At 46.2% G+C, this 57,671-nt stretch carries 63 protein-coding genes (2 of these 63 only partly in view); 57 read left to right on the top strand and 6 right to left on the bottom strand.

The annotated features are described in order from the left end of the window. The 23 genes from B3S86_RS07865 to B3S86_RS07755 form a co-directional block, all read left to right on the top strand. Positions 1-110, top strand: the final stretch of a protein-coding gene (locus B3S86_RS07865) for a lysophospholipid acyltransferase family protein (RefSeq protein ID WP_290751258.1). The gene continues 490 nt to the left of window position 1, outside the view; the window shows 110 of its 600 coding nt (coding positions 491-600); its start codon lies beyond the left edge, outside the window; its stop codon occupies positions 108-110. Between the two features lie 102 nt (positions 111-212). Then, on the top strand, positions 213-1,346 hold the full coding sequence (gene rpsA / locus B3S86_RS07860) for a 30S ribosomal protein S1 (protein ID WP_056062180.1): 1,134 nt from the start codon (positions 213-215) through the stop codon (positions 1,344-1,346). A gap of 123 nt (positions 1,347-1,469) precedes the next feature. Beyond that, positions 1,470-2,780: a ribosome biogenesis GTPase Der gene (gene der, locus B3S86_RS07855; RefSeq protein ID WP_029342014.1), complete on the top strand. Its 1,311-nt coding sequence runs from the start codon at positions 1,470-1,472 to the stop codon at positions 2,778-2,780. A gap of 14 nt (positions 2,781-2,794) precedes the next feature. Next, positions 2,795-3,820: an NAD(P)H-dependent glycerol-3-phosphate dehydrogenase gene (locus tag B3S86_RS07850; RefSeq protein ID WP_035407152.1), complete on the top strand. Its 1,026-nt coding sequence runs from the start codon at positions 2,795-2,797 to the stop codon at positions 3,818-3,820. 18 nt (positions 3,821-3,838) lie between these two features. Further along, positions 3,839-4,036 (top strand): DUF2768 domain-containing protein, encoded by a 198-nt coding sequence (locus B3S86_RS07845; RefSeq protein ID WP_231496841.1) that lies wholly within the window; start codon positions 3,839-3,841, stop codon positions 4,034-4,036. Further along, complete coding sequence (locus B3S86_RS07840) at positions 4,033-4,767, top strand: hypothetical protein (RefSeq protein WP_035407154.1); 735 nt, start codon at positions 4,033-4,035, stop codon at positions 4,765-4,767. Before B3S86_RS07845 ends, B3S86_RS07840 begins: the two co-directional genes overlap by 4 nt. An 85-nt stretch (positions 4,768-4,852) precedes the next feature. After that, positions 4,853-5,125, top strand: coding sequence for an HU family DNA-binding protein (locus B3S86_RS07835; protein WP_012370671.1), 273 nt, complete (start codon positions 4,853-4,855; stop codon positions 5,123-5,125). Between the two features lie 140 nt (positions 5,126-5,265). Further along, the gene (locus B3S86_RS07830; RefSeq protein WP_290751244.1) at positions 5,266-5,844 is read left to right on the top strand and encodes a heptaprenyl diphosphate synthase component 1; all 579 of its coding nucleotides are present in this window, start codon (positions 5,266-5,268) and stop codon (positions 5,842-5,844) included. Between the two features lie 22 nt (positions 5,845-5,866). Then, entirely contained in the window at positions 5,867-6,574 is a 708-nt protein-coding gene (locus B3S86_RS07825; RefSeq protein ID WP_035407160.1) for a demethylmenaquinone methyltransferase, read from the top strand. 1 nt (position 6,575) lies between these two features. Then, positions 6,576-7,538, top strand: coding sequence for a polyprenyl synthetase family protein (locus tag B3S86_RS07820; RefSeq protein WP_035407163.1), 963 nt, complete (start codon positions 6,576-6,578; stop codon positions 7,536-7,538). Between the two features lie 93 nt (positions 7,539-7,631). Beyond that, positions 7,632-8,048, top strand: a complete 417-nt coding sequence (gene ndk / locus B3S86_RS07815; protein WP_035407166.1) for a nucleoside-diphosphate kinase — start codon at positions 7,632-7,634, stop codon at positions 8,046-8,048. Between the two features lie 192 nt (positions 8,049-8,240). After that, complete coding sequence (locus B3S86_RS07810; protein WP_035407169.1) at positions 8,241-9,017, top strand: CheR family methyltransferase; 777 nt, start codon at positions 8,241-8,243, stop codon at positions 9,015-9,017. Positions 9,018-9,036: 19 nt separating this feature from the next. Next, complete coding sequence (gene aroC / locus B3S86_RS07805; RefSeq protein ID WP_035407171.1) at positions 9,037-10,191, top strand: chorismate synthase; 1,155 nt, start codon at positions 9,037-9,039, stop codon at positions 10,189-10,191. Beyond that, the gene (aroB, locus tag B3S86_RS07800) at positions 10,188-11,249 is read left to right on the top strand and encodes a 3-dehydroquinate synthase (RefSeq protein WP_035407175.1); all 1,062 of its coding nucleotides are present in this window, start codon (positions 10,188-10,190) and stop codon (positions 11,247-11,249) included. The genes aroC and aroB overlap by 4 nt, the downstream gene beginning before the upstream one ends. Beyond that, positions 11,240-12,496 carry a 3-phosphoshikimate 1-carboxyvinyltransferase gene (gene aroA / locus B3S86_RS07795; RefSeq protein WP_035407177.1) on the top strand — a complete coding sequence of 419 codons (1,257 nt, stop codon included), beginning with the start codon at positions 11,240-11,242 and terminating at the stop codon, positions 12,494-12,496. The genes aroB and aroA overlap by 10 nt, the downstream gene beginning before the upstream one ends. 11 nt (positions 12,497-12,507) lie before the next feature. Next, a complete protein-coding gene (locus B3S86_RS07790; protein ID WP_290751223.1) occupies positions 12,508-13,794 on the top strand; it encodes a tetratricopeptide repeat protein in 1,287 nt (428 codons plus the stop codon). Between the two features lie 28 nt (positions 13,795-13,822). Then, complete coding sequence (locus B3S86_RS07785; RefSeq protein WP_035407179.1) at positions 13,823-14,353, top strand: ReoY family proteolytic degradation factor; 531 nt, start codon at positions 13,823-13,825, stop codon at positions 14,351-14,353. Between the two features lie 183 nt (positions 14,354-14,536). Then, on the top strand, positions 14,537-14,977 hold the full coding sequence (locus B3S86_RS07780; RefSeq protein ID WP_035407181.1) for a DUF2487 family protein: 441 nt from the start codon (positions 14,537-14,539) through the stop codon (positions 14,975-14,977). A gap of 104 nt (positions 14,978-15,081) precedes the next feature. Beyond that, a complete protein-coding gene (locus B3S86_RS07775) occupies positions 15,082-15,588 on the top strand; it encodes a ubiquinol-cytochrome c reductase iron-sulfur subunit (protein WP_035396830.1) in 507 nt (168 codons plus the stop codon). Between the two features lie 3 nt (positions 15,589-15,591). Beyond that, entirely contained in the window at positions 15,592-16,263 is a 672-nt protein-coding gene (gene qcrB, locus B3S86_RS07770; RefSeq protein ID WP_012370658.1) for a menaquinol-cytochrome c reductase cytochrome b subunit, read from the top strand. Between the two features lie 39 nt (positions 16,264-16,302). Further along, positions 16,303-17,094, top strand: a complete 792-nt coding sequence (locus tag B3S86_RS07765; RefSeq protein WP_035407183.1) for a menaquinol-cytochrome c reductase cytochrome b/c subunit — start codon at positions 16,303-16,305, stop codon at positions 17,092-17,094. A gap of 54 nt (positions 17,095-17,148) precedes the next feature. Next, positions 17,149-17,751, top strand: coding sequence for a DUF1405 domain-containing protein (locus tag B3S86_RS07760; protein ID WP_290751211.1), 603 nt, complete (start codon positions 17,149-17,151; stop codon positions 17,749-17,751). Positions 17,752-17,795: 44 nt separating this feature from the next. Then, positions 17,796-18,476 carry a zinc metallopeptidase gene (locus B3S86_RS07755; protein WP_290751209.1) on the top strand — a complete coding sequence of 227 codons (681 nt, stop codon included), beginning with the start codon at positions 17,796-17,798 and terminating at the stop codon, positions 18,474-18,476. A 41-nt stretch (positions 18,477-18,517) separates the two neighbouring features. Here the strand turns inward: B3S86_RS07755 and B3S86_RS07750 are convergent, their stop codons facing one another. Continuing rightward, positions 18,518-19,405, bottom strand: a complete 888-nt coding sequence (locus B3S86_RS07750; protein WP_035407218.1) for a YitT family protein — start codon at positions 19,403-19,405, stop codon at positions 18,518-18,520. A 170-nt stretch (positions 19,406-19,575) separates the two neighbouring features. Between B3S86_RS07750 and bshA the strand changes: the two genes are divergently transcribed. The 13 genes from bshA to nth all read left to right on the top strand — a co-directional run bounded on the left by bshA (position 19,576) and on the right by nth (position 32,525). Continuing rightward, the gene (gene bshA, locus B3S86_RS07745; protein ID WP_290751204.1) at positions 19,576-20,718 is read left to right on the top strand and encodes an N-acetyl-alpha-D-glucosaminyl L-malate synthase BshA; all 1,143 of its coding nucleotides are present in this window, start codon (positions 19,576-19,578) and stop codon (positions 20,716-20,718) included. Then, entirely contained in the window at positions 20,705-21,838 is a 1,134-nt protein-coding gene (locus tag B3S86_RS07740; RefSeq protein WP_290751199.1) for a CCA tRNA nucleotidyltransferase, read from the top strand. Before bshA ends, B3S86_RS07740 begins: the two co-directional genes overlap by 14 nt. Continuing rightward, on the top strand, positions 21,808-22,779 hold the full coding sequence (locus B3S86_RS07735) for a biotin--[acetyl-CoA-carboxylase] ligase (protein ID WP_290751195.1): 972 nt from the start codon (positions 21,808-21,810) through the stop codon (positions 22,777-22,779). Before B3S86_RS07740 ends, B3S86_RS07735 begins: the two co-directional genes overlap by 31 nt. Positions 22,780-23,027: 248 nt before the next feature. Continuing rightward, positions 23,028-23,867 (top strand): 3-methyl-2-oxobutanoate hydroxymethyltransferase, encoded by an 840-nt coding sequence (gene panB, locus B3S86_RS07730; RefSeq protein WP_035407228.1) that lies wholly within the window; start codon positions 23,028-23,030, stop codon positions 23,865-23,867. Next, on the top strand, positions 23,864-24,694 hold the full coding sequence (panC, locus tag B3S86_RS07725) for a pantoate--beta-alanine ligase (protein WP_290751188.1): 831 nt from the start codon (positions 23,864-23,866) through the stop codon (positions 24,692-24,694). The genes panB and panC overlap by 4 nt, the downstream gene beginning before the upstream one ends. A gap of 2 nt (positions 24,695-24,696) precedes the next feature. Further along, positions 24,697-25,080, top strand: coding sequence for an aspartate 1-decarboxylase (gene panD, locus B3S86_RS07720; RefSeq protein ID WP_029341994.1), 384 nt, complete (start codon positions 24,697-24,699; stop codon positions 25,078-25,080). 104 nt (positions 25,081-25,184) lie between these two features. Then, positions 25,185-27,998 (top strand): ATP-dependent DNA helicase DinG, encoded by a 2,814-nt coding sequence (dinG, locus tag B3S86_RS07715; RefSeq protein WP_290751185.1) that lies wholly within the window; start codon positions 25,185-25,187, stop codon positions 27,996-27,998. Positions 27,999-28,060: 62 nt separating this feature from the next. Further along, positions 28,061-28,231, top strand: a complete 171-nt coding sequence (locus B3S86_RS07710; protein WP_012370646.1) for a YpmA family protein — start codon at positions 28,061-28,063, stop codon at positions 28,229-28,231. Beyond that, positions 28,228-28,695: a hypothetical protein gene (locus B3S86_RS07705; RefSeq protein WP_056062159.1), complete on the top strand. Its 468-nt coding sequence runs from the start codon at positions 28,228-28,230 to the stop codon at positions 28,693-28,695. Before B3S86_RS07710 ends, B3S86_RS07705 begins: the two co-directional genes overlap by 4 nt. A 14-nt stretch (positions 28,696-28,709) precedes the next feature. Further along, on the top strand, positions 28,710-29,891 hold the full coding sequence (locus B3S86_RS07700; protein ID WP_035407245.1) for a pyridoxal phosphate-dependent aminotransferase: 1,182 nt from the start codon (positions 28,710-28,712) through the stop codon (positions 29,889-29,891). A 20-nt stretch (positions 29,892-29,911) separates the two neighbouring features. Then, the gene (gene asnS / locus B3S86_RS07695) at positions 29,912-31,210 is read left to right on the top strand and encodes an asparagine--tRNA ligase (protein WP_290751179.1); all 1,299 of its coding nucleotides are present in this window, start codon (positions 29,912-29,914) and stop codon (positions 31,208-31,210) included. A gap of 75 nt (positions 31,211-31,285) precedes the next feature. Further along, on the top strand, positions 31,286-31,864 hold the full coding sequence (locus B3S86_RS07690; protein WP_023468616.1) for a DnaD domain-containing protein: 579 nt from the start codon (positions 31,286-31,288) through the stop codon (positions 31,862-31,864). Between the two features lie 4 nt (positions 31,865-31,868). Further along, positions 31,869-32,525 (top strand): endonuclease III, encoded by a 657-nt coding sequence (gene nth / locus B3S86_RS07685; protein WP_023468615.1) that lies wholly within the window; start codon positions 31,869-31,871, stop codon positions 32,523-32,525. A gap of 38 nt (positions 32,526-32,563) precedes the next feature. On the opposite strand, the gene B3S86_RS07680 is transcribed toward nth, so the two are convergent. Next, on the bottom strand, positions 32,564-33,478 hold the full coding sequence (locus tag B3S86_RS07680; protein WP_023468614.1) for a DUF3800 domain-containing protein: 915 nt from the start codon (positions 33,476-33,478) through the stop codon (positions 32,564-32,566). Positions 33,479-33,651: 173 nt separating this feature from the next. Continuing rightward, on the bottom strand, positions 33,652-33,954 hold the full coding sequence (locus B3S86_RS07675; RefSeq protein WP_023468613.1) for a DUF1798 family protein: 303 nt from the start codon (positions 33,952-33,954) through the stop codon (positions 33,652-33,654). 74 nt (positions 33,955-34,028) lie between these two features. Here B3S86_RS07675 and recU point away from each other — a divergent pair, with 74 nt between their 5' ends. From recU to B3S86_RS07640, 7 genes are all read left to right on the top strand, one after another. Next, a complete protein-coding gene (gene recU, locus B3S86_RS07670; RefSeq protein ID WP_290753241.1) occupies positions 34,029-34,655 on the top strand; it encodes a Holliday junction resolvase RecU in 627 nt (208 codons plus the stop codon). A gap of 20 nt (positions 34,656-34,675) precedes the next feature. Next, positions 34,676-37,357, top strand: coding sequence for a PBP1A family penicillin-binding protein (locus B3S86_RS07665; protein ID WP_290751175.1), 2,682 nt, complete (start codon positions 34,676-34,678; stop codon positions 37,355-37,357). A 97-nt stretch (positions 37,358-37,454) separates the two neighbouring features. After that, positions 37,455-39,719 carry a DEAD/DEAH box helicase gene (locus B3S86_RS07660; RefSeq protein ID WP_290751172.1) on the top strand — a complete coding sequence of 755 codons (2,265 nt, stop codon included), beginning with the start codon at positions 37,455-37,457 and terminating at the stop codon, positions 39,717-39,719. After that, positions 39,716-40,921 carry a ribonuclease H-like domain-containing protein gene (locus B3S86_RS07655; RefSeq protein ID WP_035407260.1) on the top strand — a complete coding sequence of 402 codons (1,206 nt, stop codon included), beginning with the start codon at positions 39,716-39,718 and terminating at the stop codon, positions 40,919-40,921. The genes B3S86_RS07660 and B3S86_RS07655 overlap by 4 nt, the downstream gene beginning before the upstream one ends. Next, a complete protein-coding gene (locus B3S86_RS07650; protein ID WP_035407264.1) occupies positions 40,918-41,478 on the top strand; it encodes an SLOG family protein in 561 nt (186 codons plus the stop codon). The genes B3S86_RS07655 and B3S86_RS07650 overlap by 4 nt, the downstream gene beginning before the upstream one ends. Before the next feature lie 5 nt (positions 41,479-41,483). Next, the gene (gene gpsB, locus B3S86_RS07645) at positions 41,484-41,798 is read left to right on the top strand and encodes a cell division regulator GpsB (RefSeq protein WP_035407267.1); all 315 of its coding nucleotides are present in this window, start codon (positions 41,484-41,486) and stop codon (positions 41,796-41,798) included. Between the two features lie 128 nt (positions 41,799-41,926). Beyond that, on the top strand, positions 41,927-42,481 hold the full coding sequence (locus B3S86_RS07640; RefSeq protein ID WP_290751162.1) for a nuclease-related domain-containing protein: 555 nt from the start codon (positions 41,927-41,929) through the stop codon (positions 42,479-42,481). 55 nt (positions 42,482-42,536) lie between these two features. Here B3S86_RS07640 and B3S86_RS07635 read toward each other — a convergent pair whose 3' ends face one another. Further along, a complete protein-coding gene (locus B3S86_RS07635) occupies positions 42,537-42,842 on the bottom strand; it encodes a hypothetical protein (RefSeq protein WP_290751159.1) in 306 nt (101 codons plus the stop codon). A gap of 33 nt (positions 42,843-42,875) precedes the next feature. After that, positions 42,876-44,450, bottom strand: coding sequence for an FAD-dependent monooxygenase (locus B3S86_RS07630; protein WP_035407276.1), 1,575 nt, complete (start codon positions 44,448-44,450; stop codon positions 42,876-42,878). Between the two features lie 88 nt (positions 44,451-44,538). On the opposite strand from B3S86_RS07630, the gene yvfG reads away from it, so the two are divergent. From yvfG to B3S86_RS07575, 11 genes are all read left to right on the top strand, one after another. Continuing rightward, on the top strand, positions 44,539-44,760 hold the full coding sequence (gene yvfG, locus B3S86_RS07625; protein ID WP_035407279.1) for a protein YvfG: 222 nt from the start codon (positions 44,539-44,541) through the stop codon (positions 44,758-44,760). Beyond that, a complete protein-coding gene (locus B3S86_RS07620) occupies positions 44,757-45,368 on the top strand; it encodes an NUDIX hydrolase (protein ID WP_035407281.1) in 612 nt (203 codons plus the stop codon). The genes yvfG and B3S86_RS07620 overlap by 4 nt, the downstream gene beginning before the upstream one ends. A gap of 60 nt (positions 45,369-45,428) precedes the next feature. Beyond that, complete coding sequence (locus tag B3S86_RS07615; RefSeq protein ID WP_023468601.1) at positions 45,429-45,638, top strand: hypothetical protein; 210 nt, start codon at positions 45,429-45,431, stop codon at positions 45,636-45,638. A gap of 351 nt (positions 45,639-45,989) precedes the next feature. Beyond that, positions 45,990-46,619, top strand: coding sequence for a 3D domain-containing protein (locus B3S86_RS07610; protein WP_290751148.1), 630 nt, complete (start codon positions 45,990-45,992; stop codon positions 46,617-46,619). Between the two features lie 188 nt (positions 46,620-46,807). Continuing rightward, on the top strand, positions 46,808-47,539 hold the full coding sequence (locus B3S86_RS07605) for an ABC transporter ATP-binding protein (protein ID WP_035407287.1): 732 nt from the start codon (positions 46,808-46,810) through the stop codon (positions 47,537-47,539). Next, positions 47,536-49,053 carry an ABC transporter permease/substrate-binding protein gene (locus B3S86_RS07600; RefSeq protein ID WP_056062137.1) on the top strand — a complete coding sequence of 506 codons (1,518 nt, stop codon included), beginning with the start codon at positions 47,536-47,538 and terminating at the stop codon, positions 49,051-49,053. Before B3S86_RS07605 ends, B3S86_RS07600 begins: the two co-directional genes overlap by 4 nt. Then, positions 49,050-49,922 (top strand): diacylglycerol/lipid kinase family protein, encoded by an 873-nt coding sequence (locus tag B3S86_RS07595; protein ID WP_035407293.1) that lies wholly within the window; start codon positions 49,050-49,052, stop codon positions 49,920-49,922. The genes B3S86_RS07600 and B3S86_RS07595 overlap by 4 nt, the downstream gene beginning before the upstream one ends. Before the next feature lie 173 nt (positions 49,923-50,095). Further along, on the top strand, positions 50,096-51,439 hold the full coding sequence (locus tag B3S86_RS07590) for a sodium-dependent transporter (RefSeq protein ID WP_290751139.1): 1,344 nt from the start codon (positions 50,096-50,098) through the stop codon (positions 51,437-51,439). A 254-nt stretch (positions 51,440-51,693) separates the two neighbouring features. Then, entirely contained in the window at positions 51,694-52,437 is a 744-nt protein-coding gene (locus tag B3S86_RS07585) for a 5-bromo-4-chloroindolyl phosphate hydrolysis family protein (RefSeq protein WP_035407298.1), read from the top strand. Beyond that, complete coding sequence (locus tag B3S86_RS07580) at positions 52,424-53,632, top strand: toxic anion resistance protein (protein ID WP_035407301.1); 1,209 nt, start codon at positions 52,424-52,426, stop codon at positions 53,630-53,632. Before B3S86_RS07585 ends, B3S86_RS07580 begins: the two co-directional genes overlap by 14 nt. A gap of 49 nt (positions 53,633-53,681) precedes the next feature. Continuing rightward, a complete protein-coding gene (locus B3S86_RS07575; protein WP_290751124.1) occupies positions 53,682-54,248 on the top strand; it encodes a deoxycytidylate deaminase in 567 nt (188 codons plus the stop codon). Positions 54,249-54,518: 270 nt separating this feature from the next. Here the strand turns inward: B3S86_RS07575 and B3S86_RS07570 are convergent, their stop codons facing one another. Beyond that, a complete protein-coding gene (locus B3S86_RS07570; RefSeq protein WP_035407308.1) occupies positions 54,519-55,004 on the bottom strand; it encodes a hypothetical protein in 486 nt (161 codons plus the stop codon). A 142-nt stretch (positions 55,005-55,146) separates the two neighbouring features. Between B3S86_RS07570 and B3S86_RS07565 the strand changes: the two genes are divergently transcribed. The 3 genes in view from B3S86_RS07565 to B3S86_RS07555 are tightly spaced (at most 11 nt apart) and all read left to right on the top strand, a layout consistent with a single transcriptional unit that may run on beyond the window. Beyond that, positions 55,147-56,337, top strand: a complete 1,191-nt coding sequence (locus tag B3S86_RS07565; protein WP_214854342.1) for an HD domain-containing protein — start codon at positions 55,147-55,149, stop codon at positions 56,335-56,337. 11 nt (positions 56,338-56,348) lie between these two features. Then, complete coding sequence (locus B3S86_RS07560) at positions 56,349-57,308, top strand: CobW family GTP-binding protein (protein WP_290751118.1); 960 nt, start codon at positions 56,349-56,351, stop codon at positions 57,306-57,308. Then, on the top strand, positions 57,301-57,671 hold the 5' portion of the coding sequence (locus B3S86_RS07555; RefSeq protein ID WP_035407314.1) for a reverse transcriptase-like protein. 31 nt of this gene lie beyond the right edge of the window; 371 of the gene's 402 nt are visible here — the first part of the coding sequence; its start codon is at positions 57,301-57,303; its stop codon lies beyond the right edge, outside the window. The genes B3S86_RS07560 and B3S86_RS07555 overlap by 8 nt, the downstream gene beginning before the upstream one ends.

Raw genomic sequence — 57,671 nt, 5'->3', positions numbered from 1 at the left:
TCGGAAAACCGGTCGATATTTCGGATTTACGTGATCAACGTGGTGCTGCGAAAGCGATTTCTGATCGAATCATGGACGAAATCAAATCCGTCTACTACAATCACGCTTAATACCTTGACAAATAGTCAGAATTGTAAGAAGTTAGAAGCAGGATAAACGCATTGACACGTGTCAGGCGTTTCTTGTACTCATCGTGAGGAGGTTGTTTTGGAATGGTCGAAGAAATGAAAGATATGCCTGATTTTGAAATTCATCGGGACCAGGTAGTTACCGGAATGGTCGTGAAAATTGAAGACAAGCAAGCACTCATTGATATCGGATATAAAACAGAAGCCATCTTACCGATCAGCGAAGTATCGAGTCTTCATCTCGATGATATTCGTGGTGTGTTGAACGTCGGAGATGAACTACAAGTGAAGGTCAAGAAAATCACGGATGAAGAGGTCGTCGTCTCAAAACGAGAAATTGATGCACTTAAAGCGTGGGAGCAAGTTGAAGAGAAGTATAAATCAGGTGAGATCTTTGAAGTTGTCGTGAAAGACATCGTTAAAGGTGGTCTTGTCGTTGATATCGGTGTCCGTGGATTCATCCCAGCGTCGCTTGTCGAGCGGCATTACGTCGAGGACTTCTCGGATTACATCGGTCGTTCGATTGACGTCAAGGTCGTTGAACTCGATCAAGAGAAGAACCGTGTCATTCTCTCGCACAAAGCCGTCGTTGAAGGTGAATTGAACGCGAAGAAAAAAGAGACACTCGAAAATCTAGAAGTGGGGCAAGTTCTAGAAGGAACAGTCCAACGATTGACAGATTTCGGTGCTTTCGTTGATATCGGTGGCGTCGATGGTCTCGTTCATATCTCGGAAATGGCACACCATCGTGTCGAACGTCCTTCGGACATCGTCACGGAAGGTCAGAAAGTCGAAGTCAAAGTACTTGGCGTCGACCGTGATACAGAAAAGGTTAAGTTGTCGATCAAGGAAACACAACCGGGTCCATGGCAACAGATGGAAGGGAAAATCGAAGCTGGGGATATTGTCAAAGGACGTGTACGTCGTCTTGTCCAGTTCGGTGCCTTCATTGAGCTTGCACCGCAGGTAGAAGGGCTTTTGCATATTTCACAAATCGCGAACCGTCATATCGGATCGCCTTCAGAAGTACTTGAAGAAGGACAAGAAATTGAAGCGAAGGTACTCGAAGTGCGTCTTGATGAGCACAAGATCTCGCTCTCGACACGTGTTCTCGAAGAGGAAGAAGGGTCTTCTGAGGACTATTCGGATTACTCGAATCAATCAGAAGGATTTTCTGTCGCTGACTTGACAGAAGACGATTCAGAGACGAAAGAATAAAGGATGACACAAAGCGGACACAAGCGTGTCCGCTTTTTATATGCGGTTTGTTATGGTATATGAGAGTTTGATTTGATACAATAGAACGGCTATGAAGCGAGAGAAGAGAAAGAAGGTGTTGGGATGGCAATTCCAGTCGTGGCGATCGTAGGTCGCCCAAATATCGGAAAGTCGACGATTTTTAACCGGGTGATTGGAGATCGGGTTTCAATCGTAGAAGACAAGCCAGGCGTTACCCGCGACCGTATTTACGGAACTGGAGAATGGCTGAATCGTCATTTTCATTTGATTGATACAGGTGGAATCGAAGTTGGGGATGAGCCCCTACTTCAAATGATGCGTCATCAGGCGGAGCTCGCCATTGATGAAGCGGACGTCATCATTTTCATGGTGAACGGACGCGAAGGAATCACAGCAGCGGATGAGGAAGTCGCGAACATGTTGTTCCGTTCGAACAAACCAGTCGTCGTAGCTGTCAATAAAGTGGATAATTTTGAGATGCGTGATTTAATGTATGAATTCTACTCTCTTGGATTCGGAGACTTATTCCCGATTTCTGGTACACATGGTCTTGGACTTGGTGATTTACTCGACCGTGTCCTTGAATTAGCACCAGATAAAGAAGAGTTGGAATATGACGAAAGTACGATTAAGTTTGCCTTGATTGGTCGTCCAAACGTCGGGAAATCAAGTATGACGAACTCGATTCTTGGTGAAGAGCGTGTCATCGTCTCGAATATCGCTGGTACAACACGTGATGCAATCGATACACCATTTACGCGGGATGAACAAGAATACGTCATCATCGATACGGCAGGGATGCGAAAACGCGGGAAAGTCTATGAATCGACAGAACGCTTTAGTGTCATGCGTGCTCAAAAAGCAATCGAACGAGCAGATGTCGTCTGTGTTGTTCTTGATGGTGAAGAAGGTATCATCGAACAAGATAAAAAAGTAGCAGGATATGCCCATGAAGCAGGTCGCGCGGTCATCATTGTCGTCAATAAATGGGATGCTGTTGAAAAAGATGATAAGACGATGAAAAAGATGCAAGAAGAGATTCGGGAAGAATTCCGTTTCCTTGACTATGCACCAATCGTCTTCGTCTCAGCAAAAACAAAACGTCGTTTACAAACGTTATTACCAGTCATTCAGCAAGCAGCGCACAGTCATGCGCAACGGATTCAGACAAGTGTCTTGAACGATGTCATCGTCGATGCTGTCGCTATGAACCCTGCGCCGACAGATAAAGGAGTTCGTTTACGGATTAACTATGCGACTCAGGTCGCGTCGCGTCCGCCAACGTTCGTCTTGTTCGTCAATGATCCAGAATTGCTTCACTTCTCTTATAAACGATATCTCGAGAACCGGATTCGGGAGGCATTTGATTTCACAGGTACACCAATCCGGATTTTAGCTCGTCAAAAACAATAATGAGGTGATTCAGTATGACCAAAATCGCTGTCATCGGAGCAGGAAGCTGGGGAACAGCGCTCTCGCTCGTCTTAGCCGATAATGATCAGGAAGTCATTCTTTACGGTCGTGAACAAACAAATGTCGACCGTATCAATGAGCATCATGAAAATGCGCAATTCTTGCCGGGCGTCGTGTTGCCACAATCATTGAAGGCGACGACGGATCTCAAAGTGGCGGTCGAAGGCGCAACACATATTTTGATCGTGACACCGTCATCTGCGATTCGTGCGGTTTCTCGTCAACTAAATGAACTATTGACAGAACCAGTCGTCCTGATTCATGCATCAAAAGGAATCGAACCGAAGACACATCTTCGATTGTCTGAGTTGATCGAAGCAGAGGTCGACCCGGCGAAACGTAAAGCGGTTTGTGTCTTGACAGGTCCTTCACATGCTGAAGAGGTTGCGTTACGTAAACCGACGACGGTGACCGTTGCATCGGATGATTTAGAAGAGGCTGGTCGTGTGCAGGAATTGTTTACAAATGAAAACTTCCGTGTCTACCTCAATGCGGACATCATCGGGGCAGAACTCGGTGGAGCACTGAAGAATATCATTGCACTTGCTGCGGGTATGACAGATGGTCTCGGTTACGGGGACAATGCCAAGGCAGCCTTGATTACACGTGGAATGGTCGAGATGGCTCGTCTTGGAACGATGCTTGGGGCAAACCCAATGACGTTCACCGGCTTGACAGGAATGGGTGACTTAATCGTCACTTGTACTTCTGTCCATAGCCGAAATTGGCGTGCGGGAAATGCCATCGGTCGAGGAGAAAAACTAGAGACAGTGCTTGAAAACATGGGAATGGTCGTAGAAGGTGTTCGTGCGACACAAGCTGCATATGATCTAGCAGAGTCGAAACAATGTGAACTCCCAATTACTTCTGCTTTATACCATGTTCTCTTTGACGGTCATACACCGGAAGAAGAAGTCAAAAAGTTGATGCAACGACCACAAAAAAATGAGATCGAGCATCTCTTCACGACGAAAGATTAACGGAGTGGGGTGGAAACCTTGAGTCCAGGATTATTAAAAATGTGGATTTCGTTCGCTGGCATCGGACTCTTTGCGATCAGTGTCTTGCTGGTCACGGTCAGTCGGACGAAGTTGAAAGGGATTTGGCAGATTCTCGTGTCAACCTTGGCATTCGTTTGTTTCATCGTTGCGTCGATCATCATGGTATTTATCGTCATGGCGGGACCGAGCGCATGAAAAAGTGGTTCGTACTACTCATGCTCATTCCGGTGACGTTATTATCAGGTTGTCTCTTTCCGGACAGCCAGAAACCGTCGAACCGCGTGCCGTATCCGCAACAATTACGTACCGTTCAGGATGCCGTCGATGCATACCAGAAAGACACAGGTGTTTTGCCGATCAAAACGATGGAGGCAGATACGCCACTCATGGAACGTTATCAAATCGAACTGGGCCGTCTGATACCTCGTTATATGAGTGATCCACCAACGAACAGTTTCGAAGGCGGGGGAACATTCATCTATTTGTTGGTCGACGTTGAGACGAAGCCGACTGTCAAATTGATGGATTTGCTTGTCGCGGAAGAACTACAGAAGCTTCAAGTCCGAATTGATGCGTATCGCAAGAAGAATGATAAGTACCCATTTAAAGGCTCCATCGGAAAAAATCAGTTTACCCTTGACTATAAAAAGTTATTCATCAAAAAAGAACCGACTGTCCCAAGTCCGTACTCAGATGAAAAGCTATCGATCTATGTCGATGGTCAAGGTCGTCTTTTCATCAACTATTTGCCAGAGTTGAAGAAAGCTGTACAAACTGCGAAGAAAAAGCCGAAAGTCGGTCAGGATATTCGGTATTTGCTTTATGAAGATCAACCATTTGTTCCTGCCTATTCTCAAAGCTACACGATAAACGAAAAAGGCGAACCTGTGTTTTCAGAGAAATCGAGCGAAGAATCTGAAAATTGAACGTTATTTACACGAAAATGTTGTAATAGCAACGTTTATAGGGTATGATTACCCTCGAAGAAGTGATTGGGAGGGGGTGAAAGTAATGAACAAAACTGAACTCATTCAAGCAGTCGTCGAAAAATCAGGTCTTACAAAAAAAGACGTGACGAAAGTTGTTGAATCAACATTCGAATCGATCACTGAGACACTTCAGTCTGGAGAGAAAGTCCAATTGATTGGATTTGGTAACTTCGAAGTCCGTGAGCGTGCAGCCCGTAAAGGTCGCAACCCACGTACGAAAGAAGATATCGAGATTCCAGCAAGCAAAGTACCTGCCTTCAAACCAGGTAAAGCATTGAAAGATGCTGTGAAGTAATCCGGCTACATAGTCGCCCGAGATTTTCTCGGGCGGCTTTTTTGTGGACATTCAGAAGCGTGAAAGCCCGCCGATTATGGTATATTAAAAAAGAAGAACGTCCATCAACGAGATGGCACTGGAGATCGGGGGGTAAAAGCATGGAACAACATGAGCTGCGCGTGGATGAAATCATCACTGCACTCACCACTAAACAAACGACACGATTGGCTCGACATGTGGATTTCCCTTCCATCGATCGTGAACAGATCCGTTGGTTGATTGATGTCGCTCAACATGACAAGCTAGATTCAGAAGCACTCGTCAAAGCGATTCATTTCGCACAAGTCGCTTTACGTCTGCATGAACGCGTCAGTAAAACATTACGCGGTTCGAAGGAAAGACAGCTTCTTGTATTAGCTGGAGATCTTTTCTCGAGCTACTTCTTCGAACAATTAGCGGGTTTGCCGAAAGAGATTCTTGTCTCACTCGGACGGACCATTCAACGTGTCAATGAAGCGAAGTGTGCCTTACACGAAATGAACTATGAATCAACGGAAGAACGGGTTCTCTTATGGTTAACAGCAGAGTTCGGATTAATGCAAGGACTCGCGGCAATCACCAAACGAGAATGGCTGACACGACAAGGACGGCAGATCATTCAACAACAGGCAGAGCAGCTAGATCTGGTCGCACAGAAATTACTGTTATCGCATCTCGAACAGATGGCGGTAGCATGAGATCTTGGAAAGGGTGAGCAGTGTGCAGACAAAAGATAAAGAAAAAAAAGTGTATGAAGTGTTCCAATCGATATCAACGAACTATGATCAAATGAATTCAGTCATCAGCTTCCGACTGCATAAATTGTGGAGACGCGAAACGATGCGCCGGATGCAAGTCTTCCCAGGTGCTAAATGTCTTGATCTTTGTTGTGGAACGGCAGACTGGACGATTCAACTGGCAAAAGCAGCCGGTCCGACTGGTGTCATCAAGGGACTTGATTTTTCAGAGAACATGTTAAAAGTCGGCGTGGAGAAAGTAGAAGCGCTTGATATGAAAAACATCGAATTGATTCACGGAAATGCGATGGATTTACCGTTTGGTGACAACTCATTTGATTTCGTGACAATTGGTTTCGGTTTACGGAACGTTCCTGATTACCTTCAGGTCATTAAAGAGATGCATCGCGTCTTAAAACCAGGTGGAACGGTCGTCTGTCTGGAAACGAGTCAACCGACGGCACCGATTTTCCGAGAAGCATATTCGCTATACTTTGGAAAAATCATGCCACAAGTAGGTCGTTTGCTTGCTAAATCGTATGATCAATACAACTGGTTACAAGAATCAACGGAAGTGTTCCTCGACCGTGTCGAACTGAAACAACTCTTCGAACAGGCAGGCTTCATGCAAGTGGAAGTCAAAGCATTCGCGGGTGGGGCTGCTGCGATGCACCTTGGGAAGAAGTGGTGAGATGTCACTGCATTCCATCTACCGTGATGTCACGAAGGAAGTTAATTTAGTCGATCGTTTTCTGATCAGTCATATCGCTTCGGAGGAACCAACGATTGATGCAGCAGGAAAACAACTGCTGAAAGCTGGTGGAAAACGGATTCGACCAGCGTTCGTATTGTTAGCCTCTAAATTCGGTGAGGCAGATCGAGATGAACTGATCCGTGTAGCAGCAAGTCTTGAGCTCGTCCATATGGCATCGCTTGTACACGATGATGTCATTGATGACGCTGAACTACGACGAGGAAAACCGACCGTTATGCAATACTTCGATGAAGAAGTGGCGCTTTATTCAGGCAATTATTTGTTTGGGGAAGCGATTCGGTTGATTGGAGAAGTCGGAAAACCAGAGCTGGTCCAAGTCATGGTCCATACGATGCGTGAAATTTGCGAGGGTGAGATTGAACAGATCTATGATCAATATGATTGGGAACAGTCGATTAAACGTTATATCAAACGAATTGAACGAAAAACAGCCATTCTCATTGAAGCAAGTTGCCATCTAGGTGCAATCGTTGCGAATTGTTCAGCGGCCGATACGAAAGCGTTACGACTGTTTGGACGAGATATCGGACTCGCTTTTCAGATTGCTGATGATTTGCTTGACTTCACAGCGAATCGAACGCAACTTGGTAAGCCAGTGGCAGAGGATCTACGTCATGGACATAAGACGTTACCCGTCTTTTATGGAGCGGAAGATGCTGCCTTTTACGAAAGTCTTTCGAAAATCGAGACGATGCCTACCCATGAAGAAGTTGCACCATTGCTAGCATTTCTTCAAACTTCAGGTGCCCTCGAACGAACACAACGAACGGTCGATCTTTACATTCGTCGTGCCATCAACCGGCTCGAACCCTTACCTAAATCTTCCGCTAAACGATCGCTCGAAGAAGTGGCGCGCTACGTTGGTAAACGAAAAGGATAAAGATTGTCAAAAATTTCTTGCTGTTCTTCTAAAAAGCCAGTAAACTGACTATGTAAGCGCTTTTCTAAAAGCATTTCATAGGGGGAACTAGAGATGGAACAGACATTTTTAATGGTCAAACCGGATGGCGTAGAACGTGGATTGATTGGGGAAATCATCGGACGGATCGAACGCAAAGGATTCATCATTCGTGAAATGAAAATGATGAACGTCACTGAAGAACTCGCAAAAGCACACTACGAGGAACATGCGGAGAAACCATTCTTTGGAGAGTTGGTCACTTTCCTGACGTCAGGTCCTGTCGTCGCTTTGCGTGTTGAAGGGGCAGACGTCGTTGCCGTTTCTCGTTTGATGATCGGAAAAACAAAACCACTTGAAGCAGCACCTGGAACGATCCGTGGTGATTTTGCGAACACGATGAGTGAGAACGTCATTCATGGTTCAGACAGTATCGAAAGTGCGGAGCGTGAGCTTGGTCTTTGGTTTCAAGGACAGCCAGTTAATGTCTAATACATGAATAGTAGGACAAGCGGGGAGGGATTCGATTCAATCGAATCCCTTTTGTCGTATTCTTGTAAAACGGACTGACCGGATTGGTTAATTGCTTTTTGGAATGCCTATAGCTTTATGCTACTATAGAAAATAAGTTGAACCGGTCAAAGAGATGACCATTTGATATCGAGAGTGAGCGAGGTGTGCCAATTGGAAGATTACGAACTTTTCATTCAAAGATTCAAGATCAAATCAGGGATTGATCTCGGTCAGTATAAAGAAGCACAGATGAAACGACGGTTGACAGCGTTACGTGACAAAAAAGGGTACAGTACGTTTGCGTCCTATATGCAGGCAATGGACAAAAGTACCTCGTTATACGAAGAATTTTTAGATCGGATGACGATTAATGTCAGTGAATTCTTCCGTAATCCGATACGTTGGCAACAATTGGAGCAAGACATCTTACCGGTCTTGGAATCACGTGCACATGGACGAATTCGAACGTGGAGTGCTGCCTGTTCGACGGGAGAGGAACCGTATTCCCTAGCGATGATCTTAAGTGAACGACTCGATTCGTCGGCTTTTACGATTCAAGCAACGGATTTGGATGAGCTTGTCCTTGAAAAAGCGAAGCTTGGTCGATACGGAGCTTCCGCATTGAATGAGGTCGTAGAAGCGCGGAAAAAGCAATATTTCATCGAGCAAGAGCAGACATTCGAAGTTGTTCCAGAAATCAAACGACTTGTTCGTTTCAGTAAACATAATTTGTTAGGCGACCGGTACGATACCGGTTTTGATTTAATCATCTGCCGTAATGTACTGATTTATTTTACGGAAGAAGCGAAAGCACATGTCTATCGTTCGTTCGTCGAGGCATTAAAACCAGGCGGTATTCTGTTCGTTGGAGGAACGGAACAAATTTTCCAACCAGAACGATTTGGATTAAAGATGAAACAAAGCTTCTTTTACGAAAAAATCGGTTGAACAGGAAGGGATGAAGCGAATGCGTTACATGACAGCAGGAGAATCGCACGGAAAAGGATTGACCGTCATCATTGACGGGATGCCGGCAGGACTCACGATTGATTTCGAAGCCATTCAGCGTGAAATGACGCGTCGTCAAGGGGGATATGGACGAGGTCGACGGATGCAAATCGAACAAGATCAGATTGATGCACGTGGTGGGATTCGCCACGGATACACGACGGGATCACCGATCAGTTTGTTCATCGAGAATAAGGATCATACGCACTGGACACAAGTCATGCAGGCGGAACCGCTCGAAGAAGAGTTGGAACGCCCACGGACATTAACGCGTCCACGTCCCGGACATGCGGATCTCGTCGGAGGATTGAAGTACGGTCATCGCGATTTACGCGATGTGCTGGAACGTTCTTCAGCGCGTGAGACAGCAGCACGTGTTGCCGTCGGTGCCTTCGCTAAACAATTACTGAATGAACTCGGAATTGAAGTATTCTCGCATGTACGATCGATCGGTGGGATTGATGCCCCTTGGAAAGATCCTGTAGAATATCAGGAAACCATTGATGCTTCACCTGTTCGCTGTGCCGACGAACTTGCAGGGCAACGAATGATGGAGGAAATTGATGCTGCCAAAAAAGAAGGCGATACACTCGGCGGTGAGATCGAAGTCGTCGTGACGGGCATGATGCCAGGCATTGGATCCTTTACCCAAAACGATCTAAAGCTCGACAGTCGAATCGCGCAAGCTGTCATCAGCGTCAATGCGATGAAATCAGTCGGTTTTGGTGACGGGTACGAGCTCGGTCGTCGCAAAGGAAGTACCGTCCAAGATGAGATCGTCCATGATGCATCCGGATATCATCGACGGACGAATCATCTAGGTGGAATCGAAGGAGGGATGTCGACAGGGATGCCGATTCGCGTCCAGGTCGCGATGAAGCCGATTCCGACTCTCTATCGTCCCCTGCAATCAGTCGATATTGAGACGAAGGAAGCCTTCACGGCACAAATCGAGCGAAGTGATGCCTGTGCCGTTCCTGCCGCATCTGTTGTTTTAGAAGCCGTCGTTGCGTTTGAGATTGCGGTCGCTATCCTTGAAATGTTCGGAACATCAACGATTGATCGTCTTCAAGCTGCCGTTGCCGCTTATACAGAGGAGGTTCGAACGTTTTGATCGAGCTTGATATCCGGTTGAAAACGTCATATCCAGTATTTGTCGGAAATGGGGCATTAGCACGTTTATCGCATCTTTCGGCGCTGAACGAGGCGGATCGCATCTGGATCATTACGGATGAGACGGTTCGAGACTTGCACTTGCACACGTTGCAAGAGGCATTAGGGTCTATATCTCAATCAACAAGCATTCATGTCAGCACTGTGCCAACTGGGGAGCAGAGTAAATCACTTGCGGTCTACGGTTCTTTATTGGAAGAGGGAATACGTCATGGAATGACACGACATAGTATCATACTTGCGTTTGGTGGTGGCATGATAGGTGATTTAGCGGGATTCGTTGCAGCGACTTTTTTGCGCGGCATCCCGTTCATTCAAATTCCGACGACACTCTTAGCACATGATTCGAGTGTAGGTGGAAAGGTCGGTTTGAATTTATCGCTTGGAAAAAACTTGGTCGGGGCATTTTATCAACCGAGCGGTGTCGTGTATGATTTAACGCTTCTTCAGACATTACCAGATCGGGAATGGCGGAGCGGCTTCTTTGAATTGGTCAAACATGGATTCCTCGCACGACCATCGTTTGCAGATACGTTACTCGATGTCTCGTTGGATACTATCAAAGGGCTTGATCTTGAAGACTGGCTCGCACGAGGGATTAACGTTAAACGGGATATCGTCGAACAAGATGAGACGGAGCAAGGGATGCGTGCCTTCTTGAATTATGGGCATACATTCGGGCATGCCGTTGAATATGCGAGCCTGGGTCTGTCGCATGGCGAGGCAGTAGGGATTGGACTCGTCTTCGTCAAGTTTTTGGAAGGAAATGAGGAACAGGCGGAACAACTCGGACGGTTGCTCCACCGTCTCGGAACCGGATTGCCGGACCGACAATCGTTCGAGACATATCTGGAACTGATGCGTCGCGACAAAAAGAATCACCAAACTACGATCCGATTCGTCCTTGAGAAAGAAGGACGTTTTGACTTAGAGGCAATCAGTGAAGAACGATTGCAACAAGCGTTCAATCAAACAATGAGGTGTTTAGAATGGGATTAAGAGGAACAGTACAAGTACCGGGCGATAAATCAATGACACACCGTGCTTTTCTGTTCGGTGGGATCGCTAAAGGAACGACACATGTCAGAAATGCACTCGAAGGAGCGGACTGTCTCGCTTCATTAGAAGCGATGCGAGCGCTTGGGGCACACGTCGAGCGAACAGCAGGAGAAATTCGCATCACCGGTACGGAAACGTTTCATGAAGCAACGATCGATTGCGGAAACTCGGGAACGACGATCCGTCTTTTAAGTGGGATTCTAGCAGGCGGTCAAGCAACGTATGTACTCGATGGAGATGCTTCCTTGCGCAGACGTCCGATGAAACGGATCACGGAACCACTTGCCTTGTTCGGAGCGAACATAACAGGTGAGACGGCGCCGCTTCACATTACGGGAACGCCACTTGTCGGAACGACGTATACGTTACCGGTCGCAAGCGCGCAAGTGAAAAGTGCCGTCTTACTCGCAGGTTTACATGCGACGGGCGAGACGACGGTCATCGAGCCGATTCTATCACGGGACCATACGGAACGGATGCTGCCGCAGTTTGGCGTTGACGTATCGATCGATGACTACGAAGATGGTCGACATATTCGTGTTCAAGGTCCTGTACATTTACAAGCGACGTCACTCGACATCCCGGGGGATCCATCGTCAGCAGCGTTTTGGTGGACGGCAGCGGCGATCGGGCAGGATAGTCGGATCACGACGACGCACGTCTTGATGAATCCGACACGGATCGGTTTTTTACAGACGTTGCGCCAGATGGGGGCAAGTGTCGAAATCGATCATCGCTCAGAAGATGGTGGAGAGGAGACGGCAGATGTGACCGTCGAGACGACATCGTTGCAAGCGACCACGGTCGAAGGTGAACAAATCCCTTCCTTGATCGATGAGATCCCGTTACTTGCATTGCTTGCGACGCAAGCAGAGGGACGAACGATCATTCGCGATGCGGAAGAGCTCCGTGTCAAGGAGACGGACCGGATCGAGACGGTCGTGACGGCGTTACGGCGTCTCGGGGCGAATATCGAGGCGACGGATGACGGTATGATTATCGAAGGACCGACACCTTTGCAAGCAGCGGAAGTCGACAGTGCAGGTGATCACCGACTCGCGATGATGTTGACGATCGCGGCGACAATCAACCCGGAAATTATAGTGCATGGACGCGAAGTAGTTGAAGTCAGCTACCCAACGTTCTATGATGATTTAAAGAAACTTCAATCCGACCGATCTGAGTAAGAAATAGGCGGATGATAGAAAGTGGGGCGTTTGCCTTGAATGAACAAGTATTGAATGGCATCATCGAAGAACTAGAACACGGCCATACCTCGGAAGCCTTAGCGACACTAGAACAACTCGAAAAGACAGGGACGGATGAGGATCGCCTCGCGGTTGCCGATCTCTATATCGAACTTGGATTATCAGACCGAGCAGTTAATCTATTGGCACCGCTTTACGTCGAATACGCAGGTAACGCCGGAGTCGCCTTGTTACTGGCAGAATGTTATATCGATTTGGACCGGGAAGAGGAAGCGATTTCTGTCCTTGAGCAGGTCGACACAACGGACATGGAATATGGTCCCCGTTCTCTCGTATTACTCGCTGACCTCTATCAGTCACAAGGTCTTGACGAAGTGGCATTAGCGAAGCTGAAGGAAGCACGTAATCTCGCTCCTGAAGAACCATTACTGGCATACGGATTAGCCGAGCTCTACATGACGCTCGGTGCGTTTGATCAAGCGGTACCACTATTCGCTGAAATCGCAGAGCGTCCAGAGTTACGTGCTGAATTGCCGCTCGATGCCCTGTACGCGGAATCACTCGCGATGACAGGACAATTTGAGGATGCGATTCCACTGTATGAACGTGCTGTCGCAGAACGTTCCGACTTGCATACGCTGTTTGGTCTTGCGATGACGGCTCACCGTATCGGTCAACACCAAAAAGCAGTCGAGACATTCCAACAATTGATTGCGCAGGATCCGGATTATACATCAGCGTATGTACCGTACGCAGAAAGCCAAGCCGAACTTGGGCTGACGAAAGAAGCACTGAACGTCATCAAGCAAGGGATGGAGCGCGATGATTATAATGACGAGTTACGGACGATGGAAGCCTTATTCCTTCTCAAACTCGGCGATCGCGCAGGAAGTGTTCAAGCGTTACGTGAAGCACTCGCTTTAAACCCGGAATCAATCGTCGCAGCGGAACGTTTGCTTTCGTTACTGGCAGAAGACGAGGATCATGAAGCAATGATTGAGACGATCTCAGCCATTGAAGAACATGTCACGGCTCCAATTCTGACATGGTACCGGGCGCGCGCTTTATATGCGTTAGAGGAATACACGCAAGCGATGGAGAACTATGCGATAGTCGAAGGCGCATTCACGGAAGACGCGCTTTTCTTGAAAGAGTATGGTTTTGCACTCGTCGAGGAAGGACGGCGTGAAGAGGGACAACGTCTCTTACGACGCGCTACACAGTTGACACCGGAGGATAACGAACTCGTCGACTATGTTGAACGAATGGATGGATGACTTCACGGGAGAAGGGAGTAGGATTGAGATGATAGAGAGAAAGCAGCGATTCTTACGCCGCATCTTGACCTATTACACGTTAAAGCGACGGGAAGCAAAATGGATCATCGATTACTGGTTGCGTAACGAGGCAAAACTCGAGCAGGTACACTTCGTTCAAAATGCGACTTTCGCTCCGAAAGCCATTATCATGACGACATATGGATTCGATGCGGAACCGTTTCTTTTTAAAAAAGGGGACGTCACGACGCTAGATCCAGAAAAAGCGTATCATGACATTCGTTTGACATCGGAAGATATCTACATCGAGCTAAACTTCCAAGGCATGATGATGGACGATGAATACTTGTCTTTACTGGAAGAAAATCCATTTCGTCCGGAAGTCGCTGTTGAACCGCGTTTAGCAGATGAAGCGACTCATTTCATCGCTGTCACGGTCAATCGACAAGAAGAAGAACGGTTGGTCCGATTGATCGATGAAGCACTTGATGCACGCGATCAACATCGATTCCACTCCCTTTCCGAACAGTTACGTCTCGTTCGAAATCAACTCCCTTAATCAAAGAACTCTATTGCTTATAACAGGCGATAGAGTCTTTTTCGTATGTGAAGATTTGTGCAAAATATGAAGAAAAATAGGGTGGAATTTCATAAAACGTTCACATTAAGAGAGCAGGAGGAAATGTGGATATGATACATTAAATGTGACGAATTGTAAGTAAGAAAGAAAGGGGGAAATGACTTGCGTTTCAAACCATCCGACGTACAGCGGACACGAAGCGAGCAAGCGTATATCGACACGCTAATCGTGCCTTTGCTTCCGATCGGTTTCGATGAGGCGATGCATGCTTATGCGGAATGCGCAGACATGACATTGACGGTGGCGTCCGAAGTCGAACGCCAGCTATCTGGACGGGCGTTGCTCTTACCTGCCATGACCTACATCGATGTACCGTCGATCGAACAGTTGGAAGGATGGCGTCAAGCGGCTGCTTCCGGGCAATTCCGTTTCATCACCTTCATCACCGCTGATTTAAGGTGGAAGGAGACTGCCGCAGAAGAGATTATCTACGTGCCACGTCTAGCTCTTGAGACGATGAGTCGTGACCAACAAGGTCAGATGGTCGGGAATTTTGTTGGACAAGTTCTCGAACAGTTAGGAAACCGTTGGACCGCGCTATGAAGCGGTTGACGCAATGATTTTATTAAGATACTATTACCATGTGAGAAATTTGTGTGAAGTACTGTCGTCTTGGGGCACAGCGTACATCACAAGGGGGGATCGAGATGGCTCAAAACGGGTCTAACGTAACACGTCGTCAATTCTTGACGTATACATTGACAGGCGTCGGCGGTTTCATGGCTGCGACAATGGTCATGCCGATGGTCAACTTCGCAGTTGATCCAGTCCTGAAGAAATCAGGAGCAGGCGATAAAGTAAAAGTAATGAAGTTGTCGGATATCACGACAGAACCAAAACGGGTCGACTTCAAGAAACAAACGCAAGATGCGTGGTATGAGTTCGAAGAAACGTTGTCGGCTTGGGTGTTCAAAGATGATAAGGGAGAAATTTTGGCCCTTTCACCGATTTGTAAACACTTAGGTTGCCAAGTCAGCTTCGGCGCAGATCCAACGCACCCGGAGCAATTCTATTGCCCATGTCACTTCGGACGGTATACGAAGGATGGCACGAACGTACCTGGTACGCCTCCAACGAAACCACTCGATGAGTATGAAATGCAACAGAAAGATGGTTACCTCTACCTTGGTAAACCAGTCGAAAGAGGTGCGTAAGCGATGATGCAAAAAATCTATGATTGGATTGATGAGCGCGTTGATATTACGCCGCTCTGGCGAGACATCGCCGATCATGAAGTACCGGAGCACGTCAACCCGGCACATAACTTTTCAGCTTTCGTTTATTGTTTTGGCGGATTGACGTTCTTTACGATCGTCATCCAGATTCTTTCGGGGATGTTCTTGACGATGTATTATGTACCGGACATCATCAACGCACACGCGTCCGTCTACTATCTACAAAACGAAGTCGCACACGGACAAATCGTTCGTGGTATGCACCACTGGGGTGCGTCTGTCGTTATCGTAATGTTGTTCCTACATACATTACGTGTCTTCTTCACTGGTTCATACAAAAAACCACGTGAATTGAACTGGGTCGTCGGAGTTCTCTTGTTCTTCGTCGTCTTAGCTCTCGGTCTGACAGGATACCTATTGCCTTGGGACATGAAAGCGTTGTTCGCGACAAAAGTTACGATTCAGATTGCTGAAAGTATCCCGGTCATCGGTGGTATCGCGAAGACCCTCCTTGCGGGTGGAGAAATCGTCGGCGCAAGTACAATCGCTCGATTCTTTGCGATTCACGTCTTCTTCCTTCCTGCAGCATTGTTCGTCTTGCTCGGGGCCCACTTCATGATGATCCGTAAACAAGGGATCTCTGGACCACTTTAAACCGACTATCATCTAGACAACAAAAAGGGGGAGAACACGATGCATCGTGGTAAAGGAATGAAATTCGTCACCGATTCACGGGTGTCGATCAATAACCGGATGCCGAACAAGTCAAAAGACTATTCGGAATATCCAGGTCGAACGGAAGCGTTCTGGCCGAACTTCTTACTTCGCGAATGGATGGTTGGAGCGGTCTTCTTGATCGGCTTCATGACTCTGACAATCGTAGAAGCAGCGCCACTTCAAAACATTGCCGATCCGACGAATACGTCGTACATTCCACTTCCGGACTGGTACTTCCTATTCCTCTATCAGCTCTTGAAATACCAATTCGCTGCAGGTCCATACATCTTGATGGGAACAGTCATCCTTCCAGGTCTTGCGTTCACAGCACTTCTCGTCGCGCCATGGCTCGACCAAGGTCTTGAACGCCGTCCTGCGAAACGGCCAGTCGCCGTCAGCATGATGCTCCTCGCAGTCGTCTCGATCGTCTTCTTGACATGGGAATCTGTTCAAACGACACACTGGGATACAATCCACAAGCAAGGTGAGTTGACGATGAACGAAGGACCAAAAATTGATACATCGGCAAAAGGATACGAAATTTATTCGAACCAGTCATGTGTCAACTGTCATGGTAAGAACCTCGAAGGTGGAGCAGCAGCTCCAGCGCTCGTCGGAACGAAAAAGACTGAAAAAGAGATTTATGATATCGCAGTCAAAGGTGTCGGTTCGATGCCGGCTGGTCAGTTCAAAGGCTCAGATGCCGATCATAAAGAACTTGCGAAATTCATCGCTTCATACGGTGAAGGCGGCGAAAACAATAAATAAGCCAAAAGCCGGGGGAGCAATCCTCCGGCTTTTGTCGATGATGAGGTGAAACGATTGCAAGGAATATTTACTTTACTCCGTCATAAAGCCGTGCTTTGGATCGTCGGATTGATCAACTTAGCAGGCACCTTATACGGCTACTACTGGTATGAACCACAACTCGCGACATCGAAGTGGTACTTCTATCCGTTCATTCCGGATAGCCCAACCGCATCGCTGTTCTTTACGATCATCGTTTTTCTATGGATTTTCGGACGACGTTCCCACTTGTTTGAAGCGCTCGCATTCGTGACATTGATCAAATATGGTGTCTGGGCGGTCGTCATGAATGCCTTGATGTTGAACGAACTCGGCACATCAAACGCCTACTTAACAACGATGGCACTGATGCTGATGGTGTCGCACGGAGCGATGGCGTTTCAGGCGTTGTTATTCAGTCCTTTGATGACATTTCGCATCAAGGAACTTGTTCTCGTTGCGATTTGGGTCGTTCATAACGATGTCGTCGATTATGTCCTTGGGCAATGGCCCCGGTACCCGGCGCTTGCAGAGCACATCAAATGGATCGGATACGGTTCTTTCTGGTTGACTGGATTATGTCTTTTGATGGGATATCTGTTTGTCGCACGCGATTCAATTGACAATAAGGTCGCTTGAACATAAAATAGACCTATAAACAAAAAAGAAAGGAACGATGTCTCGTGGCAAACTATTTGATTTATCTCGCGATCATCATGATCGTCCCGATTTGGGCTCAGTTGCGGGTGCGGAGCACCTATAAAAAATATCAAGATGTTCCGATTCAGAGTGGGGTGACAGGAGCACAGGTCGCTGACTTCATCATGAAGCAGAACGGGATTACGAACGTCCGGCTCGAGCCGATTGGTGGAACGATGTCCGATCATTATGATCCGACAAATAAAGTCGTCCGGCTTTCAGAAGACGTCTATTACGGTTCGACGGTCTCAGCCGTTTCGATTGCGGCACACGAAATTGGTCACGTCATCCAAGATGCGACGGATTATAACATGATGCGTGTCCGGCACCGCATTGCACCTGTCGCCTCAATCACGTCGAACTTATCGTTCCCTCTGTTGTTGATTGGTCTATTCGCTGGGTTCACTGGTCTTGCGATGCTAGGTGTCGTCCTGATGCTTGGAGCGGTCATCTTCCAACTCGTCACGTTACCGGTCGAGTTCGATGCTTCGAACCGAGCAATGGCGCAATTGACAGATCACGGAATCATCGACGCGGAAGAAGAACGTGGTTCACGCCGTGTCTTGAACGCAGCCGCTTGGACATACGTCGCGGCAACACTCGTTGCCGTCGCCGAGTTCCTTCGTCTCGCACTAATCGTCTTCAACCCGTCAAGTGATGACTAAAACGAAAAACACGGATCGCTCAAACGAGCGATCCGTGTTTTTTACGTTTCTTTGATCGGAATCCGATTCTCATCGAACGTGAAACCTTCCCCCGTCACCTCATAGACATCATGCAAGGTGATGAAGGCATGCTGATCGACACTTTTAACGAGTGTCTTCAAGCGATTGATCTCGTTTCGAGCGACGACGACATATAATACTTCGAGGTCGCGTCCCGAGTATCCACCCTTCGCAATCAGACGGGTCGTACCTCGGTTCATCGTCGCATGGATGCCGTCCGCGATCTCCGTCCGGTGGTCACTGATGATCATCGCCGCTTTACCAGCGTAAGTGCCTTCTTGCATCCAATCGATGACACGGGCACCGACGTAGACGGCAAGTAACGTATACATTGCCTGCTTATAATCGAGATACGTCAAAGAAGCAACGATGACGAAGAAGTCAAAGACTAAGAACGTTCGACCGATCGACCAACCAAAGTAGCGTTTCGTCAGACGCGCGATGATATCGACACCACCCGTCGTTCCGCCATTGTTGAAGATGATTCCGAGTCCCACCCCGATGAACACACCTGCAAACAGGGCAGCAAGGACCATGTCTTCTCGTAAATCAATCACGAGTGGTGAATACTTCGCAATCACTCCGTACCAAAAGGAAAAACTAAATGTACCAATCAACGTATAGACGAACGTCGTTCGCCCTAAAATCTTATAGCTGACGAAAAAGAGAGGAACGTTCAGCACTAAGTTCGTGATCGATGGTGATAACCCGAACAGTCCTTTTAGAATCAGCGTGATTCCGGTGAAACCGCCCTCTGCCAATTCGTTTTGGACGTTAAAATGATAAATACCAAAAGCAAAGATGAATGACCCGACTAAAATCCAGAGAATGTTCTGAACCCGAATCGGAAACTGGAATGGAGGTGCCATTTCCGTGTGCTCCTTTCAAATCAAGACTCTTTCTCTAGGGTAACGGCACGGTCGGAAAAAGACTAGCTTTTCCTACGAAAATCAGTCGAAAAGTGATCAGTATGGTCATTCTGATCGATATTGCTTAGAATAGAGACGAATAGAAGTCATAAAGAGAGTGTGGTTTTATCATGAAAAAAGCAATTGGGATTCTCTGTTATCCATCAGTCGGCGGTAGTGGGGTTGTCGCGACTGAACTTGGTATGAAGCTAGCAGATCGTGGACATGACGTTCACTTCATTACATCGAGTATGCCGTTTCGGCTGACGGAATATCGACCAAACATCACGGTCCATTTGGTTGAGGTCAACCAGTATTCTGTTTTTAAATATCCACCCTATGACATTACGTTAGCGTCAAAAGTCGCAGAAATCATTGATTTATTCGATCTCGATGTGATCCACGCCCATTACGCTGTTCCGCATGCCGTTTGTGCAGAACTCGGACGAAACATGGCGAAGAAAAAAGGCGTCGCCGTCGTCACGACATTACATGGAACAGACATCACCGTCATCGGTCAGGACTTAGAGATGCAACCGGCCATTCGGTATGGTATCGAACAATCGGATGCGGTCACGGCTGTTTCTGAGAGTCTTGCGCTTGAGACGAATGCGACACTTAACGCCCATTACGACATCGATGTCATCGCGAACTCGATTGATGAGAGTGTCTATTATCCGATGCGGGATGAACGATTGAAGCGGCATTACGGTATCGAATCGGATGAAGTCGTCGTCATCCATATCTCGAACTTCCGACCGGTCAAACGAATCGACGATACAATCGCGGCATTCGCAATCGCGGCAAAAGATCGGAAGATGCGTCTGTTGCTCGTCGGAGATGGTCCAGAGATGGGACAAACGAGACGGCGTGCGAAGGAACTTGGCATTGACGACAAAGTCATTTTCGCTGGTAAACAGGAACATGTCGCGCAGCTGCTCGCCATCAGTGACATTCATGTGTTGCTGTCGGAAAAAGAAGCGTTTGGACTCGTCGTCCTCGAGGCGATGGCAATTGGTGTTCCAAGTGTCGTCTCGACAGCGGGTGGATTACCAGAAGTCATTCAGGACGGCGTGACAGGATATATCGTTCCGACTTACGACGTTAAGGTCGCTGCGGCGCGCATCGGTGAACTTGCGGATGATCCGTTGTTACGAGAACGGATGGCAGAAGAGGGTATTCGCGATACTCGTCGTCGTTTTGATTCGAATGAGATCGTCCGTCGTTATGAACAAGTCTATGAACGGGTGTGTGCGCGTCATGAACTTGCTTGAAGGCGCGCATCATATCATTCAGACGATCGAACAAGCGGGTGGTGAGGCTTATATCGTTGGTGGTGCCGTTCGCGACATGTTACTCGACCGGACACCAGGAGACTATGATTTAGCGAGTTCGATGTTACCGGAACAAATCATCGACTTATTCCCTGTCGTCATTCCGACAGGGCTCGAGCATGGAACCGTAACGGTTGTTCTCAACCACGTACCGTATGAAATCACGACGTTCCGCTCGGAAGCAACCTATAGCGATCGTAGGCGACCGGATGCGGTGACGCTTGGCGTTAGTTTGGAAGAGGATTTGACCCGGCGTGATTTTACGATCAACGCGATGGCACTCAGACCATCCGGACGTGTGGATTTGTTCGGCGGAGCGCGCGATATCGAAGAGCGGATCATCCGCACGGTCGGTGAACCAGTCGAACGTTTTAATGAAGATGCACTCCGTATGATGCGGGCGTTCCGCTTTATGAGTCAACTTGATTTTTCGCTTGACGAGACGACCGAGCAAGCAATCTTTGAACTTGCTCCGCATCTAGAGGCCGTTGCGATTGAGCGGATCGCGACCGAGTTTGAGAAGCTCTTACTTGGTCCAGGGAAACAGCAGGCGTTACAGGCGATGCTCCGGACAGGGATCGAACGCTATCTACCCGGCATGACTTCAGAAATCGTCGAGAGACTCGCCAAGCAATCGTTTCGGGGTGTTTCAAAGGATGCCGTCTGGACACTCGTACTTGATGCCGGTCTAACGCGCGATCAATTGACACGCTGGAAACGATCGAAACATCAAATGCAGCTCGCTGTGCGTTTAGTCCCTCTGTTATACCGACCGTTACAGGACTGGGATCGTTATCAATTGTCGGATGAAGAACTGGCGATTCTGCGGGAGATGACTGGAATGGATTATCCGGATCGATCGGATTTACCGATTCGCGGTCGCAAAGAGCTCGCTGTTGACGGAAAAGACATGATTCGTCTTGGTCTTCGAAAGCAACAGATTAAAGAAGCACTCTTGCACTTGGAGTACAGCGTCGTCATACGGTCTTGTCCAAACGACCGAACGGTATTGATGAAGGAGGTAGAGCGATGGCACACACAGTCCGAGAACAAATCTTGATAGCACTGCGCAAGCGGACGTGGTATTCCGGACAGGAATTAGCGGAGACACTAAATATTTCACGTACCGCTATTTGGAAACATATGCAAACCTTAAAGGAAGAAGGATACCAGATCATCTCCAATAAAAAACAAGGCTATCAATTGGTCGATGAAGGTGACTTGTTGACACCGATTGCAATTGAGCACGGATTAACAACAGTGCGTTTCGGTCGACACATCCTTCATTTCGAAGAACTGGACACGACGCAACGGATCGCACATGAACAAGCACAACAGCAGGCGCAGGAGGGAACACTCGTCGTATGTGATCATCAGACGAATGGACGCGGACAGCTAGGGAGAACGTGGCATGAGGCGAAGAATGAGGGGATCGCGATGAGTTTGCTCGTCCGTCCAGATGTACCGATGCACCAAGCGGGACAACTGACGCTCGTAGCAGGTATTGCGCTTGCGCAGTCTCTCCGGACATTCGATGTTCCGGTTACAATCAAATGGCCGAATGATATCTTGATCAACGGTCGCAAGGTAGCTGGCATCTTAACAGAGATGCAGACCGAGGCAGACCGGATCAGTTCAGTCATCATCGGCATCGGAATCAACGTGCATCATGAACAGTTTCCGGAAGGGATCAAAGATCGTGCTACCTCACTTGTCCGAGAATCAGGAAGAACTTTCCGACGTGCGGAAGTCGTCGCAGCTTTTTTGAATCGATTTGAACGACTATATACGCAGTGGGTCGAGCTAGGGTTCGGACCTTTCGTATTCGAATGGGAAACACTCGCTGATCGCCTACATGAACAAGTGACGCTACGGACACGTCAAGCGACCGCTTCCGGAACATTGCTCGGTATTGACGAGACGGGAACGATCCGGATTGAGACGGATGCAGGTGAGACCCGTTTCCATTCGGCAGAGCTGATTTACTGGGAAAAAGAATGAGGGTTTGAATCAGACGGTTTGCAGAGAGCTTTTCCCGTCATGTATAATAAAACCACGGATGGTATCCGCTCGTCGGAATCATACCGAATCGACAGGTGCCAGTTTTAGCTGTTTCAACTGCCTTGATCTTAACGGACAGGGACAGAAGGACGATATTCAATTATTCCGCCTTCTTTTCCGCATGCGTTTATTTTGGAGAAGAAGGCGTTTTCCTTTTGTCCTCCCTACACACGTAAGGAGAGAACACGATGCACACAATGGGTCCATTATTAAAAAAACAACAAGCTGGAGAGAAGCTCGTCATGTTGACGGCGTATGATTATCCTTCAGCAAAATTATCAGAGGCAGCAGGGGTAGATATGTTACTCGTCGGGGACTCCCTCGGAAACGTCATCCTCGGCTATGACTCAACGATTGCCGTCACGGTCGACGACATGGTCCACCATGCGCGTGCTGTTCGCCGTGGCGCACCACAGACGTTCATGATCGTCGATATGCCGTTCGCAAGTTATCATGGTTCATTTGATCGCACGCTTGAATCAGCGGCCCGTATTTTCCAAGAATCACAGGCGGATGCTTTGAAACTAGAAGGGGCAGGGGAGATCTTAAAAACGATCCGTCGTTTGACGGACGCTGGGATGCCTTGCGTCGCACATCTCGGACTAACACCACAATCCGTTGGAGTTCTTGAAGGATTCAAGGTCCAAGGGAAATCACTAGAAGCAGCCGAACAACTGATTGCAGATAGTTTGGAAGCAGAGCGTGCCGGAGCGAAAATGCTTGTCCTTGAGTGTGTGCCGCATCCGCTCGCGAAACGAATTCAAGAGCTCCTCTCGATTCCCGTCATCGGCATCGGAGCCGGTGCAGATGTCGCCGGTCAAGTACTTGTCTATCATGATATCTTGACGTATGGCGTCGGACGTTTACCGAAGTTCGTCAAAGCGTATACGGACTGGAATACTTCAGGAACAGAAGCAATCGCTGCTTACGTCAAAGATGTCAAAGCCGGTGCCTTCCCTGAACTTGCACATTCGTTCCAGATGGACGAGGAACTGATCGGTGCGCTTTATGGAGGAAACAAGGAATGAAGATTGTTCAAGATATTCAGATGTTACGAGAACGTCTAGCGGGAGCCGGTTCAATCGGATTTGTACCGACGATGGGATTCCTGCACGAAGGGCATGCCTCATTGCTAAAACAAGCACGACAAGAGAATGATGTCGTCGTCTTAAGTATTTTCGTCAACCCGACACAATTCGGACCAAACGAAGATTTGGATCGTTACCCACGAGACGCGGAACGCGATCAGAAGATCGCGGAGGCAGAAGGTGTCGATTATCTGTTTTATCCGACGAACGAGACGATGTATCCGCTTGATATGGCACGGGTCACAGTACGGTCTGGTGATGATGTCTTATGCGGCGCATCGCGACCAGGACATTTTGACGGTGTCTTGACGGTCGTCAGTAAGCTGTTGAACGTCGTCCGTCCAACCCGTGCATATTTCGGCTTAAAGGATGCACAACAGCTCGCCTTGATTGAAGCGTACGTCGCTGATTACTTCGTTCCGGTTGAAATCGTCCGTTGCCCAATCATTCGCGAAGCGGATGGTCTAGCGAAATCGTCACGAAATGTCTATCTTTCGGAGACGGAACGCACGCAAGCACCGGGAATTCAACAGGCGTTGCAACAAGCGAAACAAGCACTCGATCAAGGAGTGCCTGTTGAAAAGGTTCTCGAACAGACGCGCGCAGCACTTCAATTTGAGGGGACGACGATTGATTACGTCGAAGCTGTCGACTATCCATCACTACGACCTGCCACTGAACAAACGACTACGATTCTCTTAGCTGTTGCCGTGCAGTTCGCATCGGCACGCTTAATCGATAATTTACTATATACGAGAGGAGTATGACGATGTTACGCACATTCATGCATGCTAAACTACACAAGGCCCGGGTCACCGAGGCAAACTTACACTACGTTGGGTCGATTACGATTGATGAGGATTTACTCGATGCTGTCGGGATCCTTGAAAATGAAAAAGTCCAAGTGACGAACAATCAGAATGGTGCGCGGATTGAAACGTATGCGATTAAAGGGGCTCGCGGCTCAGGTGTCATCTGTTTGAACGGTGCTGCAGCACGCCATTTTCAAGTTGGAGATGAGGTCATTATCATGGCGTATGCGCAATTGTCGACGGAAGAAATTGCGACACATGTCCCAAAAGTGGCTGTTCTAAATGAGCAGAATGACATCAAACAAATGTTGTCTCAAGAAATCGCCCACACGATCTTATGAAATTTTAGAGACCCGATTATGTCAGCGGGTCTCTTTTTTGTTAAGATGAAGAATGAGATGCCATCCAATCATGGATAGGATGGATTAAAGGTGGAGGATCAGTGTTGAAGAAAAAGTACGTCGTAGTCGACCTGGAAACGACAGGTCATTCCATAAAGGCTGGCGATGAGATGATTGAGATCGGAATGGCGGTCATTGAAGATGGACAGTTGACAGAACAACTGTCTGCCTTCGTCCGTCCGACCCAACCGATTCCTCCATTCATTTCCCAGTTGACGGGCATCACGGATAAAGATGTCAAAGATGCCGAGACGTTCGATGTCATCGCACCACGAGTTTTATCATTGCTCGATGGTGGCGTCTTCGTCGCACATAATGTGCAGTTCGATTTAAACTTCTTAAACGATGCGTTAGAAGAAGAAGGATACTTGCCGTACACAGGTCCCGTCATTGATACGGTAGAACTTGCGCGAATCTTACTTCCAACAGCAGAAAGCCATGCGTTGTCGCATCTGTCAGAATCATTGCATCTTGCTCATCAAGAAGCACATCGGGCAGGAAGTGATGCTTCGGCGACGGCTGAATTGTTACTTGAACTACTCAAGCGACTACATACGTTGCCGCTCGAGACATTAAAACATCTCAGACGGTTATCACCACGTCTATTTAGTGCCATCGAAGAGGAAATCGACCATGCGATTCGTTTAGTCGGCATCGAAGAGGATGAGCGATTCGATCGTTTTCGTAAAATCGCTTTGAAAAAGCGTCAGACAATAGAACGTTTGTCACATCCGCCCATTCTTGAACCGTTCGGACCGTTCGTTGATGAATTAAATGCCGTGACGTTCCCTCGTCTATTTGAAGGATATGAAGAACGGCGTGGGCAGCTCGAGATGATGCGTCATGTCTATCAGTCGCTCGATCAAGAAACGCCGTTACTTGTCGAAGCGGGAACAGGGACCGGGAAATCGCTCGGTTATCTCGTGCCTGCAGCGCACTACGCGCTCGAACACGAAGTGCCGATTGTCGTCAGTACACACACGATTCAATTACAGGAGCAACTGTTTGCGCGTGATTTACCGCTATTGCGTCAATTGTTCGATACGCCGGTCCAGATTGCATTGCTTAAAGGACGAAGTAACTATATCGATTTACGGAAATTCGAGTTTTTCTTGAATGATCAAGAGGATGTCTATAACTTTACGCTCGCAAAAGCGATTCTTCTCGTATGGTTGACGGAGACGGAAACAGGAGATTTAGAGGAAGTCAGCTTACCGGGTGGTGCAGCGCAAGGCAATATCGGAATCAAGCAATTGATTCAATCCGATAGTCAATCGCAGCTTGGACGGTTTGATCCCTGGTACAGTCGGGACTTCTTCCAGCATGCGATTCGCCAAGCGAAAGATGCGACGATTATCGTCACGAACCATGCGTTGTTGTTTAGTGATCTGCAGTTCGAAGCAGGGGTCTTACCGAAAGGAAGCCCGTTGATTCTCGACGAGGCACACCAAATCGAAGAAGTCGCGAGCCATCATTTTGGTCTCGTTTTTGATGGTCATACGTTTGATCGTCTGTTCCGCCAACTCGGGTATTCATCTGACAAAAAATTATTGCACCGTTTGCTTGATCTGTCGGAAGAATGGGATATTGCCGAGATGGTTGAAGCCCATAGTGAGACGGTCGATGAAGCACTGACGACGTTGCTCGAAGAAGCGGACGGCCTACTGATGATCGTTCAAGCATATGGGCTCGAACTGGCTTCCCGCAAAGCACGACGGGAAGGAATGGTCAGCATTCGCTTTAAGCGACTTAATCGTTCGATGCGTGCCGTCCAAGAGAGTGCCAAGCGGGTTGAATTGGTGTTGCGGCGTTTGCGTCAAGCAATTCGTGCGATTCATAAACTGTTCCATGAACATCGGGAGCAAATGAGTTATCGGGAGCGTTCGCTCGTCGCGGATTTAAAAGCGATCACGGCACAAATCGAAGAAGCAGAGCTCGCGATCTTCGAGACGATGCTTGCTCCGCACGATGAGACGGTATCTTGGATCGAGACGTCCGTTAAGAACCGGAAGCTAACACGCGTATACACACAACCAATTGACATTTCAGAGCGATTACGACGCGATGTCTTTTCAAAACGCACGTGTATCCTGACGTCTGCGACGTTGACTGTCTCGAACAAATTCCAATTCATTGAGAACCGATTAGGACTCGATGCTTTTGAGACTCGTCGTTTCGTCGTGCCGTCGCCGTTCGGATATGCCGATAATGTGCGACTGATGATTCCGACGGATCTCCCACTCTTACAGGATGTGCCATTGCCAGAATTCGCGGAGACGATTGCGGAAGCAATCTTACAAATCGCAGAGGTGACGGAGGGACGGATGCTTGTCTTATTTACCTCGAACGACTTGCTACGACTAACGCATGAGGCGACGAAGCCGTTGCTGCCAGACCGGTTTACATTACTCTCGCAAGGGGTCACGCAAGGTTCACGGCAACGACTGATGAAACAGTTCAAGCAACTCGATGCCTGTATCTTGTTCGGGACGGCTAGTTTTTGGGAAGGGGTCGATATCCCGGGAGATGATCTCAGTTGTCTCGTCATCGTCCGCCTACCATTCGCACCACCAGATCAACCAATTGTCCAAGCACGCTCGGAACGGATCGAAAAACTCGGAAAATCATCATTTTTCGAATACAGCCTACCGCAAGCAATCATTCGCTTTAAACAAGGGTTTGGTCGCTTGATCCGGACGACGAACGATCGTGGTGTTGTCTTCGTGCTCGATCGCCGGATTGAGACGACGAGATACGGAAAACGATTCGTTACGAGTCTGCCGAAAGTGCCTGTTTTATCAAAACCGCTTGATGAACTGACCGCAGAACTTGAATTGTTCTTGAATGATGGCGATTGAGTCTATTCAGATAAACCCTATCGCATTATAATAGATAGAGAAAAATGAGGGAGGACATACAGATGGATTCAAAAATTGAAACACTTGCGACCGTCAAAGTGAACCGCCATGACGATACGTATAAAATCGTCGACTTATTGAACCGGACGCTGAAAACGGAAGATTTAATGTTCGGTCTTGCTCTCGATGAAAAAGACAAGGAGCAGATGGTTTTCACCATCTATCGCACATGAAGTGGAAAGTCACGCTTGCTCTACTGAGTGCACTCCTCATCTTGGCTGTTCTTGGAACAGCTGTTTATCAGGTGACGATCGCTGAGGCAAAAGACCGAGAACAGAGCGTCGCGGAACAAGCAGAGACGCGTCTGAAAAAAGAACTAAAGCCGACAGACGTCCGGTTCGAATCTGTCTTTAGCGGAAAACGCCAATATGTCGTTTTTACGATGAAGCAGAGTGGACAGGCGGTACGGGCGTTTGTTCCGGAAAAAGGAACGATTGAGACGCGACCAGTTGCTGATGGTATTGCCATTAAAACGGTCATCGCGGATCATCCGGAACTCGGAGATATCGTGTCTGCTAAATACGGTTTTGAGGACCGTGCTGTCATTGAGATCGTTTCAAAGACGAAGACAGGCTATGATTATTCGTATTACACGTATCAAGAAGGTTCTTTCATCAAACGATTACGAATTAAGTAAAGGGAGTGGGCGACATGTTATCGAAACGCGTACGACAATTGACACCATCTACGACTCTAGCCATCACTGCGAAAGCTAAGGCACTACGTGAAGAAGGTCAAGACATCATCGGTTTAGGTGCGGGAGAGCCCGACTTCAATACACCGGAATTCATCATTCAAGCAGCATTCGAGGCAGCAGAAGCAGGCGATACGAAATACACGCCGTCTGGCGGAACGGTTGCCTTGAAGGATGCGATCATTGAAAAAACACGCCGTGACTTATGGATGCCATATGAACGTTCAGAAGTCATGGTCGCTTCTGGCGCAAAGCATGCGCTCTCGACATTGTTCCAAGCGATTCTCGACCCAGGCGATGAAGTCATCGTCCCAGCACCATACTGGGTCAGTTATCCAGAGCAAATTAAACTCAGTGACGGTGTCCCTGTCATTCTCGAGACGGACGAATCGTCTCGCTTCAAAGTGACACGGGAATTGCTCGAGCAACATATCACTCCGAAGACGAAAGCACTTGTCTTGAATTCACCATCGAATCCGACGGGGATGGTTTATTCGAAAGAAGAGCTTGAGATGGTAGCAGATGTTGCAATCAAGCACGATTTACTCGTCATCAGTGACGAGATTTATGAAAAGTTGCTCTATAACGGTGTGACACATATCTCGATCGCGTCCTTACCAGAAATGCGCGAACGGACGGTCATCATCAATGGTGTCTCAAAATCACATGCGATGACAGGCTGGCGGATCGGGTATGCGATTGGACCTAAAGATATCATCGCAGCGATGACGAACTTAGCGAGCCATTCAACGTCGAATCCGACATCGATTGCGCAAGCAGCATCGGTTGCTGCGTATGCAGAGGGTGATGCACCGGTCGAAGCGATGCGTGTCATCTTTGAAGAACGACTTGAAAAAATCTACGCACGACTCATCGAGATTAAAGGATTGACGTGTCTGAAGCCGGAAGGGGCATTTTACTTGTTCCCACATGCAAAGCACGCTGCTGAGATGTGTGGATTCGATAATGTCGATGACTGGTGTACAGCTGTTTTATCTGAAGCGAAGGTTGCCTTGATTCCAGGTTCAGGATTTGGTGCACCGGACTATGTCCGCCTATCTTATGCAACGGATCCGGCACGTGTCTTAGAAGCACTCGACCGGATTGAAGGATTCATCACGGCCCATACAGCCGTTTAATAGAGAGAGGATGTTGACTGTTGAAAACAATGATTCGGGATGTAAATAAATATGTAGGAGAAGAAGTGACGATTGGGTGTTGGTTAGCAAACAAACGCTCGAGTGGTAAAATCGCCTTCCTCCAACTTCGGGATGGCTCTGGATTCATGCAGGGTGTCGTCGTTAAAGAAACGGTCGGCGAAAACTTATTTAAACAAGCAAAAGGCTTAACACAGGAATCGTCACTTTGGGTAACAGGTGTCATCAAATCAGATGGCGGTCGGACAGCGATCGGTCATGAAATGGAAATTTCAAAAATCGAAGTCATCCATGAAGCGATCGATTATCCGATTACACCAAAAGCACACGGAACGGATTTCTTGATGGATAACCGTCACCTCTGGTTACGTTCAAAGCGTCAGCATGCGGTCATGGTCGTTCGGAATGAATTGATTCGTGCGACGTACGAATTTTTCAACCAAGAAGGATTCATCAAAGTGGATCCGCCAATCTTAACAGGTAGTGCGCCAGAAGGAACAACAGAATTGTTCCATACGAAATATTTCGATGAAGATGCATACCTTTCACAATCTGGTCAGCTCTACATGGAAGCGGCAGCAATGGCACTTGGAAAGGTCTTCTCGTTCGGTCCGACGTTCCGTGCTGAAAAATCAAAAACACGTCGTCACTTGATCGAATTCTGGATGATGGAGCCAGAGATGGCATTCCACGATCACGAGATGAACCTCGAAGTCCAAGAAAATTACGTCTCGCACCTCGTGCAATCGGCACTGAAGAACTGCCGTGCGGAGCTTGAGTTGCTTGGACGTGACTTGACGGTCCTTGAAAACATTAAAGCACCGTTCCCACGCGTCAAGTATACAGAAGCAATCGACATGCTCAAAGAGCAAGGATTCGACGATATCGAATTCGGGGATGATTTTGGTGCACCACATGAGACAGCAATCGCAAACAGCTTTGCGCGCCCTGTCTTCATCACGCATTGGCCAAAAGCAATTAAGCCGTTCTACATGAAAGAAGATCCGGAAAATCCAGACTTCGTTTTATGTGATGATTTGATTGCCCCTGAAGGATACGGGGAAATCGTCGGTGGTTCACAACGTGAAGAAGATCATGACAAACTTCTCGCTGAGATGAAGAAACATGGTCTTGATGAGACGGGTGCCTATAAATGGTATCTTGAAACACGTCAATACGGTTCTGTTCCACACAGTGGCTTCGGTCTTGGTTTAGAGCGGACAGTTGCTTGGATTACAGGCGTCGAGCACGTTCGGGAAACGATTCCGTTCCCACGTCTGCTGAACCGCCTCTATCCATAAGCAGTAAGGAAAAACATCGACCCATCGTCTCGACGGGTCGATTTCTTGTTTAGACTAGAGAATCGAGGAATTACGATGAATCATAATTTAGTGCAATTATTCGAGGAAGGGACGGTCGTCTTACCGAAACGATTGTTCACCGAGGCAAAACGGTTAGGCATCAGTTTTGTCGAGTTCACGTTGATTGGTCAATTGTTTGCCTGTCGGGCAGAGGGCATGGAGATGCCGTCACCGGAAGAGTTAAGTAATCGACTTGGACTATCCGAGACGGAAACAATCGAGACGACACTCGGTTTATTACAAAAAGGATTACTAGCGATGGAGAACGTCAACGGATCAGAACGTTATTCGCTTGTGCCGCTTTACGAAAAACTGATGGCACCACCGGAACAGGAAGCACCGAACTTTGATACGATCAACCCATCCGTCTTCCAACAATTCGAGCGGGAACTGGGCATGATGTCACCGTTTCAGATGGAGCAAATCATTCAGTGGTTGACGATCGAAAATATTTCGGAAGAGCTCGTGCTCGCTGCACTTCGAGAAGCGGTCTATCATAACGTTCGCAAGATGACCTATATCAATCAAATTTTACGAACGTGGGAACGCGAAGGCATCAAGACACTTGAGGATCTTGCCGGGCGAGGAGGCTGAGTAGATGTTACGGAAAGCAGAAATCGATCGGATTGAAGCGACGTTAGAAGAGATGTTTCCGGATGCATTTTGCGAGTTGATTCACCGCAATCCGTTTGAACTGGTCGTCGCGGTCGCACTGAGTGCGCAAGCGACCGACGTACTCGTCAATCAGGTGACGCCTGGATTATTTGCTGCGTATCCGGATCCTGCTTCACTTGCTGCGGCGCCGGTTGAGGAAATCGAGGACAAGATCAAACGACTTGGATTATACCGGAATAAAGCAAAAAACATCAAGGCACTGGCAGCACAACTCCTTGCGCAACACGACGGTGAAGTCCCGACGGAACGAGCCGGACTTGAAGCATTACCTGGTGTCGGGCGTAAAACGGCGAACGTCGTCTTGTCTGTCGCCTTCGACGTCCCGGCATTTGCGGTTGATACACATGTCGAGCGCGTCTCGAAACGTCTCGGAATCTGTCGGTGGAAGGATAATGTCACACAGGTTGAAGCGACACTCATGCGCCGTTTCAAACGAGAACGTTGGTCAAAACTCCATCATCAATTCATCTTCTTTGGACGTTATCACTGTAAGGCGCAACGTCCGAACTGTGAAGCTTGCCCGTTACTCGACATGTGTCGAGAAGGGAAAAAGCGGACAAAAGGATTAGCGACACCATAAAAAAGTGGATCCCTATCGGATCCACTTTTTTTGAGTCATCAACCATTCCAAGGGGTATCGGACCATTCACGACGCTTTTTCGTGATCGGTACTTTTTTGAAACCCCAGTTTCGGAAATCTTGGTCCGGGCTATCGCGGCGAATGTAAATTTTATCTTTGATGGCTTTAAAAATCCGGTTTTCGTCCCCATAATGGACAAACCGTGGTTTTACCTCGATGACACCACGACGGACGCGGGACAAAGGTAAGCAGACCAAATCGGCAATCTCAAGACCAGATTGGTAGAGGTCGCTGTCTTTTTCAGCAAAGATGAAGCCCTTGATTTTTTGACGGCTTTTTTCAACGTCGAGATGGACCGTTCCTGAATTGAAGATATCGAAGAATGCCTTTTGAATCAGCAAGTTCTGATAATCATCACGACTTTCAAGCACAACACGTGCACTCGTCGCTTCTGTCTCATCAAGGAAGGAATAGAACGATTTCATCAGATGAGCGAAGGCAACGACATACGGATCCTTCGGTGTCGAGAAGAAGTCTTGCAGCTTCTGTTTATCGACTTCGACACTGACGATCGTACAATCGATATCGACTAAAAATTCCGGTAAGGCAATCCAGAAGTGACGCAACATATCGATCGTGATCCCGTCTTCTTTTCCATATGGATGTTCGGCTTTTAAAATTTCTTTGAGATGAAGCGGAATATGTGGATCCTCAAAGACTTTTGCCTTGAAGTCCATCAAACGTTGACGAAGCGGACTCGGTTCGCCCGTCTCATCCGAATCGATGGCATATTTATATTCCATCAAGACACCTGTTAGATTGAATTGTGTATTCCCCTTAGGTGTTCCCGTCTCGTCAACGAACATGATGTATTTCTTCGGGGCAGGGGTTGAGTTCTTAGGAAATCCTTTGACATCAACGCCTTTGACGTTCGATTGTACCCGTTTGTTCAAATGAATCTCCTCCAATTGCACGATAATTACACAGTCTTTAAGAAAGAAATGCTCTTGATGCCACTTTACACGCTAGGCGACTGAAAAGCTATAGCCTGGCAAGTGAAACCGGTGAAACATTCCCTTATAGATTAGGTGTTCGACTCAAGGAAGATAATTCCTGTTTTTAATTATTATTCTTCGCCATTCATCAATCGATCGATATAGCGGACGGATTTAATCGTTTCATTGAAACGTTTCAGACTCGTCTTTGGCTGAAAGGCTTGGACAGAAATCTGCTTCAGTTGATCCACAGCACTTTCGACCATGCTCGGACGTAAGTAAGGACTATCTTGGGCATTCGTTTGCCACTGCGCAATCAGTTGATCTGCTCGTTCGACGAACGGTACGACGTCTCGATTGAAGTCATATTCGGTTCCGGCACGTCCTTCTTGATATATACGTTCAATCTCTTGTAATAACGGTTCAATTGTCATTGGTTTTTAACTACTCCTCTCGGCCGATACGGTACAATCACATATCATGGTACAATAAACGCGATAGGAGGGGAATCGTTTTGAATTACCCGAATGGGAAAAAATTTCAAAAGCCACTCGAGTCGCACGGAACCCGAATCAAGAAGGCACGATCAACCGATTCAACCTTTTCAAATCGTGGGATGACGCTCGAAAAATTATTGAATGAAAGTAATACGTTTTATCTGACTCATAATCGGGCAATCATTCACAAGAAACCCACTCCGTTACAAATCGTTCAAGTGGATTATCCAAAGCGATCTGCAGCTGTCGTCAAAGAAGCTTATTTTAAGCAACCATCGACGACCGATTATAATGGTGTCTACCGCGGAAAATATATTGATTTCGAAGCGAAGGAGACGACAAATAAAACGTCCTTCCCGATAAAAAATTTTCATTCCCATCAAATCGCACACATGCGTCAATGTGTCGAACATGGAGGAATTTGTTTTGTCATCATTCGATTCAGTCTGTATAATGTGCAATATGTGCTTTCAGTCGAGCACGTGTTCCCCTGGTGGGATCAACTCGAAAGCGGACGGAAATCCATTCCGCTGACGATCATCGAACGAGACGGTATCAAAGTCGAGACTGGCGCGTACCCTGCTATCGATTATTTAAAGGCAGTGGACGAACTATATTTCAATTCAGACACTTTTTGATTGAAGGAGAAGGATAGCATATGGAAAGAAGTCGTGTCGCACGTCGTGAAGAGACGAAGTCATCTGAGAAAAAGATGAAACGGACGAAACGTCCCCAAAAGAAAAAATCAGGTGGAGGATCCGGTGGGAAAGGTCCACTCTGGAAAAAGTTATTGTTGATTGCTACCGGATTATTCATCTTGATGATGTTGATCGGAGGCGGATTTGCGGCTTATGCGATTGCTACGGCACCTGAGCTTGATGAAGCAGAGCTTCGTGATGCTTTACCGTTAAAGATTTATGCAAGTAATAAAGAGGAAATCACAAAAGGTGGAACGAGCCGAGAATATGTGTCGATCGATGAAGTACCAGAAGTCGTCAAGGACGCATTCATCTCGATCGAGGACCGTCGTTTTTATCAGCATAACGGGATTGATTTCCGCCGTCTCGGAGGTGCCATCATCGCGAACGTCACTGATGGATTTGGTTCTGAAGGCGCTTCGACGATTACGCAACAGGTCGTTAAACAATCATTCCTCAGCTTTGATAAAACAATCACACGGAAAGTCCAAGAGCAATGGCTTGCGATCCGCTTAGAGCAGGATTATACGAAAGATCAGATTTTAGAGATGTACTTGAATAAAAACTACTATGGTCAAAACTCATTTGGCATCCAGACCGCTTCAAAAGCCTATTTCAATAAATCAGTTGATAAGTTGAATTATGCGGAAGCTGCAATGCTCGCGGGATTACCGCAACGTCCGACAGCTTATGATCCAATCAAAGGAGATCCGAAGCTAACGAAATGGCGTCAGACACAAGTCCTCAATGCGATGCAAACGACAGGCGTCATTACAAAAGCGCAACGAGATAAAGCGGTCAAACAACCAATTTCGAAATTAATCAATCCGGCGCCGAAGTCAACGAAGGATGAATCATATGATAGTGTCATCTTCGACATGGTATCAAAAGAGTTAGAAGATGATTTTGGTCTAGAAGGAAAAGATATCTATGGTCAAGGGTTAAAGATCTATACGTCGATTGATAAGCCGATGCATGACTATATGAACGAAGCGATCAAAAAAGATCAAATCGTTCAATTACCGGAATATGCTGAAACGGCTGCTACGGCAATTAATACGCAAACCGGAGAAGTTCTTGCAGTCGTCGATGGTAAAAATCCAGGTAAAGGAACAGCGCGACGAAACTATGCAAATGAACCCCATCAACCGGGATCATCCGCAAAACCATTCTTTGCATACGGTCCGGCCATCGAAAATGACAAATGGTCGACTGCGAAACAATTGACGGATAAGCCGACAGAAGTCAACGGAAAAGAGATTGGAAACTATTATGATGGATATCGTGGTACGAATACGATTCGTCATTGGTTGAAAATCTCGGCTAACACACCTGCCATTCAAACGTTCCAAGAAATTGGTGGGGATGCAGTCGAAGCATTCGCTGAAAAGTCTGGCTTGAAAATGAAAGACGATGAGTCGATTTCACCAGCTTATGCAATTGGTGGGATGAAGCATGGTTTTAATACGACTCAGATGGCAGGAGCTTATGCAACACTGGGTAATGGGGGCGATTATATCAAACCGCACGTCATTAAATCGATTGAGTACAGTGACGGATCTAAAATCAAGTCACCAATCAAATCGAAAAAGGCGATGGAAGACTACACAGCTTATATGTTGACGGATATGCTTCGTGATGTCTTGAAACCAGGCGGTACGTTCCCAAGTGCTGGGTTGTCGTTTGATGCAGCCGGTAAGACAGGGACAACTAATGCTTATAAAGATGTCTGGTTTGCAGGATATACATCTGATGTCTCGATCAGTGTCTGGACAGGAACAACGAAATCAGGAAACAACAATGGATCCGGACTCAGTGGTCCGTATAACAGTACGATGGCACAGCAAATCTGGAAAGATTTCATCACGAAAACACGCGATCGAACGCCAGCGCCATTTGAACAACCAAGTTCTGTCCTCAGTATCGGAAACGAATTATACGTGAAAGGGACGAAGGAACCTGTCGTTGAAAAAAAGACGGTACCCGCTCCGACTGGATTACAAGCATCTTACGATGAAGACAAAAAGAGCGGTGAACTGACTTGGAACTACAATGACGCTGCGCTTCGTGCCAATGGGTATGATAATGTATCATTTGAAGTAAAGATGACAGATGCTGATGGTAAATCATCGACAGTCGGAACGAGTACGACGAATCGAATCAGTATCAGTGGATTAAAGCCAGGTCGCTCGATATTCCAAGTCGTAGCGAAAGCGTCAGGAGAAAAATCGGGACCAGTCTCGACGACGGTAACGGTCACCGATCCTGAAGAAGAAAAACCGTCAACGGACGAGCCAACGACGGATGAACCAACGACGGATGAACCGTCAACGGACGAGCCAACGACGGACGAACCGTCAACGGACGAGCCAACGACGGACGAACCGTCAACGGACGAGCCAACGACGGACGAGCCGACGACGGACGAGCCGACGACGGAAGAGCCAACGACGGACGAGCCAACGACGGACGAGCCAACGACAGACGAACCAACGACGGATGAACCGTCAACAGATACACCGAATTCAAATGATGGTGCGAATGCACAAAACAATTCGAACGGTTCAACGGAACGAAACAACTCGAATGATAATGGAAATAATGGTCGTGGAAACGACGCTACGAATTCTACAACACCATAAGCACGACTTGTAAAGAAAGACAAGACCAAAGACGAGTAGATCGTTCTTTGGTCTTGCTTCTTTTTTTGTATAATGAAAAGTGGAAGGAAGTGAAGGCATGCAAGCGAAACAAACGCTCGTTGCATTTCTTGAAGAATTGAAACAGGACCGTTCATTCATGGAGCGGATTACGTATATGAAAACGATGGAAGCGACAGCGGGACGCTATGTCGATTTTCCAGAACAGTTACCGGAACGCTTGCGCCAAGCCCTCCGGACACGTGGCATCACTCAGTTATACCGTCACCAAGGATTGGCGTATGAACGCGTACAAGCAGGCGAGTCGACGGTCATCGTCACACCAACCGCCTCGGGAAAGACCTATTGTTTTAATTTACCGGTCTTATCACACTTGCTCGAACATCCAAATGCACGAGCGTTGTATCTGTACCCGACAAAAGCGCTGGCACAAGATCAAAATAGTGAATTACTCGAACTGATCGATCAATTAGAGGCTCCAATCCGTTGTTTCACATATGACGGAGATACGTCACCGACGATTCGAACAAAAGTACGAAAAGCCGGGAACATCGTCATTACGAATCCAGATATGCTACATTCCGGAATCTTACCACATCATACAAAATGGATCGAACTATTTGAGAACTTAAAATATATCGTCATCGATGAGCTTCATACGTATCGCGGTGTCTTTGGCAGTCATGTCGCGAATGTCATTCGTCGCTTACGACGGATTTGTCGGTATTATGGCAGTAATCCCGTCTTCATCATGACAAGTGCAACGATTGCAAATCCAAAGGAACTAGCCGAACGATTAACGGAGAAAACAGTCGGACTAATTGATGAGAATGGTGCGCCGACAGGACGTAAACATTTTCTCGTCTATCAACCACCGATCGTCAACGCACAACTCGGTATTCGACGCTCGGCGACACTTGAGACAAAACAATTAGCGATGCGCTTCATCAAGAACAAGTTTCAGACAATCGTCTTTGCACGGTCTCGCGTCCGCGTCGAAGTCTTACTGACGTATCTGAGAAGTATCTATCCGCACGAGCTTGGTCCTCGATCCATCGAAGGGTATCGGGGTGGTTATTTACCAAGTGAACGTCGCGATATCGAACGACGGTTACGCCAAGGAGAAATCACAGGTATCGTCTCGACAAATGCTCTTGAACTCGGTGTCGACATCGGTCAACTGCAAGTGTGTATCATGAACGGCTATCCGGGTACGATTGCTTCACTTTGGCAACAAGCAGGACGAGCGGGGCGTCGGCAAGATGATGCACTAATCATTCTTGTCGCCTCATCTGGTATGCTCGATCAATATGTTGCGGAACGACCAGAGTTATTCTTGAATCAATCCCCGGAAGCAGCGCGACTTGATCCAGATAATTTGATCATTGCCGTCGATCACGTCAAATGTGCGGCGTTTGAACTGCCTTTTACGAAAGGCGAATCATTTGGAACGCTTGAGACGGAAGACATCCTCGAGTACTTAGTCGAAGAGCGTGTCCTGCACGAGCGAGGCGATCGTTTTTATTGGATGAATGACGCGTTTCCAGCACACGGGATATCGCTACGGTCCAGTGATCAAGAGAATGTCATCATCGTCGATCAGACCGAGGTACCGAATCGAGTCATCGGCGAGATGGATACCTTTAGTGCAATGACGTTGTTACATGACGAGGCCATTTATTTGCATGGGGCTGATCAATACCAAGTCGAGTACTTGGATTTTGAGGAGAAAAAAGCATTCGTCCGTGCAGTAGACGTTGATTATTATACAGATGCTAATTTTTCAGTCGACCTTTCCGTTCTCGAAGAAGATGAACAGTATGCAGAGGGAGAATACAGTGTTGCGCGTGGAGATGTCAGTGTTCGGGGGATGGCGACGATGTTCAAGAAGATCAAGTTCGGAACACATGAGAACATCGGGTCTGGTCCGATTCACTTACCAGAACGAGAGATTCATACGACAGGTGTCTGGTTCACCTTACCCGATCATGCACGCTCCTCGACGGAGCTTGAACAAGTGTTGGAAGGTGTCGCAAATAGTTTACGACGTGTTGCTCCGCTTTATTTGATGTGTGACGCTAGTGATGTCTTCGTCGTGCCGCAAGTCAAGGCGACACACACGCAGCAACCGACCGTCTATCTATATGATCGTTATCCTGGAGGCGTTGGTCTCGCGGAATCAATCTACAAACAACGCGGTGTCATGCTACGCGCAGCGCGTGATTCGATTGTCACATGTCCTTGCCAGGACGGTTGTCCTGCTTGTATCGGCATGGTCGGCGTAGCAAACGAGAAAGAACGAACGATTCAGTTGTTAGCAGAAATGGAGAAGGAATTATCATGAAAAATCGTCTTAGACGAATGCTGAAATCTACATCAGACGTCTCATCGGAGAATATAGAGCCTTCTGTCCTCGAAGTGGAAACGCTAAAGCCAACAAGTGGATGGACTGAAGAGCAACAAGCCTGGATTGATCGTGGGGCGGATATCTTAACATTCGAACAAGAGTGGATTGTCAGGGTCGACAAACGCTATGCTTTGACGGACCGGCATGGAGACCGGAGTTTTGCCGAAGTGTATGAGTCTTTACAGCTTCCTCATCCACCACTTGCGCTGGATGTCCCACTTGAGCAGGTCATCTTCTTTGATACGGAGACGACAGGATTGCGGGGAGCCGGAACGACGATTTTTTTACTCGGGTTTGCGCGCTTTGAGCAGGGAGGATTGTTGATGCGACAATATTTCTTACCGCATCCGCACTTTGAGGCTGCCTTTTACCATCACTTCCTGCATGATATCGGGGATGATGTCCGATTCGTGACCTATAATGGAAAAAGCTTTGATTGGCCGCAAATCAAGACACGACACGTTTTCGTTCGGGAACGTGTTCCACGATTACCGAAAGTCGGTCATCTTGATTTACTCCATGTTGCGCGGCGCATTTTTAAAGGAATGTATGACTCGTATCGATTGACAGCGATGGAAGAGCGGATTGGATTCGAGCGGGAAGGTGACCTACCTGGTTTTTTGGCACCAATGCATTATTTCCAATATGTCGAACATCAGCAACCGGAAATCATGACGGGCGTCTTACAACATCATCTAGATGACTGTTTAACGCTCGTTGGACTGTATGATGCGTGTAACCGTCTTGTCACACATCGGGCGGAAGCACCTTCTCCTATTCAAGAGAACATCGCGATTTGGTTAGCGGATCTTGGAATCCATGAAGGATCCCATGCTCATTTTCAGCAAGTTAAAGAATTATCAGCAGAAGGATGGCTACGCCAAGGGTATTTGCATAAAAAAATGAAGAACCATGAACAAGCTAGAGACTGCTTTTTAAAAAGCGATAGTTACTTGGGGTATCTCGAACTTGCGAAGTGGGCAGAGCACATTGCAAAAAATCCTGTGCTTGCTTATGATTATACGGAACGAGCACGACAACACGTCGAACGGCATCATTGGTTAATCACTAAAAAAGAACGAATATTAGCTGAACTGGATCATCGAGAACGTCGGTTAAAAAGGAAGTGTAACTCGTGAAAGTAGTCGCCATCACAGGATACAAACCAAATGAACTAGGCATCTTTGATCAAAAACACCCGGGTATCCGGGTCTTAAAGGCAGCATACCGAGAGCGGATGATTCGCTTGATTGAAGACCGTGGAACAGAGTGGTTCATTACGAATGCCTCGCCTGGATGCGAAATCTGGGCATGCGAGGTCGTTCTTGAATTAAAAGAAGAGTATCCAGATATTCATCTTGGTATCCTCTTGCCGTTTTTAGAACAGGAAGCGCGCTGGAAAGAACCAGTCCAAGCACAGTATCTTTCGATTCTTGAACAAGCTGACTTTGTCGAAGCAATCAGTCAGAAACCGTATACGGATCCATCGCAGTTGCGTAATAAAACTGAATTCATGATCCAAAAAAGCCAAGGATTGTTGTCGGTTTTTGATGAAGAGCATGGAGGATCAGCGAAATTTTTAGTAGAGCGTGCTAGAATGGAAATGGAACAATCCGATTATCAGTTATTTTTGATTACACAAGATGATTTATCTTGGCTCGAACAAGAATTACAATACAATGATCAGTGGGAGTGAAGAGGATGTATAAGCCATTGTTGACAGCGGACGATATTTACAAAAAGGAATTCAAGACCGGCCTCCGTGGCTATGTCATCGAGGATGTCGATGGATACTTGGATCAAATCATTAAAGACTATGAAGGATTCGAACGTGAAATCGAGCGTCTGAAGAAAGAGAATGAGGCGTTGAAACAAGCACCTGCTCAACCAGAAAAACGGGAAGAGCGTCGTGTCGAACACGTTGAACCACAAGTGTCGAGTTCATCCAATTATGACATGTTACGTCGTATTTCGAATCTTGAGAAGGCGGTTTTCGGTCGCCCTCATCAAGACTAATGAAAAAAGACATTTCTGCCAATCGTCAGAAATGTCTTTTTTGATTTCCTTCTTTTTGAAAGAATCGTCATGTATACAAAAACGGTGTTAAGATAACTACTAATACATATTACAAAGGATGATGAATCATGTTACAAGTCATGACTGCTTCTGTTCCGGCACCACCACGCCGTCGCTTTTTTGCAAGTAAGCAAGTGAATACGATGACGCATGAAACAGATGCGCTCTGCAATGAAATCCGTCATGTATGTCGTTTTGATTGGATGTTATTTGAACGTATACGTCTAACTGAAACGATTATCATTCCCTTTGCTTTGATTGGTCCAAAAGGGTTGTTTCTTGTGTTGCAAAACGATGCAGTCGTAGAATGGATGACGGAAGAATCCTGTCATGTCAGCGATCCTATGCATGGGAAAAAGGTGTTTTCACCCCATCCGATTAATCAATCGAAACGAATTGTCCAAATGGTTCGAAAAACGCTAAAAAAACAAGGGATCGTCATACCGATTCATGGCATCACACTTTTTCCGAATGCACCACAGATGCGGACGGAACGAATTAAATTTCCGACGGGTCATACATTCAAAGATGTGCGAGCGTTCATTGTTTCAAAGAAATCCTCTCCTGTTCAAGAGCAAGAACGAAAACAAGTCGCGTTTTATCTCGCGCAGCAACAGGAATGAATAAAGGCAGTGAAGCGAACGCTTCACTGCCTTTCATTTAAATTTATCGTCTTGGTCAAGACGCAAGGATGTTCTCGGCTTGATCCAGGTCTTCTTTTAAGACATACACCGCTACGCGATCGTCTAAATCTTTACTGAAGCGTCGGAATAAAAACGAAGTCTTGACGCCGCGTTCGACTCGAATGTCTAGATCAGCTGCCTCAAGTCGAGCAGCATCCTTCAATAAATCTTCTCCTTTTTCACCGAATGCTTCTCCGAGAAGCGACCATCGAAGATTTTCCTTCGCTCGTCTACTGACGATGACAAGAAATGCCACAATCAGAAGAATGATCAAAATCGTTCGAATCAGTTGTATATCCATATCTGCCTTCACCTCATCTTCTATCATACCGAGTTAGCGCGCATAAAGTAAACGTTCAACATAACGGGCGAACGATTTACTTTTTAAACCTTGCTGGCGATACGCGATATAACCGTCAGGGCGAATCAAATATAGTCCGGATTGCTTAATGCCGAAGCGTCGTGCGAGTTCGCCACCTTGATCGACGACACCATCCTCTTTAAGGGATTGATGGATGGGTACTGTCTCAAATAGATCTGGATAGGTATAGGCGAGTTCCTTAAATGGCTCAAGAAGATCGTCAGTTGCGTTTTTTGGTAAGAACAACAGTAATAAGAAATTTCGATCCGCGCGACGTAACAAGAGTTCATTTTTTTTCGTCCGCGGATGTACGACTTCACTGTAGGGCATCGGTTCACCCGGCTTAGGTGTCAATGGACTGAAGTGTCCTTGCGTGACAAAGGTCAGGCTTGCTGGGTAGTGACTGTTGAGTTGAGCAATTCGATTTGTCACGAAATGATGTAAGGGTGCGATCTTGAGACTATTTCGAATGACTTTTTCTTGTAGAGGCAACAAAAACGGAATGTTGATCTGCAAGAGTTCGGTTGCTAAATTCGTTGATCGTAAGATACCTTGTGCCGCTTCGCGGCGTTCGACACTGTAAGAATCAAGCAACGGAAAACTCGCTTTGAACTGATGCACACACCAAAGTTTCCAAGCAAGGTTCATCGCATCAGCAATCCCTGTATTCATTCCTTGACCACCGACAGGGGAATTGATGTGTGCCGCATCCCCAATCAAATAAATTCGATGGTGACCAAATTTCTCGATAATTCGATTATGGACACGGAACATGGAGTACCAATGGACTTTTTTTAGCTCGAACGGTACTTTGGCTCGATTTTGTAAAAAATCATCAATCGCTTTATGATCAGTCGGAACAGGTCCGCTCGTTAGGTTGCCCGTAATGCGGAATAAATTCGACTGAAGTGGGAAAGACTCGATGACCCCATGATCAGAGAAGAAAATGTGGACCTCTTCGGAAGAGAGTGGCCAGTCGACTTCGATATCGGCCAATGCCCACGACTCTTTGAACGATTTTCCGCTAAATGGAAGTCCAAGTTCTCGACGAACAAAGCTATTCGCACCATCAGCTCCGATGATAAAGGAAGCATCTACCGTCTCTGTCTCTCCTTTATGTTGTAAGGTAGCAGTAACGAACGTTGGGAATTGAGCGAATCCTGTTAATTCCGTCTCTCGTTCAACGGTATGTCCGTAAGTGGCGAGTCGTGCTTCGAGAATCCGTTCCGTCTCACTTTGAGGCAAGAGCGTAACAAACGGAAAAGGTGTATTTAAATCAGTAAAATCAAGCTTTGCCTGCCATGCACCATTAACATAGAGGTTTCCTTGATTGATTTTAATCGCATTTTCCATTAAATCTTCTGCCACGCCAAGTCTTGCGAACAATTCAAGGGAACGTGCTTGAATGCCGATGGCTTTGGAGACGACAGATGGTCCACTTGCACGTTCGACGATGCGGAAGGATAATCCATAGCGCGAGAGTGCGAGTGCGAGTGTTAAACCGGTTGGTCCGGCACCAATAATGAGGACATCTAATTTTTTATTCACGGATAACCCCCCTTAATTTACATCTTAGCCAAAACTCGTTACCATTAAACTATTGATGACACGCTCGACGTGTGAAAGGATGAAACTTGTGAACGAACAACTTTTTACGACAGAACGATTGATTGCGAATTTTAAGGAATATATCCGTCAGAACGAGGCTCATCTGACAAAGCGCAACGCTTTAAACGCCTACTACAAGACGGTAGCGGGATCGATTTTATCGGACCGGATCGCTAAAAATGCGGATCTGATCGTTCGTATGCGCCATCTTGAAGAAGCGTATCATCATGTTGCACAAGAAGGGCGATGAAGCAGGTGAACTTAGCCGATATCCGAAAACACTATGTAGATTCAGAAGAACGTTTACCTCGACATGCAGCAGCCGTACTCGTTCCTTTGGTTGAACAGGATGGCGAAGTCTATCTGTTATTTCAAGTACGAGCCAAAACCCTACGTTCGCAACCAGGCGAAATCGCTTTTCCGGGTGGTCGGATCGATATCGGTGAATTACCGAAAGCAGCAGCCATCCGTGAAACGGTTGAAGAATTAAATGTCAGTGCTTCCGAGATTGAAGTGATTGGAACGCTCGAACCACTCGTGACACCGAACCGGTCAATTATTTATCCGTATCTTGGTATTCTACATGCAACGGATTTTAATCCTTCACCGGCAGAAGTCGATCATGTCTTTCTCGTATCCTTGACAGAATTGATGACTTCTAAACCAATCAAAGGGGACATGGAGTGGCGGATACGCCCTGGTAAGGAAGTGCCGACCGAACGAATGGCGAATCGAGAAGCATATCTCGATCGTACGTATACAGTCACGGAGCATTTCTATGAGCACGGGGATTATCTAATTTGGGGATTAACCGCTAAAATCTTGCGCCAGTTCTTAGCTCAATTGACGCGTGACTAGCTTTTTTGGTCGTTATTTTATATGATTAACTGTAATTGAACGTGTCAGGAGATGAGTCAAATGGAAGAAACAGAAGAGTTATTCGATTATATCGTTGGTGATATGGTAAAAACAAAAGAAGGCTGGGTTGCGGAAGTAACAGCTGTATTGACAAATACGGTCGTCGGTGATGTATCCCATACGAAAAACTTTGAGGCACTCGGCTTAGAATTTGAAAAACAAGTCTTGTTAAAGTCAGAGATCGAATTGTTAGAACGTAAAACAAAATAATACATGAAAGCATACCAAGCTACTATGGTGTGCTTTTTTTATGTTCATTCAAAAAAATGAATAATAATGAAATATGATATTGGCTGGAGTATTGATAGGTCAATCTAAATGACTGAAAACATCGAAAAGATACATTTATTACAAAAGAGTAACAAAAGATAAATCGTAACAGAACGGTTACAAAATATAAAAACGTTGCTACACAACGAATGAGAGCGTTTTTTGTAAGCGTGTAACCATTTCGTTACTTTTTGACAGATATATTTCAAATCATGGTGTTCGCTTTTCAAACGGTTTGTCGCCGTGATACGGTGTGCGGGTCGTAAAACGGCGAGAAAGGTTGGCACCAACATGAAACGAACATCATTCCTATTATCCCTCTGTTTAGCGGGATTCATATTTATTCTTTTGCCGCATCATGAAGCTTCAGCGGCACAAATCGGGATTGGAACAGAGAAGACGATCGTACAAAATCCGTTAGAGATGAAACGTCAAGCTGCTCAAAAAAAGCGGGAACAAGCTGAGGCAGAAAAGCGAGCTCGATTACAAGCCGTAGCCAAACAAAAAGCAGAAGCGGAGCAGAAAGCAAATGCAAATGCTAAAAAGAGAGCACGACAAGCTGCGAAGCAAAGCCGGAAGCAAGTGAAGACGGATCGTTCATCAAAACGTACGGTAACATTTGAAACGACAGCGTATACGACAAATCCAGAAAACAATGGAAGCCGCTTGTATAATGGTCGTGCCTTAACGGCATCAGGTTATGACGTCACGAATACGATTACATATGAAGGTCGTCGGATCGTGGCTGTTGATCCATCTATCGTGCCGCTTGGAACAAAAGTTCATGTAGAAGGTTTTGGTGACGCAATCGCACTCGATACAGGTGGTGCGATTCGTGGAAGAATCATGGACCTTCTAGTAGGATCAAAACAAGAAGCACTAGAATGGGGACGCCGCCAAGTGACGGTAACGTTCGAATAAATGAATATCGAGACTAGACGATGGGTAAACTCCATCGTCTTTTTTTGTGTTAGTAAAGATGAATCAGTATTCGGTTGTAAAACAAATTGTTTAGGAAACGAGAGATCAATTGGTCAAAATAGGTTTTAGAATACGAGAGAAAGGGGAATTTTACAAAGATAATAAACAGGGGAAACGAGGGATGAGGAGTGATTGAGTTCAAAGATGTCGGCAAAACGTATGCGGATGGAACAAAAGCGGTGCAACACGTTAACTTCACCGTTGATCAGGGTGAGATTTTTTGTTTGATTGGTCCATCGGGTTGCGGAAAAACAACAACGATGAAGATGGTCAATCGATTGATCGATCACACAGAGGGTCAAATTTGGATCGACGGTGAGCCGATCATGTCAATCAACGAACATGAATTGCGGCGGCGAATCGGTTACGTCTTACAACAGATTGCCCTCTTTCCACATATGACGATCGAAGAAAATGTCAGTGTCGTGCCAGAATTATTAAAGTGGGACAAAGAAAAGGTGGCGCGTCGAGTCGATGAATTATTCCGTCTGACAGGTTTAAACACATCGCTTAAGAAGAAATACCCGAGTGAACTTTCGGGGGGGCAACAACAACGTGTCGGTGTCATGCGTGCGCTCGCAGCAGAGCAAGACGTCATCTTGATGGATGAACCTTTCTCCGCCCTTGATCCAATTTCACGTGAACAATTACAAAATGATTTGTTGCATCTAAACGAAGAGCTTGGAAAAACAATTTTATTCGTTACGCACGATATGAACGAGGCATTAAAACTGGGCAGTCGCATTTGTCTGATGAATGCTGGGGAGATTGCTTTCATCGGAACAAAGGAAGAAGTACTAGCGAGTAATGATCCATTTGTTCAAGAGTTCATGCGTCAAGTTAGGGGGAAAGTCGAATGAACGGCTTGATTGAAACGTATCAAGATCGGAAAAGTGAATTGCTTCAAGCGTTAATTGAGCATATTCAACTATCGGTCATTTCGTTACTTATCGCATGTATCATCGCCATTCCGCTTGGGATCTACTTATCACGGAATAAACGTCTGAGTGAGTGGTCGATTGGTGTGACTTCCGTCATTCAAACGATTCCATCATTAGCGCTACTTGGTCTGATGATTCCACTTGTCGGAATTGGTACAGTCCCGTCTATCATTGCACTTGTTCTCTATTCTTTATTACCAATCGTTCGAAACACATATACAGGTCTCGCCGAAGTCGATCCTTCAATCAAAGAGGCGGCACGCGCATGTGGGATGACCCCGATGCAAAGTCTATGGAAAGTCGAACTTCCGTTAGCTTTGCCTGTCATGATGGCCGGAATTCGAACGGCGATGGTATTGATCATTGGTACGGCAACGATTGCTGCCTTGATCGGTGCTGGTGGATTAGGGTCAATCATTCTCCTTGGAATTGACCGTAATGATAACTATCTACTGTTGCTTGGTGCGATTCCAGCAGCTCTTCTTGCTCTTCTATTTGACGGTTTACTACGCCAAACGGAAGTCGCAACTCGTAAGCGGCAGACGGCACGTCTCGTGACAGCAGTCGTCTTAATGGTCGCAATCGTCATCGCACCTTTCGCATTCGGACGTAGCGAACGACCAGATCTCGTCGTTGCCGGAAAACTGGGTGTGGAACCGGAAATCTTAATGAATATGTATAAAATCGTCATCGAAGATGAAACGGATTTAAAGGTTCAAGTCAAACCAAACTTCGGGAAGACGACATTCGTTTATAAAGCACTCGAGTCAGGAGACATTGATGCTTATCCAGAATTCACAGGAACGGTGCTCGCTAGTTTGACGAATGAAAAACCAAAATCAAACGATGCAAAAGAAGTATACGAACAGGCGAAAACCGGTCTGAAAAAACAAGATTTGACCTTATTGCCACCAATGAACTATAACAACACCTATGCTGTAGCCGTTCCGAAGAAATTAGCGGAACGCTACGATTTAAAGACGATTTCTGATTTAAAACAGGTCGCGAATCAACTGACGGCTGGATTTACATTAGAATTCAAGGATCGCCAAGATGGTTATAAAGGAATCCAAGATAAATATGATGTCAATTTCAATAAGGTCGTCACGATGGAACCGAAATTGCGTTATAAAGCGATTGAATCTGGTGAAATCGATGTCATTGATGCGTACTCGACCGATCCAGAGATTGCGAAATACGACATGCTTGTTCTAAAAGACGATCAGCAATTATTCCCACCGTACGAAGGAGCACCTTTACTTCGTCAAGAGACAATCGATGAGTATCCAGAGGTAAAACAAGCGCTTGAGCAATTATCGGGTAAGATTTCCGATGAAGAGATGTCGAAAATGAACGAAGCTGTCGCGTATGGTGGAAAAACTGCAAATGCGGTCGCCCGCGATTACTTGAAGAAGGAAGGCATCATCCAATGAAACTATTACTGATCAGTAACCCGACAGCCGGTACGAATGGTACAGGATTACTTGGAGAAGTCATCGAACCGTTAAGTACGTTGTTCGACGAGATCGTCATTCGAAATACAAAACAAGCAGGAGATGCGATGCATTTTGCGGAAGAATCATCCGCGTTTGACGCTGTCGTCGTCATCGGTGGAGATGGGACGGTCTTTGAGACGATCAATGGTGTAGCGAAATTAGAAAATCGCCCGATACTTGGCATTATTCCTGGAGGTACGTGTAATGATTTTGCACGAACACTTGGCTTACCGATGGCGCCACGGCTTGCAGCAGAAGCAATTGCTATGCAACATGTCGTTCAAGTCGACCTTGGGCAAGTCGGAGATAGCTATTTCTTGAACTTTCTCGGTGTCGGTCTCGTCGCCGAAGCATCGATTGGGATCGATACAGAAGAAAAAGCGCGTCTTGGGAAGATGGGGTATTATTTATCGACGATTCGCTCGAGTTTAGAAGCAAAACCATTCGAATATGAATTAATTTTAGATGAAGGTCGTCATATGACAGGTGAAGCAGTATTGATTCTGGCAGCAAATGGAGAATCACTGGGTGGAATCGAGACGAATTTGTCGGATGGAGCTTATAATGATGGAAAACTAGATTTGGTAATTGTTGATGAGGTAAATCTGACGACAATCCGGGACGTCATCCTTCAAAAAATTGGTCTCGCCAATGATCCATCTTTTACCCATATCTTGACGAGCGGATTTCAATTAAAGACAAAAGAAGCAAAAGTCATTGATACAGATGGTGAAAAAGCCATCCATACGCCAATTACCGTCAAAGTGTTACCGGAATATCTTCGAATGTATGGCGGCACTGATTAATACAAATTGAGTCGAGAGAAGGTCGAGATAATATTCGACCTTCTTTTTTATTTTCATGCAATGCGTATATGCGGTTATGCTTTGACGCTTTAAAGAAAATATTTGATAAAGGATGACTTTCATGATTTCTTTCTGTACAATGAAAAAGTATTTTGAAAAGGAGGTGGAGCACCATGAAAGGAAACGCATGGGCTTCAAAAGTTGGATTTATTTTAGCAGCAGCGGGATCCGCCATTGGTCTGGGGGCCATTTGGAAATTCCCGTATACGACTGGAACAAACGGAGGGGGCGCCTTTTTACTTTTATTCCTCGTGTTTACCTTGCTACTTGGATTGCCTGTCTTGATTGCTGAGTTTTTAATCGGTCGAACGAGTGGGAAAACGGCACTTCAAGCGTTCTCGGCGCTTGGTCATAAGAAGTTCACGTTCATTGGTGTCCTGGGTGTCATCGCCTGTTTCTTTTTGCTCTCTTTCTACAGCGTCATCGGAGGCTGGGTCTTAATTTATACCATTCTTGGTTTTACAGGTCGGTTAACGACAATGGATAGTGGAGCACTCGGTGAATTGTTCGGAACGATTTCAGCCTCACCGCTTTATGTCATCTCGGGGCAATTGATTTTTCTCGCCCTGACATGTTGGATCGTTTTACGTGGTGTTCAATCTGGTATTGAAAAAATGAGTAAGATCATGATGCCATTATTATTCGTGTGTTTCATCATTCTTGTCTTACGATCGTTAACGCTTGATGGTGCGATGGAAGGCGTCAAGTTTTTCGTTCAGCCTGATTTCTCGGTGCTCAACCGAACTTCTGTCCTGAGTGCCCTTGGGCAAGCGTTCTTTTCCTTATCGCTCGGTGTATCAGCGATGCTGACATATGCATCCTATATGAAGGAACGTGGAGAAATTAACCGTTCGGCAGCATGGATTGTTGCGATGAATGTAGCCGTCTCATTATTAGCAGGATTTGCGATTTTCCCAGCCGTTTTTGCTTCAGGTCTTGACCCGGCAGAAGGTCCAGCGTTACTGTTTATCGTCTTGCCGACCGTCTTCAGCCAAATTCAATTTGGTTCGTTGTTCTTGATACTATTCTTCTTGTTGTTCGCTTTCGCGTCGATCACTTCATCGATTGCGATGCTTGAGGTCGTCGTTGCTTCCTTGACGGATCGAAAAGAAAACGCGACGATGCGCGATAAAAAGCGGACGACTTGGCTTGCGACACTCGCAATCGCCATCGTCGGGATTCCATCTGCACTCTCGTTTGGAATTCTAGGTGATGCACAATTCATGGGGAAAACATTCTTTGACAGTGTTGATTTCCTCGTCTCAAACATTTTGATGCCGATTGGTGCATTATTGATTTCAATTTTTGCCGGTTACAAACTCGACCGAACTCTTATCGAGCAGGAGCTAGTAACAAGTCCATTCATGAAAAAAATCGTTCCTGTGTGGCGGGTAAGCGTATGCTACTTGAGTCCGATTGCGATTTTGATTATTCTCATCTGGCCAATTTTTGGATGATATATAAATAAAACTCTCGGAAGGTAGTCGACAACGTGTGTCGACTACCTTCTTTATCGTAAGAGTTGATATAAAAAAAGGCGAACAGTTCGTTCTTCGGTCTGATGTCATTACTGCAAAAGTATGTTGAAATATAAATATACGAGGCGTAACATTTCGGGAAAACGGGAAACTTTTTGTTAAACGTTACGTAATGTTAAAATAAAGACACGTAGACCTGATAAAAGAATCAGCAAGAAGGAAGAGGGGATGATATGAAGTCTTCATGGTGGATATTTGGCTCCATCGGTATGATGTTCGTATTTTTACAATTGGCTGATACGTTCAACTTTTCGGGAATCTTCATCGCACTTGGGTTATGGTTCATTTGGAGTGGTTACCGGACTAAACCAGGACGACGATATCGGACTGAACGAAAATCGACCGAAATCAAGCGGAAAAATGTCAAAAAGAAACTACTACTCGATGACGAAGATGAGTTTGTGGGCAGTGTCATCTTAAAACCCGAGCGGGCGACACGACGCTTTGAGGAGACGGATGATTTAGAACTTCAAGTCTTGCAACGGACGATTGAGGAAGGATTTGTGAAAATCCAGACGTATGATCAAATCGTTCCCTCCATACGAGATGGTGAAATTAGAAGTGAGATGCGAATGGTTTCACGCGAAGCCCATGTATTGTTCGAAGAGTTATATGAAAGTCCACGAGACGTCAAAAAAGTCCGAGACTTCTTTACATTCTACCTAGATTCCTTATTATCGATTTCAGAAAAATACGCCGATCTGGAACGCCGAGGTGCCCAAGTTCAAGTTGATACGAAAAATCAACTGATTTCGAATTTGAAAATGATTGGTCAAAAATTAAAACAACAACAAACCTTATTGCTCGAAGGGGATACCGTTGATTTAGAACGGGAACTCTTGACGATTGAAAAGGTTCTAGCACAAGAGACCGAACAACAAAAACAGGAGGAGAGTTACCGACATGACCCATTCTGATAAAGAAACGTGGCAACAATGGCCTGATGAGCAAGATCAACCAACGATCTCCGATCCGTCGGTCGATCTAAATATAGCGGAGACACCTCCTAAAATGCCGGCACGCCCTGTCGAAGAGATGATTCCTTCGGATGTTCCAGCAGAACAACGACAAAAGATCGAACGTTTGCTGCAAGTAATCGATCTTCAAAAGACGGATGCCGTCATGCAATTTGGAGCACCCGTCCAGCGTGAACTCTCTCAATTCTCCGATCAAGTCTTAAGTGAAGTAAAAATGAAGGACGGCGGGGAGGCAGGAAAACTGCTGAGTGATTTAATGCAACGTGTACGTCAAATGGATCCAGACACACTTCAAGAAAAAAAGAGTTTCTGGTCGAACGTTCCGGTTATTGGGCGAGCAAAGAAAAAAGCAGAAACGTATTTCTTGCAGTATGAGAAAATGAGTGCTTATCTCGAAGAAGTCGTACACAATCTTGATCGATCGAAATTTGGATTGATGAAAGACATCACTTTACTCGACCAAATGTATCAAAAAAATAAACGTTATTTTGAAGAATTGAACGTCTATATTGCGGCTGGCGAGACGAAAATCGCTCATGTGCGTCAGCATGAAATCGAACCGCTACGGACAGAAGTCGAGATATCTCGGGATCAGACGAAGTTACAGGAATTAAATGACTTGATTCAATTGACGGACCGTTTCGAAAAGAAAATCCATGATTTAAAATTATCACGAACGATCAGTTTGCAAATGGCGCCGCAAATTCGCGTCATTCAACAAAACAACCAAATATTAGCGGAAAAAATCGAATCGGCAGTCGTCAATACGATTCCGCTCTGGAAGAACCAAGTCGTCTTATCCTTAAGTTTATCACGTCAAAAAGCAGCACTCGAAATGCAAAAGGATGTCACCAACACGACGAATCAGCTACTTGAGCAAAATTCGAAGTTACTGAAAGAATCGTCGATTGAAATTGCGGAAGAAAACGAAAAAGGAATTGTTTCTGTCGAATCATTAAAAGTGGCACACCAAAACTTGATTGAGACACTTGATGAGACATTACGCATTCAACAAGAAGGAAAACAAAAACGTCGCGACGCTGAGCATGAATTAGAACGAATGGAAAACGAATTGAAACAAAAAGTCATCGAAGTTGCCTCAAAAAGTAGAGAATTACCGAATCGACCATACTAAGGAACACGAATTTTCGTGTTCCTTTCCTTCATGAAAGGAAGGATTTTAAATGAATATAGAAGAGAAGCAATTGAAGTGGGACACAACATGGTTATTATTTGCGCGGATGATGGCAGATCGTCATTCAAAATGCGCCTCAAAATCCGTTGCCTGTGTCATCGTCAAAGACGAAAAGCCGATTTCGATCGGGATAAACGGAACACCCAGTCAGCATGTGAATTGTAATGAAATTTACTTAAAGCAAGAGGGTATTCTCTATACATCAAGATCCGACCATCCGATTACTGAAGAGTCGATTGAACGAAACGGGATTCTCTTTTATCGTTGTAAAAATCAAGAGGAACATCATGAATGGTCGAAGCAGCATGAGATTCATGCTGAAATCAATGCACTCGGTAAGCTAGCTGCCGATTCGACGAGTGCGCGTCATGCGACAGCATACGTCACACATAGTCCGTGTCATGCGTGTAGTTTAGCGCTCATTGCCTCTAAAATTGATCGTGTCGTCTATTCGACAGGATATGAATATGGGGACGGATTGAACCTGATGCGACAAAGTGGAATCGAAGTCATCCACTTACCACTCGCAAACGAATATTTTCTTGAAAAAATTTAACGGAAAAGGGTTGTAAACGCTTCCATTGCATTGTATGATGAAATCAAGCATTGCCATGGTAATTATTCACTCTTCCATTCGGACTGATTTTCAATCGAAAATCGGTCCACTTTTTTTAGAAAAGAATTGACAAGACTTGAATAGTTTGGCATGATGACAATAGAATATGACGAAGCGGAACGCCGCATTTTCATACAAAACCAATCAAGGAGCTGGAATGCCAGGTCGTTGAATGAAAAATCCTGACTCATACGAGTCAGGATTTTTTTGTTATGGATGAACAAGCATGGTTTCCTTGAGACGCTTAGCACGGATTTTACATTTCGTAGCGACTGCACCCGCGAGGATTGTCATAAACCGTTGACAAAGAATGTCTGGTTGCGACTGATGTAAAAACAGTTGATGCAATAGTCGATTGAAAGCGGCATCAAGTGTAGAAAGATGTCGTTTGATAGCGGTCGGTGACATATGTTGAATTTCTTCTGCTAAATAACCTGCATCACATTGGAAAGCAGAGAGGATCAACAATTCCGTCTGCATATCAGCCAAGGATAGTCCTTCTTCTTTAACACAATGACATGCCTGACGTAACTCATGAAGCAACAACTCTTCCAGTGCATGCGACGTATGCGATTGGTACGGATCATACGATTGAACAGCTTGCCGAATCTGGTCGCGTGTCACGATTTTGGATGGATCCAATTGATCGTGTGTGACGACAGCTTCGCTGTATAAATGAGTAAGTGGTCGAATCATCGTTTCTCCTCCTTTAAGCATAAAAATTGACTTCCACGTTCATCATAATTCATTTAGAAAACGCTTACAATATATGTTTGATAGTAGTCGTGATGAAATCGTCTCTGCTATGATATGGATGAAGAAAAAGGAGTGAGATGAAGTGATACAATTATTCAAGGCGCTTCCAGAAGTGACGATGCCTTCTAATGAAAATGACGCTTTTTCTATCAATCAATCAAATCAACCGATTGGACTTTCACTAGATACACTTGTTCCTGGTGAGCGAATCGAAGAAGTACTACTCGTTGCCTCGGGTGAAATTCGCACAGGTCAAACCGGACGAGAGTGGTTACAGTTTACATTCAACTCGCCTGCTGGATCTTGTAAAGGAAAACAATGGATCAATCAAGGAACAGCAGAAGAAGCACTCCGTCCATATCTCGAGACACGAATTGTTCGAGTCGAAGCAAAAGTAGAAGAGTATCCGCCGCAATCCGGTAATAAATCATTGACGGTTCAACGCGTCACACCGATTTATGATGCTTCACCTACGCAGTTCTTGCCGCAGCTACCGTCAGAGGAGTCGCTTGAAACTTATCGTGATCAGTTACTTGGATTGATCGATCAACTAGATACGCCTTACCGAGAAATCGCGCTATCGATTCTGAGACAGTACTGGGCGGACTTTTCAACGCGACCGGCTGCCTTATTTCATCACCATGCCTATATCGGTGGATTATTAAAACATACTGCCTGTATGATGACGATTGGTCAAGGAATCTGTGATAGTGAACAACCGTATTTGACATTGCTGAAATGTATCCAAGAAGCAGAGGCCGATCACAAAAATGAACTATTCCAAGCATCTGAACGAGAGATGCGTCAATTTTCTTGGGATGACAGCTTTGATGCGCTTTATCAAGCAGCAAAAGGAATTGCTCTGTTAGATCAACGACCGAATCCGAATGAATTGTTGCTCGGTATTTTATTGCACGATATCGGTAAACTATGGGAATATACACATGCAGGTGCATCGACAGATCGTTTTTCGAGACTGTTACACGTAACCGAAGAAGAAGAAGAACTAGCAGGTATTGCGCTTGATCCAGATGGTGTTCTTATAGGACATATGCCATACGGATGCTTCGTGCTCGAACAAACGCTTCGAGAAGAAGATATTCGGTTACCACGAGCGGTCTATCACCGTCTCATGCATATGGTATTATCACACCATGGGAAACGCGAGTGGGGATCAAGTGTTACGCCGCAAACGGCGGATGCCTGGTATCTTCATGCGATTGATCTGCTCGATGCACGAAAAGAAAAATGGCGTCAGCAACAAGGACGCTAAGGAGTGAAATCATGCAAGACAAAATACGTACGACCGTCATTACTGGTTTTTTAGGTGCTGGTAAGACCACGTTACTCAACCATCTTGTTTCTCATCCGACAGAGAAGTTTGCGTTGCTTGTCAATGAAGTAGGTTCTGTTCACATTGATGAAGCATTGATTGAGCGAAGCGATGAAGAGATGATCGAATTGACAAATGGTTGCATCTGTTGTTCTATTCGAGGTGATTTACGGGATGCATTGCTACGGATTGCCAAACGTCGCCGTGATGGGGAACTATCATTCGATCGATTATTGATCGAAACGACTGGTGTCGCTGATCCAGGACCGATTCTTCAGACATTTTATTTTGAACCAGCCGTTGAACAGTCTTATCAGATTTCAAGTGTCGTCACAGTCATCGATGCGTATCACTTAGAACGACAATTGACGTTCCAAGAAAATGTGAAACAAATCGGATTTGCTGATGTACTTGTATTAAATAAGATGGATTTAATTAAAGCATCAGAACGCGAAACGTTGATTGCTTTGCTGCGCGAACGAAATCCATCTGCAGCCATCATTGAAACGGAACAGGGACAACTGGAATCAAATCGACTATTTGAAACATTCCATTTTCCAAAAGAAGAACAAGTGCGACTCAGCCAACAAACAGATCAGATTCATCAATCCGTCGAAGATTTTACGGCACTAACGATCGTTGAGGAACGACCATTGAATCGAAATCGATTCGGTATGGTCCTACGTGAGGTGTTAGAAGCCTACGCGGAAGATCTCTATCGTTATAAGGGGATCATCCATTTTGCAGATACAGAACGAAAAGTAATCTTACAAGGGACAGGGATGATTTACGGAACAGCAATCCGAGAACCATTTAGCGAACAACCAAAGACGACGCTCGTCTTCATTGGGAAAGGGCTAGATGAGCAAGCGATACGAAAAGGAATCGAGGCGGCAATTGAACATGGTTGAACTTTATTTTGACGGAACGGTCCGTCCCTCAAACGACGAAGCAGCGGTTGGACTGTTTAGCAAAAGCTCCGAGGGCGAAGTCACAGAAAAAATGTATCAAATTCAAGCAATTAATAATCATGAGGCAGAATTCATCGCATTTGCAAAAGCCGTCGAGTGGGCGCACGAACTAATTACTCAAGGAGAAAGCGTCATTTCGTTTCGGACGGATTCAGAAGCGGTTGCATTAGCGGTCGAACGTGAATTCGTCAAGAATAAACGAACGCAGACGATCTTTGATCCTGCTTTTGAACGCTATCAACTCTTACCACTCGCCTTCGTGAAGTGGATTCCGCGGTCTGAGAATAAAGCAGATCGCGTCGC

The sequence above is a fragment of the Exiguobacterium sp. UBA3968 genome, assembly GCF_002385115.1.
GTDB lineage: Bacteria > Bacillota > Bacilli > Exiguobacteriales > Exiguobacteriaceae > Exiguobacterium_A.
This window is presented reverse-complemented; position numbering and strand designations above follow the sequence as displayed.

What these genes read in the sequence shown, in the direction of transcription:
- rpsA (WP_056062180.1), top strand. Translation starts at nt 213, where the DNA reads ATGGTCGAAGAAATGAAAGATATGCCTGATTTTGAAATTCATCGGGAC.
- der (WP_029342014.1), top strand. Translation starts at nt 1,470, where the DNA reads ATGGCAATTCCAGTCGTGGCGATCGTAGGTCGCCCAAATATCGGAAAG.
- B3S86_RS07850 (WP_035407152.1), top strand. Translation starts at nt 2,795, where the DNA reads ATGACCAAAATCGCTGTCATCGGAGCAGGAAGCTGGGGAACAGCGCTC.
- B3S86_RS07840 (WP_035407154.1), top strand. Translation starts at nt 4,033, where the DNA reads ATGAAAAAGTGGTTCGTACTACTCATGCTCATTCCGGTGACGTTATTA.
- B3S86_RS07835 (WP_012370671.1), top strand. Translation starts at nt 4,853, where the DNA reads ATGAACAAAACTGAACTCATTCAAGCAGTCGTCGAAAAATCAGGTCTT.
- B3S86_RS07830 (WP_290751244.1), top strand. Translation starts at nt 5,266, where the DNA reads ATGGAACAACATGAGCTGCGCGTGGATGAAATCATCACTGCACTCACC.
- B3S86_RS07820 (WP_035407163.1), top strand. Translation starts at nt 6,576, where the DNA reads ATGTCACTGCATTCCATCTACCGTGATGTCACGAAGGAAGTTAATTTA.
- ndk (WP_035407166.1), top strand. Translation starts at nt 7,632, where the DNA reads ATGGAACAGACATTTTTAATGGTCAAACCGGATGGCGTAGAACGTGGA.
- aroC (WP_035407171.1), top strand. Translation starts at nt 9,037, where the DNA reads ATGCGTTACATGACAGCAGGAGAATCGCACGGAAAAGGATTGACCGTC.
- aroA (WP_035407177.1), top strand. Translation starts at nt 11,240, where the DNA reads ATGGGATTAAGAGGAACAGTACAAGTACCGGGCGATAAATCAATGACA.
- B3S86_RS07790 (WP_290751223.1), top strand. Translation starts at nt 12,508, where the DNA reads ATGATAGAAAGTGGGGCGTTTGCCTTGAATGAACAAGTATTGAATGGC.
- B3S86_RS07785 (WP_035407179.1), top strand. Translation starts at nt 13,823, where the DNA reads ATGATAGAGAGAAAGCAGCGATTCTTACGCCGCATCTTGACCTATTAC.
- B3S86_RS07775 (WP_035396830.1), top strand. Translation starts at nt 15,082, where the DNA reads ATGGCTCAAAACGGGTCTAACGTAACACGTCGTCAATTCTTGACGTAT.
- qcrB (WP_012370658.1), top strand. Translation starts at nt 15,592, where the DNA reads ATGATGCAAAAAATCTATGATTGGATTGATGAGCGCGTTGATATTACG.
- B3S86_RS07765 (WP_035407183.1), top strand. Translation starts at nt 16,303, where the DNA reads ATGCATCGTGGTAAAGGAATGAAATTCGTCACCGATTCACGGGTGTCG.
- B3S86_RS07750 (WP_035407218.1), bottom strand. Translation starts at nt 19,405, where the DNA reads ATGGCACCTCCATTCCAGTTTCCGATTCGGGTTCAGAACATTCTCTGG.
- bshA (WP_290751204.1), top strand. Translation starts at nt 19,576, where the DNA reads ATGAAAAAAGCAATTGGGATTCTCTGTTATCCATCAGTCGGCGGTAGT.
- B3S86_RS07740 (WP_290751199.1), top strand. Translation starts at nt 20,705, where the DNA reads ATGAACTTGCTTGAAGGCGCGCATCATATCATTCAGACGATCGAACAA.
- B3S86_RS07735 (WP_290751195.1), top strand. Translation starts at nt 21,808, where the DNA reads ATGGCACACACAGTCCGAGAACAAATCTTGATAGCACTGCGCAAGCGG.
- panB (WP_035407228.1), top strand. Translation starts at nt 23,028, where the DNA reads ATGCACACAATGGGTCCATTATTAAAAAAACAACAAGCTGGAGAGAAG.
- panC (WP_290751188.1), top strand. Translation starts at nt 23,864, where the DNA reads ATGAAGATTGTTCAAGATATTCAGATGTTACGAGAACGTCTAGCGGGA.
- panD (WP_029341994.1), top strand. Translation starts at nt 24,697, where the DNA reads ATGTTACGCACATTCATGCATGCTAAACTACACAAGGCCCGGGTCACC.
- B3S86_RS07710 (WP_012370646.1), top strand. Translation starts at nt 28,061, where the DNA reads ATGGATTCAAAAATTGAAACACTTGCGACCGTCAAAGTGAACCGCCAT.
- B3S86_RS07705 (WP_056062159.1), top strand. Translation starts at nt 28,228, where the DNA reads ATGAAGTGGAAAGTCACGCTTGCTCTACTGAGTGCACTCCTCATCTTG.
- B3S86_RS07700 (WP_035407245.1), top strand. Translation starts at nt 28,710, where the DNA reads ATGTTATCGAAACGCGTACGACAATTGACACCATCTACGACTCTAGCC.
- B3S86_RS07690 (WP_023468616.1), top strand. Translation starts at nt 31,286, where the DNA reads ATGAATCATAATTTAGTGCAATTATTCGAGGAAGGGACGGTCGTCTTA.
- nth (WP_023468615.1), top strand. Translation starts at nt 31,869, where the DNA reads ATGTTACGGAAAGCAGAAATCGATCGGATTGAAGCGACGTTAGAAGAG.
- B3S86_RS07675 (WP_023468613.1), bottom strand. Translation starts at nt 33,954, where the DNA reads ATGACAATTGAACCGTTATTACAAGAGATTGAACGTATATATCAAGAA.
- B3S86_RS07665 (WP_290751175.1), top strand. Translation starts at nt 34,676, where the DNA reads ATGGAAAGAAGTCGTGTCGCACGTCGTGAAGAGACGAAGTCATCTGAG.
- B3S86_RS07660 (WP_290751172.1), top strand. Translation starts at nt 37,455, where the DNA reads ATGCAAGCGAAACAAACGCTCGTTGCATTTCTTGAAGAATTGAAACAG.
- B3S86_RS07655 (WP_035407260.1), top strand. Translation starts at nt 39,716, where the DNA reads ATGAAAAATCGTCTTAGACGAATGCTGAAATCTACATCAGACGTCTCA.
- gpsB (WP_035407267.1), top strand. Translation starts at nt 41,484, where the DNA reads ATGTATAAGCCATTGTTGACAGCGGACGATATTTACAAAAAGGAATTC.
- B3S86_RS07640 (WP_290751162.1), top strand. Translation starts at nt 41,927, where the DNA reads ATGTTACAAGTCATGACTGCTTCTGTTCCGGCACCACCACGCCGTCGC.
- B3S86_RS07635 (WP_290751159.1), bottom strand. Translation starts at nt 42,842, where the DNA reads ATGGATATACAACTGATTCGAACGATTTTGATCATTCTTCTGATTGTG.
- B3S86_RS07620 (WP_035407281.1), top strand. Translation starts at nt 44,757, where the DNA reads ATGAAGCAGGTGAACTTAGCCGATATCCGAAAACACTATGTAGATTCA.
- B3S86_RS07615 (WP_023468601.1), top strand. Translation starts at nt 45,429, where the DNA reads ATGGAAGAAACAGAAGAGTTATTCGATTATATCGTTGGTGATATGGTA.
- B3S86_RS07610 (WP_290751148.1), top strand. Translation starts at nt 45,990, where the DNA reads ATGAAACGAACATCATTCCTATTATCCCTCTGTTTAGCGGGATTCATA.
- B3S86_RS07600 (WP_056062137.1), top strand. Translation starts at nt 47,536, where the DNA reads ATGAACGGCTTGATTGAAACGTATCAAGATCGGAAAAGTGAATTGCTT.
- B3S86_RS07595 (WP_035407293.1), top strand. Translation starts at nt 49,050, where the DNA reads ATGAAACTATTACTGATCAGTAACCCGACAGCCGGTACGAATGGTACA.
- B3S86_RS07590 (WP_290751139.1), top strand. Translation starts at nt 50,096, where the DNA reads ATGAAAGGAAACGCATGGGCTTCAAAAGTTGGATTTATTTTAGCAGCA.
- B3S86_RS07585 (WP_035407298.1), top strand. Translation starts at nt 51,694, where the DNA reads ATGAAGTCTTCATGGTGGATATTTGGCTCCATCGGTATGATGTTCGTA.
- B3S86_RS07580 (WP_035407301.1), top strand. Translation starts at nt 52,424, where the DNA reads ATGACCCATTCTGATAAAGAAACGTGGCAACAATGGCCTGATGAGCAA.
- B3S86_RS07575 (WP_290751124.1), top strand. Translation starts at nt 53,682, where the DNA reads ATGAATATAGAAGAGAAGCAATTGAAGTGGGACACAACATGGTTATTA.
- B3S86_RS07570 (WP_035407308.1), bottom strand. Translation starts at nt 55,004, where the DNA reads ATGATTCGACCACTTACTCATTTATACAGCGAAGCTGTCGTCACACAC.
- B3S86_RS07560 (WP_290751118.1), top strand. Translation starts at nt 56,349, where the DNA reads ATGCAAGACAAAATACGTACGACCGTCATTACTGGTTTTTTAGGTGCT.